The organism is Leuconostoc sp. JNUCC 76 (assembly GCF_053667755.1).
Genome location: NZ_CM132206.1, coordinates 2,089,935 through 2,147,605 on the forward strand (window position 1 = coordinate 2,089,935; position 57,671 = coordinate 2,147,605).

At 34.7% G+C, this 57,671-nt stretch carries 55 protein-coding genes and 2 pseudogenes (1 of these 57 only partly in view); 14 read left to right on the forward strand and 43 right to left on the reverse strand.

Annotation, left to right across the window (positions count from 1 at the left end):
* On the reverse strand, positions 1-227 hold the 5' portion of the coding sequence (locus JNUCC76_RS10535) for a helix-turn-helix transcriptional regulator (RefSeq protein WP_454154670.1). It extends 394 nt beyond the left edge of the window; only the first 227 of its 621 coding nucleotides appear in the window; it begins with the start codon at positions 225-227; its stop codon lies off the left edge, out of view.
* A gap of 189 nt (positions 228-416) precedes the next feature.
* The gene (locus JNUCC76_RS10540) at positions 417-635 is read right to left on the reverse strand and encodes a hypothetical protein (protein WP_454154672.1); all 219 of its coding nucleotides are present in this window, start codon (positions 633-635) and stop codon (positions 417-419) included.
* 125 nt (positions 636-760) lie between these two features.
* Between JNUCC76_RS10540 and JNUCC76_RS10545 the strand changes: the two genes are divergently transcribed.
* Entirely contained in the window at positions 761-1,126 is a 366-nt protein-coding gene (locus tag JNUCC76_RS10545) for a TetR/AcrR family transcriptional regulator (RefSeq protein WP_454154674.1), read from the forward strand.
* A 10-nt stretch (positions 1,127-1,136) separates the two neighbouring features.
* The gene (locus JNUCC76_RS10550; protein WP_454154676.1) at positions 1,137-1,487 is read left to right on the forward strand and encodes a PH domain-containing protein; all 351 of its coding nucleotides are present in this window, start codon (positions 1,137-1,139) and stop codon (positions 1,485-1,487) included.
* Between the two features lie 279 nt (positions 1,488-1,766).
* On the opposite strand, the gene JNUCC76_RS10555 is transcribed toward JNUCC76_RS10550, so the two are convergent.
* On the reverse strand, positions 1,767-2,375 hold the full coding sequence (locus JNUCC76_RS10555) for a helix-turn-helix domain-containing protein (protein WP_454154677.1): 609 nt from the start codon (positions 2,373-2,375) through the stop codon (positions 1,767-1,769).
* Positions 2,376-2,466: 91 nt separating this feature from the next.
* Positions 2,467-2,683: pseudogene (locus tag JNUCC76_RS10560) on the reverse strand (site-specific integrase); the annotation flags it as partial.
* 74 nt (positions 2,684-2,757) lie between these two features.
* On the opposite strand from JNUCC76_RS10560, the gene JNUCC76_RS10565 reads away from it, so the two are divergent.
* Positions 2,758-3,924 (forward strand): SulP family inorganic anion transporter, encoded by a 1,167-nt coding sequence (locus JNUCC76_RS10565; protein WP_454154679.1) that lies wholly within the window; start codon positions 2,758-2,760, stop codon positions 3,922-3,924.
* A 328-nt stretch (positions 3,925-4,252) separates the two neighbouring features.
* Here the strand turns inward: JNUCC76_RS10565 and JNUCC76_RS10570 are convergent, their stop codons facing one another.
* The 15 genes from JNUCC76_RS10570 to ulaG form a co-directional block, all read right to left on the reverse strand.
* Positions 4,253-4,855, reverse strand: a complete 603-nt coding sequence (locus JNUCC76_RS10570; RefSeq protein ID WP_454154681.1) for a helix-turn-helix domain-containing protein — start codon at positions 4,853-4,855, stop codon at positions 4,253-4,255.
* A gap of 209 nt (positions 4,856-5,064) precedes the next feature.
* Positions 5,065-6,363: a pectate lyase family protein gene (locus JNUCC76_RS10575; RefSeq protein WP_454154682.1), complete on the reverse strand. Its 1,299-nt coding sequence runs from the start codon at positions 6,361-6,363 to the stop codon at positions 5,065-5,067.
* A 489-nt stretch (positions 6,364-6,852) separates the two neighbouring features.
* A complete protein-coding gene (locus JNUCC76_RS10580; RefSeq protein ID WP_454154684.1) occupies positions 6,853-7,620 on the reverse strand; it encodes an ABC transporter permease in 768 nt (255 codons plus the stop codon).
* 50 nt (positions 7,621-7,670) lie between these two features.
* On the reverse strand, positions 7,671-7,874 hold the full coding sequence (locus JNUCC76_RS10585) for an ATP-binding cassette domain-containing protein (RefSeq protein ID WP_454154686.1): 204 nt from the start codon (positions 7,872-7,874) through the stop codon (positions 7,671-7,673).
* A 215-nt stretch (positions 7,875-8,089) separates the two neighbouring features.
* Positions 8,090-8,827: an NEAT domain-containing protein gene (locus JNUCC76_RS10590; RefSeq protein ID WP_454154687.1), complete on the reverse strand. Its 738-nt coding sequence runs from the start codon at positions 8,825-8,827 to the stop codon at positions 8,090-8,092.
* Positions 8,827-10,500 (reverse strand): NEAT domain-containing protein, encoded by a 1,674-nt coding sequence (locus JNUCC76_RS10595; RefSeq protein WP_454154688.1) that lies wholly within the window; start codon positions 10,498-10,500, stop codon positions 8,827-8,829. Before JNUCC76_RS10595 ends, JNUCC76_RS10590 begins: the two co-directional genes overlap by 1 nt.
* A gap of 421 nt (positions 10,501-10,921) precedes the next feature.
* Positions 10,922-11,455 carry a helix-turn-helix domain-containing protein gene (locus tag JNUCC76_RS10600; protein WP_454154690.1) on the reverse strand — a complete coding sequence of 178 codons (534 nt, stop codon included), beginning with the start codon at positions 11,453-11,455 and terminating at the stop codon, positions 10,922-10,924.
* Positions 11,456-12,495: 1,040 nt separating this feature from the next.
* Positions 12,496-12,669, reverse strand: coding sequence for a hypothetical protein (locus JNUCC76_RS10605; RefSeq protein WP_454154692.1), 174 nt, complete (start codon positions 12,667-12,669; stop codon positions 12,496-12,498).
* 345 nt (positions 12,670-13,014) lie between these two features.
* Positions 13,015-13,743, reverse strand: coding sequence for an L-ribulose-5-phosphate 4-epimerase (locus JNUCC76_RS10610; protein ID WP_454154694.1), 729 nt, complete (start codon positions 13,741-13,743; stop codon positions 13,015-13,017).
* A gap of 2 nt (positions 13,744-13,745) precedes the next feature.
* Positions 13,746-14,609, reverse strand: a complete 864-nt coding sequence (locus JNUCC76_RS10615; protein WP_454154696.1) for an L-ribulose-5-phosphate 3-epimerase — start codon at positions 14,607-14,609, stop codon at positions 13,746-13,748.
* A 2-nt stretch (positions 14,610-14,611) separates the two neighbouring features.
* A complete protein-coding gene (locus tag JNUCC76_RS10620; RefSeq protein WP_454154698.1) occupies positions 14,612-15,250 on the reverse strand; it encodes a 3-keto-L-gulonate-6-phosphate decarboxylase UlaD in 639 nt (212 codons plus the stop codon).
* Positions 15,251-15,260: 10 nt separating this feature from the next.
* A complete protein-coding gene (locus JNUCC76_RS10625; protein ID WP_454154699.1) occupies positions 15,261-15,566 on the reverse strand; it encodes a PTS sugar transporter subunit IIB in 306 nt (101 codons plus the stop codon).
* A gap of 37 nt (positions 15,567-15,603) precedes the next feature.
* Positions 15,604-17,115: a PTS ascorbate transporter subunit IIC gene (ulaA, locus tag JNUCC76_RS10630; RefSeq protein WP_454154701.1), complete on the reverse strand. Its 1,512-nt coding sequence runs from the start codon at positions 17,113-17,115 to the stop codon at positions 15,604-15,606.
* Positions 17,116-17,128: 13 nt separating this feature from the next.
* Positions 17,129-17,605 (reverse strand): PTS sugar transporter subunit IIA, encoded by a 477-nt coding sequence (locus tag JNUCC76_RS10635; protein ID WP_261650124.1) that lies wholly within the window; start codon positions 17,603-17,605, stop codon positions 17,129-17,131.
* A gap of 12 nt (positions 17,606-17,617) precedes the next feature.
* Positions 17,618-18,691 (reverse strand): L-ascorbate 6-phosphate lactonase, encoded by a 1,074-nt coding sequence (ulaG, locus tag JNUCC76_RS10640; protein ID WP_454154703.1) that lies wholly within the window; start codon positions 18,689-18,691, stop codon positions 17,618-17,620.
* A 220-nt stretch (positions 18,692-18,911) separates the two neighbouring features.
* Here ulaG and JNUCC76_RS10645 point away from each other — a divergent pair, with 220 nt between their 5' ends.
* The 3 genes from JNUCC76_RS10645 (at position 18,912) to JNUCC76_RS10655 (ending at position 22,330) form a co-directional block, all read left to right on the forward strand.
* Positions 18,912-20,423: a BglG family transcription antiterminator gene (locus JNUCC76_RS10645; protein WP_454156571.1), complete on the forward strand. Its 1,512-nt coding sequence runs from the start codon at positions 18,912-18,914 to the stop codon at positions 20,421-20,423.
* On the forward strand, positions 20,413-21,234 hold the full coding sequence (locus JNUCC76_RS10650; protein ID WP_454154705.1) for a Cof-type HAD-IIB family hydrolase: 822 nt from the start codon (positions 20,413-20,415) through the stop codon (positions 21,232-21,234). Before JNUCC76_RS10645 ends, JNUCC76_RS10650 begins: the two co-directional genes overlap by 11 nt.
* 139 nt (positions 21,235-21,373) lie before the next feature.
* Positions 21,374-22,330 (forward strand): DMT family transporter, encoded by a 957-nt coding sequence (locus tag JNUCC76_RS10655; protein WP_454154707.1) that lies wholly within the window; start codon positions 21,374-21,376, stop codon positions 22,328-22,330.
* A gap of 126 nt (positions 22,331-22,456) precedes the next feature.
* Here JNUCC76_RS10655 and JNUCC76_RS10660 read toward each other — a convergent pair whose 3' ends face one another.
* The 7 genes from JNUCC76_RS10660 to JNUCC76_RS10690 all read right to left on the reverse strand — a co-directional run bounded on the left by JNUCC76_RS10660 (position 22,457) and on the right by JNUCC76_RS10690 (position 29,667).
* Complete coding sequence (locus JNUCC76_RS10660; protein WP_454154708.1) at positions 22,457-23,296, reverse strand: CPBP family intramembrane glutamic endopeptidase; 840 nt, start codon at positions 23,294-23,296, stop codon at positions 22,457-22,459.
* On the reverse strand, positions 23,275-24,630 hold the full coding sequence (locus JNUCC76_RS10665; protein ID WP_454154710.1) for a PH domain-containing protein: 1,356 nt from the start codon (positions 24,628-24,630) through the stop codon (positions 23,275-23,277). The genes JNUCC76_RS10660 and JNUCC76_RS10665 overlap by 22 nt, the downstream gene beginning before the upstream one ends.
* Before the next feature lie 88 nt (positions 24,631-24,718).
* Positions 24,719-25,210 carry a PH domain-containing protein gene (locus JNUCC76_RS10670; RefSeq protein WP_454154712.1) on the reverse strand — a complete coding sequence of 164 codons (492 nt, stop codon included), beginning with the start codon at positions 25,208-25,210 and terminating at the stop codon, positions 24,719-24,721.
* A gap of 122 nt (positions 25,211-25,332) precedes the next feature.
* On the reverse strand, positions 25,333-25,854 hold the full coding sequence (locus tag JNUCC76_RS10675) for a helix-turn-helix transcriptional regulator (RefSeq protein ID WP_454154714.1): 522 nt from the start codon (positions 25,852-25,854) through the stop codon (positions 25,333-25,335).
* Between the two features lie 106 nt (positions 25,855-25,960).
* The gene (locus JNUCC76_RS10680; protein ID WP_454154716.1) at positions 25,961-27,493 is read right to left on the reverse strand and encodes a DHA2 family efflux MFS transporter permease subunit; all 1,533 of its coding nucleotides are present in this window, start codon (positions 27,491-27,493) and stop codon (positions 25,961-25,963) included.
* A 250-nt stretch (positions 27,494-27,743) separates the two neighbouring features.
* Positions 27,744-29,096, reverse strand: coding sequence for a Na+/H+ antiporter NhaC family protein (locus JNUCC76_RS10685; protein ID WP_454154718.1), 1,353 nt, complete (start codon positions 29,094-29,096; stop codon positions 27,744-27,746).
* Positions 29,097-29,415: 319 nt separating this feature from the next.
* Positions 29,416-29,667 (reverse strand): hypothetical protein, encoded by a 252-nt coding sequence (locus tag JNUCC76_RS10690; protein ID WP_454154720.1) that lies wholly within the window; start codon positions 29,665-29,667, stop codon positions 29,416-29,418.
* 152 nt (positions 29,668-29,819) lie between these two features.
* Between JNUCC76_RS10690 and JNUCC76_RS10695 the strand changes: the two genes are divergently transcribed.
* The 4 genes from JNUCC76_RS10695 to JNUCC76_RS10710 all read left to right on the forward strand — a co-directional run bounded on the left by JNUCC76_RS10695 (position 29,820) and on the right by JNUCC76_RS10710 (position 32,456).
* Positions 29,820-30,293 (forward strand): recombinase family protein, encoded by a 474-nt coding sequence (locus JNUCC76_RS10695; protein WP_454154722.1) that lies wholly within the window; start codon positions 29,820-29,822, stop codon positions 30,291-30,293.
* A 128-nt stretch (positions 30,294-30,421) separates the two neighbouring features.
* A complete protein-coding gene (gene tmk, locus JNUCC76_RS10700; protein ID WP_454154724.1) occupies positions 30,422-31,024 on the forward strand; it encodes a dTMP kinase in 603 nt (200 codons plus the stop codon).
* Positions 31,014-31,913, forward strand: a complete 900-nt coding sequence (gene pyrF / locus JNUCC76_RS10705) for an orotidine-5'-phosphate decarboxylase (protein ID WP_454154726.1) — start codon at positions 31,014-31,016, stop codon at positions 31,911-31,913. Before tmk ends, pyrF begins: the two co-directional genes overlap by 11 nt.
* Positions 31,914-32,036: 123 nt before the next feature.
* Positions 32,037-32,456, forward strand: a complete 420-nt coding sequence (locus JNUCC76_RS10710; protein ID WP_454154728.1) for a hypothetical protein — start codon at positions 32,037-32,039, stop codon at positions 32,454-32,456.
* Positions 32,457-33,204: 748 nt separating this feature from the next.
* Here JNUCC76_RS10710 and JNUCC76_RS10715 read toward each other — a convergent pair.
* From JNUCC76_RS10715 to JNUCC76_RS10725, 3 genes and pseudogenes are all read right to left on the reverse strand, one after another.
* Positions 33,205-33,603: a hypothetical protein gene (locus JNUCC76_RS10715; RefSeq protein ID WP_454154730.1), complete on the reverse strand. Its 399-nt coding sequence runs from the start codon at positions 33,601-33,603 to the stop codon at positions 33,205-33,207.
* Positions 33,600-33,812 (reverse strand): helix-turn-helix transcriptional regulator, encoded by a 213-nt coding sequence (locus JNUCC76_RS10720; protein ID WP_260344963.1) that lies wholly within the window; start codon positions 33,810-33,812, stop codon positions 33,600-33,602. Before JNUCC76_RS10720 ends, JNUCC76_RS10715 begins: the two co-directional genes overlap by 4 nt.
* Before the next feature lie 176 nt (positions 33,813-33,988).
* Positions 33,989-34,177 (reverse strand): annotated as a pseudogene (locus JNUCC76_RS10725) (hypothetical protein); the annotation flags it as partial.
* Between the two features lie 533 nt (positions 34,178-34,710).
* Between JNUCC76_RS10725 and JNUCC76_RS10730 the strand changes: the two are divergent.
* Entirely contained in the window at positions 34,711-35,361 is a 651-nt protein-coding gene (locus JNUCC76_RS10730) for an Rgg family transcriptional regulator (RefSeq protein ID WP_454156573.1), read from the forward strand.
* A 200-nt stretch (positions 35,362-35,561) separates the two neighbouring features.
* On the opposite strand, the gene JNUCC76_RS10735 is transcribed toward JNUCC76_RS10730, so the two are convergent.
* The 9 genes from JNUCC76_RS10735 to JNUCC76_RS10775 all read right to left on the reverse strand — a co-directional run bounded on the left by JNUCC76_RS10735 (position 35,562) and on the right by JNUCC76_RS10775 (position 49,176).
* Positions 35,562-36,668, reverse strand: coding sequence for an ABC transporter ATP-binding protein (locus tag JNUCC76_RS10735; RefSeq protein WP_454154732.1), 1,107 nt, complete (start codon positions 36,666-36,668; stop codon positions 35,562-35,564).
* Between the two features lie 41 nt (positions 36,669-36,709).
* On the reverse strand, positions 36,710-37,444 hold the full coding sequence (locus JNUCC76_RS10740) for an alpha/beta hydrolase (protein WP_454154734.1): 735 nt from the start codon (positions 37,442-37,444) through the stop codon (positions 36,710-36,712).
* A 25-nt stretch (positions 37,445-37,469) separates the two neighbouring features.
* Positions 37,470-38,447 (reverse strand): LacI family DNA-binding transcriptional regulator, encoded by a 978-nt coding sequence (locus tag JNUCC76_RS10745; protein ID WP_135400205.1) that lies wholly within the window; start codon positions 38,445-38,447, stop codon positions 37,470-37,472.
* 54 nt (positions 38,448-38,501) lie between these two features.
* Positions 38,502-39,332 (reverse strand): carbohydrate ABC transporter permease, encoded by an 831-nt coding sequence (locus JNUCC76_RS10750; protein ID WP_042251988.1) that lies wholly within the window; start codon positions 39,330-39,332, stop codon positions 38,502-38,504.
* Positions 39,333-39,395: 63 nt separating this feature from the next.
* Positions 39,396-40,286, reverse strand: coding sequence for a carbohydrate ABC transporter permease (locus JNUCC76_RS10755; protein ID WP_042251985.1), 891 nt, complete (start codon positions 40,284-40,286; stop codon positions 39,396-39,398).
* 23 nt (positions 40,287-40,309) lie between these two features.
* Positions 40,310-41,566 carry a sugar ABC transporter substrate-binding protein gene (locus JNUCC76_RS10760; RefSeq protein ID WP_454154737.1) on the reverse strand — a complete coding sequence of 419 codons (1,257 nt, stop codon included), beginning with the start codon at positions 41,564-41,566 and terminating at the stop codon, positions 40,310-40,312.
* Positions 41,567-41,649: 83 nt separating this feature from the next.
* Positions 41,650-44,757: a GH36-type glycosyl hydrolase domain-containing protein gene (locus JNUCC76_RS10765; protein WP_454154739.1), complete on the reverse strand. Its 3,108-nt coding sequence runs from the start codon at positions 44,755-44,757 to the stop codon at positions 41,650-41,652.
* A 1-nt stretch (position 44,758) separates the two neighbouring features.
* A complete protein-coding gene (locus JNUCC76_RS10770; protein WP_454154741.1) occupies positions 44,759-46,930 on the reverse strand; it encodes a glycoside hydrolase family 3 N-terminal domain-containing protein in 2,172 nt (723 codons plus the stop codon).
* Between the two features lie 1,013 nt (positions 46,931-47,943).
* The gene (locus JNUCC76_RS10775) at positions 47,944-49,176 is read right to left on the reverse strand and encodes an MDR family MFS transporter (RefSeq protein ID WP_454154743.1); all 1,233 of its coding nucleotides are present in this window, start codon (positions 49,174-49,176) and stop codon (positions 47,944-47,946) included.
* A 415-nt stretch (positions 49,177-49,591) separates the two neighbouring features.
* On the opposite strand from JNUCC76_RS10775, the gene zwf reads away from it, so the two are divergent.
* Positions 49,592-51,052, forward strand: a complete 1,461-nt coding sequence (gene zwf, locus JNUCC76_RS10780; protein ID WP_454154745.1) for a glucose-6-phosphate dehydrogenase — start codon at positions 49,592-49,594, stop codon at positions 51,050-51,052.
* Between the two features lie 46 nt (positions 51,053-51,098).
* Here the strand turns inward: zwf and JNUCC76_RS10785 are convergent, their stop codons facing one another.
* Positions 51,099-51,998, reverse strand: a complete 900-nt coding sequence (locus JNUCC76_RS10785; RefSeq protein WP_454154747.1) for a D-alanyl-D-alanine carboxypeptidase family protein — start codon at positions 51,996-51,998, stop codon at positions 51,099-51,101.
* Between the two features lie 95 nt (positions 51,999-52,093).
* Between JNUCC76_RS10785 and JNUCC76_RS10790 the strand changes: the two genes are divergently transcribed.
* Together JNUCC76_RS10790 and JNUCC76_RS10795 are read left to right on the forward strand one after the other, a co-directional pair.
* Positions 52,094-52,534: a MarR family transcriptional regulator gene (locus tag JNUCC76_RS10790; protein WP_454154749.1), complete on the forward strand. Its 441-nt coding sequence runs from the start codon at positions 52,094-52,096 to the stop codon at positions 52,532-52,534.
* Positions 52,531-53,412: a metal ABC transporter solute-binding protein gene (locus JNUCC76_RS10795; protein WP_272220783.1), complete on the forward strand. Its 882-nt coding sequence runs from the start codon at positions 52,531-52,533 to the stop codon at positions 53,410-53,412. The genes JNUCC76_RS10790 and JNUCC76_RS10795 overlap by 4 nt, the downstream gene beginning before the upstream one ends.
* A gap of 103 nt (positions 53,413-53,515) precedes the next feature.
* On the opposite strand, the gene ubiE is transcribed toward JNUCC76_RS10795, so the two are convergent.
* The 4 genes from ubiE to JNUCC76_RS10815 all read right to left on the reverse strand — a co-directional run bounded on the left by ubiE (position 53,516) and on the right by JNUCC76_RS10815 (position 57,413).
* Positions 53,516-54,226, reverse strand: coding sequence for a bifunctional demethylmenaquinone methyltransferase/2-methoxy-6-polyprenyl-1,4-benzoquinol methylase UbiE (ubiE, locus tag JNUCC76_RS10800; protein ID WP_454154751.1), 711 nt, complete (start codon positions 54,224-54,226; stop codon positions 53,516-53,518).
* A complete protein-coding gene (locus JNUCC76_RS10805; protein ID WP_454154752.1) occupies positions 54,223-55,662 on the reverse strand; it encodes an o-succinylbenzoate--CoA ligase in 1,440 nt (479 codons plus the stop codon). Before JNUCC76_RS10805 ends, ubiE begins: the two co-directional genes overlap by 4 nt.
* 43 nt (positions 55,663-55,705) lie before the next feature.
* Entirely contained in the window at positions 55,706-56,236 is a 531-nt protein-coding gene (locus tag JNUCC76_RS10810) for a GNAT family N-acetyltransferase (RefSeq protein WP_454154754.1), read from the reverse strand.
* A 142-nt stretch (positions 56,237-56,378) separates the two neighbouring features.
* The gene (locus tag JNUCC76_RS10815; RefSeq protein ID WP_454154756.1) at positions 56,379-57,413 is read right to left on the reverse strand and encodes a HoxN/HupN/NixA family nickel/cobalt transporter; all 1,035 of its coding nucleotides are present in this window, start codon (positions 57,411-57,413) and stop codon (positions 56,379-56,381) included.
* Positions 57,414-57,671 lie beyond the last annotated feature (258 nt).

Below are 57,671 nucleotides of genomic sequence, written 5' to 3' on the forward strand. Positions count from 1 at the left end.
CTGTCTTTGATAAGTTTAGCTTCTAACTGATTATTTCCGATAATTAGCTCATCTATTGTTACATCTAATATTTTAGCTATTTTGATAACTAATTCAATATCTGGTAAATTTCTTTCATTTTCCCAATTTGAAATGGTTTTAGGTGAAACATTTAATTTTTTAGCTAGCTGTGTTTGTGACAAATTATGAGACAACCGCAATTGTTTTAGAACACTTGAAAATAACATGACATACCTCTGAACTTATTTTTATTAGTATGAATGAAGTAATGGATGTTGAGCAAGCACTTTAACTAAATTAGTATCTCGTCATTCGAGATATATTGATTTTGATGACTTTACGTAGATTATACAAAAAAGCAAATACCTAATATGATTTACTTGGTATTTGCTTTTTATAATGCTGATTATGATAATCTACCGATTCTTTCCCCATTCACTTTTTGAACCATCATGATAACCAGCAACATAATCTGGATTGTTTTTATTATAAGTTCGAAAAAAATCTTGAACTTTCTTACCTAATCCATAAAAATAACGACGAAGAAAATGTCTTTTTTTATTATCATAGATATAGCTCTCAACAATTGCCTCTTGAAATCCTTTTATATAACTCTTATTTTCTTGTTTATTCATAAAAAATCCCCTCGAGTACACAGTATAAAAGACTAAAACAACAAAAGCAATAAGTTATTTCCCTTTATGGATCATTTATATAATATTTATTTGACTAATTAGTCAAATAAATATATAATTCAGTTATGGGCAGAAAAAAAAGTTTTGACACAGATGATATTCTCTATCAAATCGGACAACTATTTATAGAAAATGGTTACAATGGTACCTCATTAGATGACATTGTGGAACGTACAGGACTTCTTAGAGGTAGCCTGTACGCCACATTTGGAAGTAAGCAAGGTATGTTTATCTCGGCTCTCAAATTAAGCTTAGAAGGAGAAAATAATCAATTGAAATGGGGGCTTCTTATAGTGGCAATGCTAGAGGTAACATCAAGAAATAGTGCAGTATATAATATTGTCCAAACATGGTATGCAGAACATCAAAAAGAACAAATAGCGGAAAAAATAGGCTTAGAATTATTAAAGCACAGCGGATTAATAGATTGAGGTAGCTAAAATGTTAAACAAAGTAACAATAAAAAATCATCAATTACTAGTGGTACCACAAGGAATTAACAAACTAGCTGCATTGAAAAATAAGATTGAAATTCCAATACAAAACGTAGTTGGAGCTTCAATTGATACAGGCATTTTAAATGACAGCAAAGGCCTACGCGCACCAGGAACCTCTCTTCCAGGATATTGGGCTGGTAGTTTTAAAAAAGATGGCGAAGAGAGTTTTTTTAATATTAAGAGAGAAAATAAACCGGTAGTAATTCAGTTAAAAAATGAACAGTATACTCGGTTAATTTTGGGAGTCAATAATCCTGAAGGTGTCGTTGACTTGATCAATAACAACACTATTTAAATACTAAAAATAAAGAACACATACATTCCCGAAGGATATGCATGTGTTCTTTTGAAATTACTGTGTTAGCAATTTTTTAATGATAGACAATATAACAATCACAATCTAGATAATATTGATTTTGTGTTAACCAAATAGTCAGTCTATGGATAACATTCCATCTCCTCTTAGTATGTCTTTCTAGATATTTTATTTTGAATAAAAACTTGAATACTTTTATTCATACAAGAAGGCATAATTCCAAATATTATTAAACCAAAGAGACTTGCCATACCGAAATTAATGCCATCTTTTTTTAATCACAATAAGAATTAAAACAATTAAACCAGCCAGAAATATTGGCCCGCCCACTAGCATACCTTTTAGTGCGGATATAATTAATCCTGACAATATAATAAAAGCTGGTAATACAAGTGCATATTTTAATCCCTTATATCCTGATAGATATTTCTGCCATTCATACGTTAGACCAAGCGAACTTGAAGAATCAAAAGATTTTAATCGATTTAAAGCATAGACCGTAAATAATACTAGAAATAACGTAGGAATAAATAAAATTCCCAGTTTGATAAAGTCTATAATATCACTAATAAGCAACACTATTAATAATAAGTCAGTAAACATCAGCATATTATATACTGGTCTTAAGCTTTTTGTAACCTCTTTTTTTTCCAGATATTCACGCATACCTCTATCCTCCTTAAGAAGCGTATCTAACGAAACGTGATAATAATCACTCAACTTAATCAAATTTATAATATCTGGATAGGAAATTTCATTTTCCCAACCAGATATAGTTTGACGAGTCACGTAGAACCTTTGTGCAACTTGTTCTTGAGTTAATCCTTTCTCCAGACGAGATTTTTTCAAGCGATCCCCAAATTTCATTTTTTTACTTCCTTTCTTGATGTCTGTACTATCCTAAAAAACAGTAAAAACAACAAGCAATTTTCTCTTGCGTAGTTGATATAAAGCTTTTTTATCCAAAATTGATCTGGTCTAGCATCATTTCACGACTCGCTTGATCCAAAACTAAATAAGTTAGAGCCATCGCTTCACTAGAGTGATTTAATAAGTGGATTACTAAGCCAATATTATAGTTTGACGAATAGTATGGGTGCCTAGTTAATCCCTAAGAGATTACTAACCTTATCCGTAATCTTGTAGAATTGTTTCTCGGTAATATGACTTTCTGGGGACTGCTTTCATGGTCAATGCTATAATAAACCACATGGCGTAGTGTCAAATTTTAAAATAAAAGTAGGTTGATATGTATATTAGTTACATTAGGAATAATTATCTAACGAATTTTTCAAAAAATATCTTGGCAGGACTAGTAACGGCTATCGCCCTTTTACCTGAAGTGAGTGGTTTTGCTCTCATTGCAGGTGTTCCACCATTATATGCTATCTTTTCATCTGCCATAACTTTAGTTGTCTTATCAATATTCGGCGGACGACCAGCAATGGTATCTGCCGCAGCTGGATCTATAGCTTTATTATTAACGGATATTATTGCTAAACACGGAATGGAATATATGATTTTAGCAACCTTGTTAGCTGGAATAATACAACTTATTTTTGGATTAATCAATGTTCATAAATTGATTGAATATTTGCCAAAAAGTGTTATGCAAGGATTTGTTAATGCATTAGCTATAATGATTTTAATTGCGCAACTACAACAGATTCCACATCAATCTTTAGCATCTATCATCATGATTGTCATCAGCATTATGAGTATGTATATATTACCCCGCTGGTTTATTAAAATTCCCCCTGCACTTATTATCATGACTATCAGTATTGTTATTGCCATATTATTTAAAGGATTTTTTGAAAACATTGGCACTTTAGCAAATAATTCGACTATAAATCCACATTTGGGACTGCCGGGTATTCCTTTGAACCTTCATACATTATTCATTATATTACCAACCTCTCTAGGTATTGCAGTGGTTGGATTAATTGAATCATTATTGACTATTCCTCTGATTGATGACATGACAAAAACAAATAGTAATAGTAAACAAGAATCCATTGGTCAGGGTATTGGTAATGTGATCACTAGTTTATTAGGTGGGCAAGGTGGTTGTGCAATGATCGGCCAATCAGTCATGAATGTTCAATCAGGAGGACGTACACGTTTATCCACTCTTAGCAGTGGAATCGTCTTATTTGTTTTTGTATTTGCCCTTAAAAATCTCATGTTAGCTATTCCAACTGCCTCTTTAATTGGCATTATGATTACTGTATCAATCGCAACTTTTGATTGGCATAGCATTGCTTTAAATAAAAACATCAAAATAGCAGATTTAACAGTAATGATATTGACTGTTTTAGTTGTTGTAATGACGCATAATTTGGCTATTGGTGTTTTTTCAGGAATTATTTTATCGATTATATATCGATACATCTTTCATATCAAGGTAGCTTAGAATTTTACAGTATTTTCAAAAGAATGAATTATAGGTCAAAAGTAGCCAGTATATCATTAATATGTTCACGAAAAAACAGCTACCAAGTAAAAAATTAGATATCTGCTTTTGCTTTTTATAATAAGGAATATAGGCTACGCATGTTCTTGCAATATGCAATATATTAAAATGACCCATATATCAAAAATTCGGAATAAATTTTGCAACTCATGATTTGACTGAACATATCAACATTTAATTTTATTTCGTCTCATTAAAACAGATAAGTTGTCTGTAAACTCTTGATCAGATTATATTATTAAGTGCGTCCAGATCTTATTGTTAAAAATCATTTTTTGTTACCATCATAATGTATCCAAATTAAAAGAGCAGCAAAAATAAAAGAGCCCCATGGATTTCCTTTATGTAAATATAAGCATAATCCGCCAAATAAAAACATAGCAATAGGAACTATCAGTGTGTATTTGAACCCTTTATCACCTGAAACGTACTTTCCCCATGTATATTTTAATCCTAAAGAACTTGCTGTATCAAATTCAGCAAGATTATCTATCGACATTCCAACAAAAATCAACACAAATAATATTGGTATGTAAAATACACCTAAACGAACTATTTCTAATATATTAGCGATGAATAACATAAACAAAACAAAAAAAGATAAGTTCAATTTCCAATATACCTTTTTCATATTTACTGACACATATTTCTTTTCTAAGTCTTCTCGCATACCTGTATCCTCCTTGAGTAAAACATCCAAAGAAATATGATAGTAATTACTTAGTTTAATTAAGCTAGAAATATCTGGATAAGTTTTTTCGTTTTCCCAACTAGATATCGTTTGCCTAGTGATAAAAAGTTCGTTCGCGACATTTTCTTGAGTTAAATCCATATCTAACCTTGCATTTTTTAAGCGCTCACCAAATTTCATAATGAGTCCTCCTGAGTTTATAAATATAGTTTGAACATAAAATAAAAATAAGACAAGCAATGATTTATTGCTTGTCTTATTTTTCGATCAGATAAAGCATAGTTGGGTTTATTTAGCGTCTATAACAATTTTTAAATGTTAACTTTGCATTCATTGTTAAATAAATGACAGATTAAATCAGATTCACCTAGTCAAATTTTTAAATTTTATTATCTAAGTATTGGACCAGCGTTATCATTGACATCATTTTTAACTGTTGTTGAATCCTGTAATGAAGCTTTGTAGTTCGGAAAAAATGTAATTGGATTCAATTTATTTAGCTTCGATATACCTTCTACTTGTTTTCCGTTTAGTAGATTACCATTGTCAGTAAAATTCTTTCCACCAAATACTTTTGCTATATCATTAATAGAGGCTGTAGGCACATCGAAGGTATTATTTTGAGCGTAAACTCGTGATTGTTTACCAAGGCCAAAAGCGTACATAAATTTGTAAATAGATGAATCAGTGGCAGAATAATAATTATTATAAATATGAACTTTCCCGAAACGAACACGTGGCTGCCGTTGAATAAGATTGTCAAAATGATTGTGATGCATCGTTACTTGTAGTTTACCCAAATCACTGGTTTTAGAGTCACTATTACCTATGTTCATTGATTTATCATGATTTTGTAACTGGTTATAAGATAAAGTCACGTTATTAGCACCATTTACAATATCTACTAATCCATCATGGTGTTGGTACTCACGACCATAATATGAACCATTTTTATTATCAGTTTGGCTACCATCAGAGAATTGATTATGGTCCACCCAGACGTTTGACCCACCAGTAACTGTTAAATTATCGTATTGAGAATTCCAATTACCACTAGTTCCGTCTGTAGGATCCCATTGTGGGAAATAATCATAGGCATTTTCAAAGGTAATGTTTCGTACAATAACATTGCTACCGTTAATAACCATATTCCCACCGGTAATTTTAGCATTATTGGTACCAATTATTGTTGTGTTAGAAGGCACCTTATATTGGATTTGTTTAGCTTGGTTTTTTTGGGCCTTATCACGCGCTATTTCTTGAGTTCCAGTAGGCATTTTTTTACCATACTTAGTCGGATTGTAGGTATTTAAATATGTAGCAAAGTTATAGCCCGTACCATTTGCATAATCTGCAGCAGTTAAAGTTTTCCCGTTACTTCCTATGTTCATATCTATTGTTCCAGAAATATAAATAATTTTAGCTGTTTGATTATTTTGATTTCCTAATGCATTCATTAAATCAGTCCGATTAGATACAGTATAGATATGTGTATTATCTGCTTTTGTTCCGCCACTGGTACCACTAGCAAATCCCTGTGACGAGTTAGCTACTTCACGAGCTGTCTTTTGTAAACTTGGTGAAATAGCTGCTGCATGGATACAACTTGATATATTTATTACAGATACCCCCCAAGCAATAGCCACAATGTATCTAAAATGACTGTGTCCTGAATATTTTAACTTCATAAAATCCCCCTAAGATAATATTTTTGTAACACAAGATAAAATTATACAATTGGTGTTATACAAAGTAAAGTTTTTCACAATGTATAAGCGTAGTTGTATATAAGGAAAAACTAATGAGGAAATCAAATTACTATAGCGTTTATCTGGATAGTTATCAGTTAAATATGTGCGTCAAACCAATCTAGTGCAAAATAAAAAGCGCAAGATACTTATAAGTATCTTGCGCTTTTTATTTTGATGAAGACGACAAACTTATATTTAGGATAATGACTGAATCATTGGATAATATGGTTACTAAAAATCTTGTGAATAACAAATTGACATAAAAGATACTTCTATACTTTATTTTACGGACTAAACAAAATAATCCGTTTTTTAGTATCAGAGCAATTATGTGTATGTGTGAAGTGAAAAAATTTACAGACAAGCCTGTTTAGAGCATTGACAATAACTCAAATTAACTGAACTTTGCATGCTTTAGTCCAAGAGTCAAACACTACGATTTTTAAAAATAAGATAGGCAATGCCGTACATCAAGACAATATATATCAGATAAGCAACAATTAATCCATTTTGTGATATTTGCATGGCTTGTTTCATGAGAGACGGGGGCCATTGCCCTATATTAGTCATACCGAGATAAATATTAAAGGGGTTCCACTTGAAAAAAGCAGCTAAATCAATTATCTTTACCGAAATGGCACCCAAAAGCGGAGTTGCCACAATCATGAGAACGCCCAATCCAATGGCTGCGCCAGAATGTTTAACCAAACTCGTAATCATCAAGACCAATGATGACACAAAAATCATTTGGATGGTGGTATCAATCACAGCAACAATCATGGTTTGCCAACTGTTTCCTGTGTAACCTAAGTTCTTACTGAAGTCATATTTTGGTATAAATAAGACCACTGCCAAGACAGTACCGACAAAGGCTGTTGCAAATAGACCGATGAATACACTTAAATTAAGCAATAACTTGCTGACAAACACACTGCCACGACTAAAACGACGTGACAAAAGTGGTCTAATTGTTCCAAAACTAAATTCTTGTGATATTGACAAGGCAGTAATGATAATGCCAATCAGTTGTACATATAATAAGGCCTGTCCCAAGTTAATAACTGCCGCAGTAGTTCTTTGTGATTTAAAAATGCCAATAATAGTTATTGGAAATATAAAACTCAAGATTAACCAGATGTATAATTTGTTTTGTTTAAAAGCTTTATAATACTCTTGTTTCAGTAATGTTAACACAACTTAATTCCCCTTAACGTCTACTTCCAGTATATCCAACGATGATTTTTCTAGGTTAGCTTGGTTAATGTTTGATGATTACTAAAAGTAATCGGTCGACCATCAAATGAAACCGTACTTGATGAATAACTCATTAAATCGGTAATCGCGCGCATCATTGTTGATGTACCAGCCCCACTAGGGACAATTAAATCAACAATGTGTCCAGATTCAACCTCAAAACTAACTTTGTCTATTGCGAAGTTTTGTTTCATATTTTTTACTTACATGTTTTAATTCTACTAATGTAATGCCATTATTTTCTTCTCTATATTCTTAATCAACTTTTGAGTGAATTAAAATTATTTAGACGTACAAATAATTTACTCCTAAGCAAAGAGGATCGCACAATAAAAAAATATCTTTAAGTAAAGTTTCTTAAGTATGGGAACCACTTTATCGATAGTCGGAATGATAAAAATCATTTACGCTATTTCCGAATGTGTCTCTCTAACATAACGGATATTGCAACACCAAGGGCAATTACTAACAACCATGGCCACAAAACATATTTGTTATTTTTGGTCGTTGAAACTTCTTTTTTATTTTTTTTGCTAACAGACACATGTGGCACGATTTTAACTACTGCCTTTTTTGATGAAGAAGAGGATTGAGACGAAGAGGCCGAAGAACTCGATGATGATTGTACTGACGAACTCGACGAAACTGCGCTAGATGAGCTTGCTGATGAAGATGATGAAGATGATGATTCATTGTTAGCACCAATCTTAGGCAAGCTACTGATATCAAAAACTACACCGTAGCCATAATAATGATTATATCGAATTGACTGAATATTTACCGTCATGTGGCCATCCAAGCGTGAATCCAAACTAGCTGCAGTAAATTGATATTGATAATAGTCTGTATTACCTTGGGTTGTTCGAGAAATCGTCGGTGTTTGACCATTGAAATCCGTCACAGATACAGGAAACAGACCCAAGTCATGGGTCGTTTTAATTGTCATGATAACTACATAATGGTCACCATCGATTGCAACTGTTGCCGGATTTTGAAAATACTGATCAGCCACAGATGTCTCTGCTGATCCATCTTTGACTACCCTGAAAGGGACCGAATAAGTATCTGCTGAAATTGAGTCCCCAACGATACCCAGGCCTAATATCAAACTAAAACAAGTAAGTACAAATAACTTAAATCGTCGCATTAACGCAATACCTTCTTAAACCAAACACTTACAGCCAAAATTCCTGAAGATAACCCTGCCACAAGCAATGCAACTGTACTATTTTCAGTAGCGGTTTTAGGTAGTTTTGTTGTACTTGATAGGCGATCTGTTAAGGGTACATCGTGACCAATGGTTTGCGTTGAAAAACTCTGGGCACTATTACCTGTATTTGAATACGTATTCGAGTTTGATGCATCAGCTTGTAGCAGTATATCAACTGATTGCGTTTCACTAAATGGTACACCACCAATTGTTGTAGAGACACTAATTACTGAATGAAGTGTTTTACCTAAGTCTGATGCAGGCAACACCACGACAAAATTTTGTCCACTCTTAGTTGCAGCAACACCGTCAATGACCCAACTTTTTACCATATCGATTGTTGCCATATCTTTAAATGTCAAAGTGACCGTTGCTTGACCGTTTTTAATCAAGACAGTGGCAATTGGTGATACCATTGATGTCATCATTGAAGGATCTTTGGTACCTGTTTTATAGATTTTGACTGAGTATTGCGAAGTTTTTGTCTGACTAGTATTTGCAGGTGTTGCTGGCTGATCACCAGTGTTTGATGTTTGTGAATCTTGTAGCTTGGATCCTTGTGAACTTGTACCTGTACCTGTACCTGTACCTGTACCTGTACCTGTACCTGTAGTATTATCTTTTTCTTTTAATAACATATCAACCGATTGCGTTTCACTGAAGGGCTGACCTGCAACTGTTGTGGAGATACTAATTACTGAATGGAGCGTTTTACCTAGGTCTGATGCAGGTAATACAACAACAAAGCTTTTTCCACTTTTGGTTGCGGCAATACCATCAATGGTCCAACTTTTAACCATATCAATTGTTGTGGTATCATTAAAACTCAAAGTGACTGTTGCTTTATTATCTTTGGTCACAACAGTAGTAGTTGGTGATACCATTGATGTCATCATTGAAGACTCTGTGGTACCTGCTTTATAGAGATTGACTGAATATTGTGCGGTAGTTCCTTTGTTAGCTTCATCGGCCGCTTTTTTGTCTGCAGCCTCTTGTGTTGCCTTAGCTGCCGCCGCTTCATCGGCTGCTTTTTTGTCTGCAGCCTCTTGCGCTGCCTTAGCTGCCGCCGCTTCATCGGCCGCTTTTTTCGCAGCCTCCTCGGAGGCAACTTCTTCGGGATCACGAGCTACCAAAGTTAAATCACTTAGTTTAAGATCAACAGGTTGTGTCTCAGTGAAGGACATTCCCCCAGGTAACACGGCCTCTATACGTACAGTTGATTGTAAAGTTTTATTCAAATCCGAAACAGGTATTGTGAAACTAAAAGTTTGACCATTTTTTGTCGCTTCAACACCGTCAATTGTCCAAGCTTTTACCATATCGGAATTACTTGATTGTCCGAAAGTCAACGTAACAATAGCTGTTTGGTTTTTAATCGTCACATCTACCTTACTGTTGACCATACGGCCCATTGTAGATGCAGTAGCAGTTCCTGATTTATACAAGGTGGCAGTTGCTGTATAAGTACCGTTTTGGTAACTTGATGTTGCTGTAGTGGCAATGGATGTTGCGCTCGTTGTGTCAGCCGCGTTGGCAACATCACTATTTAATAGGATTGTCCCTGAAATTGCCAAAGTTCCCGCTAGTACTAAAACTTTATTCTTCTCCATAATGTCCTCCGATAAAATATGGTACTTATCATGTGATAAGTATTTTAGTGTATAAAAAAAGGCGCAGTGTTAGCCGCGCAAGTTTTTACTATAATCGCAATTATATTCCAATTTTATATAAATATCAAAGGAAAAATATTCATTAAAAAATTAAAAAAAGTTTTTGTAACATAAAAATCCCCTTAATGTGGTACATATCAAACAATTTGAATGATTTAATGAAGCGGTTATCTATCGGTATTCTATTTCGATTCTTGACTTGATGAATCTAATATTGCCTGAACGATTCAAGTTCAAAATTTACGTCGTTTTTTAGTGCTGGACTGATTAAACTTAACATTCACAACGTTAACTAAAGTAAGCATCGTATCAACAATTTTAGCTCGTTGTAAAATTTTGATTTCCTACCCTTTTTGGCACTTCACAAAGTCACTTTGAAAATTTTTTCACAATACATACCAATTATACTTCCCCAAATCACGCCATTTAGAATAGCTTTACGAAATACTTCTCTAGGCATATTAGCTAGTTCAAAATTTTTTGTTAGTCGGATTAATCTATTACCAAAATAAATAATAATCACACAATTACTTATTATTGCTAAATTTAAAATGATAAGAGCAGGCAAAGACAGGTTACCAAAAATTGGTTGGGTTACTAATATAAATAGACAGGCTAAGTCGGTGATAGTTGCAAAGTTTAGATAAATTTTTGTACTTCTGATATCAGCCTGTTTTTTTATGTTTTCCACGATCTTTGATCCCTTCAATAATAAATTGTCTAAAGATAAATCAAATAATTGAGCTAAAATAATCAAGCTATCTATATCTGGCGTGGTTTTATTATTTTCCCAATTCGAAATTGTTTTTGTAGAAACAAAAATTTTTTCTGCTAGCTGTTCCTGCGTTAATTTATGATCTCTTCGCTTCTTTTTTAGTATGCTACTTATATCCATTTATTTTCTCCTTTATTTTAAGGAACGTATTCATTACTATCTATCCAATATATTCTGTCTATCTAATAAAGTCACTAGAAAATTAATTCATATATTGATGTATCAGTATTTAAATGGTCGATTGTACAATTAAACCGAACGCTTGAATAAAAAAAGCCCACAAGTTAATGCGAGCTCACCAATAAATGGCATTTATTTATCATTTTTTCTGAAATATTTGTCACTAATAAAATTAACTATCGGCGATAAAATTACAAAACCAACCACCATGTAAACAATATCCCAAAACCAAAACGGTGTTCCTAACATATCAGGGAACTTTTTTAAGATATATGACAATATAGATATCACAATAAAATTTTCGAATAAATGATCTTTCAAAATGGTGTACCTCTATTTATTGAGTCATATAAACAGAATCACCTGTTCTATCAATTTTTTAATGTACTGCAACCATTTCCATTTTCATGGATAACGTTTTTATAAGCATGGGTACTATTTAAACATGAATGATAAACGTATGTCAATAGTTTTTGTGAAATTAATTACTTTAAAAATAAAAGCCCCTACTATTGTAGAAGTTTTTATTTGTTAATTATTTAGGTTACACTTTTAATAAAGCTAAATATACGCCAGCATTCGCAATATCATCTAATGTTTTATCCGATGATATTCCCAATATCAAAATTAAAGTTTTTATTGATATCAAAAATTCCTAGTTTAAACTGATTTTTTGTAATAAAATCTAAGTATTTCATAAAGTTATTACTATCCTTAATTACGTAACTATAAAAAATAATATCAGCTGTACTACTTTTATATATTTACAAACATGTTGTTCATATCCATTGCATATGGTCTATAGTCAAAATGTTGCCCTACTAATTTACTATAATCTTTTTCACTTACATTCGTTTTTCCTTTCTGTGGCGTAACTCTAGCTCTCTAGTCCTGTATAAGCCGTTTTAATCCCTACGGATATAAATTGTAGACAGTGTATGGCTATAATTACACAAAAAAACCCACAAGTTAATGTGAGCTTATTTCTTACCTTTTTTATCTAACTTTTTTATAACATAAGAACTAGTAAATCCAATAGAAAAGTATAGAATAGTCCACAGCCATAGTAATTTAGGGTAATCACTATATAATATTCTCAGTGGAATTGTTAAAATAGCAACTGGAATCATTACCTGTAATAAATCTTTTTTCATATATTATATCCTGCTTTATTCACTAATATAAGCGTTTCCATGACGGTAAATTCTTATCCAGCCGTTCCACCTACAACAGCTGTCTCAGTAGTAATCAATCCTACTGTTAATTTTAATGCTTTATTCATATATTTTCTCCCCCATGGATAACGTTTTTATAAGCATGGGTACTATTTAAACATGAATGACAAACGTTTGTCAATATTTTTTAAAAATTAATCATTACTCCTTTGGACGGTAAACTATTTTACGAAACCTAAAATGAACCCGCTAACTTTATGAACATTTAATTTGTTCAAGTTAGCGGGTTCATTTTATTTATTTAGGTAGACCTTGTTTATTATATTAGGCGTGCGTAATGTGATTTCTTGACTGCGCTGATGACTGCCCATAATAAGCATTATCACCGTGCTTTCTGTAGTAATGTTTGTCTAACAAGTATTGTGGAACATGAATTTCTGATCTTGTTGACTGCAGAGCATGGTAACTAATTTCTGCTGATACTTCCAATACTTTAGCATTGTATACAGATTTCTCTGGAGTCGCACCCCATGTAAATGGGCCATGTTGACTGACCAAGGCAGCAGGCGTCGCGTCTGGGTAAAGCCCACGATGCTCAAACTCTGTTACAATGACTTTCCCAGTATTTAGTTCATAGGCCGTTTTAATTTCCTCTTCACTTAGAGCTGGTGCACAAGGAATATCCCCATAAAATGTATCGGCGTGCGTTGTACTGACAGCTGGTATATCCATTTTTGCAGCAGCAAACGAAACGCCCCAAGGCGAATGCGTATGCGTGATACCACCTATATTTAAAAAATGCTGATAGAGATAAGCGTGTGTAGGTGTGTCACTAGATGGATTGAGATCCCCTTCTACAACTTTCCCGTCCAAATTAACCACAACCATATCGGAAGGTTCTAATTGGTCATACTCAATGCCAGAGGGCTTTATTACAAATAGCCCTTTTTCACGATCAATGCCTGAAACATTTCCCCATGTAAATGTTACTAATCCTAATTTAGGCAACGCCATATTAGCCTTATAAACTTCATTTTTTAGCTTTTCTAACATAATTACACCTCGATTGAAATTCCAGATTTGATTAGTAAATCAACTATAAAATCATGAGCATTCTCAATTTTATTAATACAATCGCTCTCTTTTTCGGACCACATTTCAATTGTAAATGTACCCTGGTAGTCTAGGCGTCTTAATGTCTTAAATAATCCTAAGAATCCAACATTTCCCGTTCCAAAGGGTACATTTTTAAATTTTCCAGGTGTATTTGGCGTAACCGACAGCGTATCCTTGACATGTATGGCAATGATACTGTCTAATCCTTCTGTCAAATCCTCTCCTGGATTATTTTCAGGCCAAGCTGAAATATTGCCTAAATCTGGATATGCCTGAAGCCAAGGTGAAACAACGGATTTCTTGATCTTCTTCACCTTAGCAATCGAATTAATAAAAGTGTCATCCATTGTCTCAATGGAAATCATAACCTGGTTCTCAGCTGCAAAATCAACTACCCGTTGCAAGTTTTCAATGAAATTTTCACGTGTTAACATTGTCTTAAAACCATAATACTCATCATATCCAGCAATCTGTATGTTCCTAATTCCTAAGTCTTTAGCCAAGATAATTGCTTTCTTACACATGTTATACGCTTGAGCATATATTTTTGGATTCTCAGATCCAAGAGGATATTTTCTAAGCGCAGACAGCATCATTGTATCAACTGGTATGCCCGTTTCATAGATATCTCGGACTAACTGAAACCGTTGTTCTTTATTCCAATCTAAGCGTTCAATACGTTCATCTGTCTCATCAATTGATATTTCTACAAAAGAAAACCCATGTTTTTTTGCTAAATAAAGTTTGTCTCGCCAAGACATCTGAAATGGTAATGACTTCTCGTTAATTCCAAGTTTTGCCATCGTTACGCCCAATACTTTTTAATCTCATTTTGAAAATCTTGGGCTGTCTTAGCAGGATCCTTTTGTCCAGTAATTGCACGTCCAGCAATAAATGTGTATACGGGAACGCCTTTGAATAACTTAATCGTATCAATATTTAATCCACCCGTAACAGATACCTTGAATCCCATATCTATGAAACGTTTTACAATATCTAAATCTTTTTTACCCCAAACCTCTCCTGCTAATAATGCATCTCGACTTTGGTGATAAATGACTTGTTCAATGCCAATTTTTTGCCATTCTTTAGCCCGTTCCCAATTCCATGCTGAATAGAGCTCAACTTGAATGCCGTCCAACACAGATTTAGCTGATTTCATTGTCGCAATTGTCGCTGAGTCAATAACTGTCATCAAATCTGCGCCCGCATCTTTAGAATTTTGCGCTACAGTAGATCCTGCATCCGCACATTTAGTATCGGAAGCAATGATTTTATCTGGAAACATTTCTCGTAAAACCTGGATAGCTTGTTGACCAGCTTGTAACTCTAAAATTGTACCAACTTCGACAATATCAACAATTGGGCCTGCTAAATGAGCAATTCTGGCCGCGTCTGCCAACGTATTTTGATCCAAAGCAATTTGTAAATTAGGTTTCGTCATTTTTATATCCTCATTTCTTATATTTTTCTTCAAAGTCTGTTTCATCAATGATTCGTTGGGTAATTTCTTTGTCGCTCATAACGTTTTTCACACCAACAACTGTGACGCCTTTTTTAGCAGCATCTTCAAACATATTTACAAAATTCAATGGTGTGAAAACAGCGTCATACTGAGTTGCTGTCGATTTTCCTTCAGCAAGACTTGTATGGTTTATTTTACTGATTGGGATACCCAATTTTTTCATTGACTTTTCAACACTCTTCATCATCATTAGGCTAGTGCCTGAACCATTGGCACAAGATACTAAAATATTCATAATAACTTCTCCTTTTCTTTTGCAATTTGAATATTGTTTATTCAATTCCCTTATTTTCTTTATACGCATCGTAGTCCTCAACCATTAAGAAATAGTTTTTTGGATCTTTACGATATTCTAATTGCGGAATCACGAGCAAAATTACTGCCACAATCACCACACCGAAATATCCCAAGTATTTCAAGATAACTGTGAATCCTGGCCAAATCGTATCCCAATCAAACATTCCTAAATATCCTCCAAATTTCGACATGCCTATCCATGTTGATATGAGCGCTGCACCAACAACTTGAATAATACCTGAGAAAAATGGCAATATCATAGCTGCTTTTGCACCAGCGCGATTGTTGGCAATAACGCCGAACACAGCGTTGTCGAAGAACAGTGGGATAAATCCAGCGATAATAATTGTCGGTGAATGGAAGATCATCAACGCACCAATAGCTAAGAATTGACCCAATGCACCAAACATAAAACCGATTGTTACTGCGTTTTGTTCCCCAAAAGCAAATGTTGCTGCCACATCAATTCCAGGTACAGAATTTGGCAAGATTGTATCGCTGATTCCTGTAAAACTTTCAGTTAATTCGCCAACGAAGGTGCGAACCCCTAATTGTAAAATTGCCAGATTGACAGCAAATCCTAATGATGTAGTCATGATGTAGAAGAAAAAACTAGTTCCTTTGGCTAACCCAGAAGTCCCGTTACTAGTAATAAACAATTGATGAAAATAGTTTTCTCCTAGCACAACCATGATGATTCCAAAGAACACAAACATCAAGATAGCCGTTGCTACCATGTTTTCATTGAATATTCTCAAAAATCCAGGGAGCGTTATATCTTCTAAACGTTTTGCTGATTTATTTTTTCTTTTATCCGAAGATTTTTTCATTTTGTCGGAAATCCACGCAACCAAAGCAATTCCAAACATTTGCTGATGCGCAACGGCAAATCCACCACCATCTGTAAGTTGTTGTGTTGCTTTGATAGTCATATTCGATCCAACTGCCCAATATAAACCGAGTAACACACCCATCACCAGCAATACTTCAATTCGCCCTAAGCTAGGAATAGCAAAGAGTAGAATCCAAAATGCTGTCGCAGCTTGTTGCACTTGAACATTTCCTGTTGTAAATACTGCACGTAACTTCGTATACTTTGAAAAACGAACCAATAAAATATTGAAAACAAATGCAATTAACAACAGAATCATTACGTCACCAAACGAACGGCCAAACGTTTTCTCTAATCCGTCCGTAACAGCATTTTGACCAAAATACGGATCAATTACTGTCGCTGTAAGATGGAAACGATCTTTCAAACCTGTTAAAATCGGACGAAAACTAGTCACTAATCCGTTTGATCCCACTATCAAAATCATATAACCAATCGTAGCTTTTAAAAATCCAGCCAGACTTTCATACCAAGGTTTCTTTTCTAACATGTAACCAATTAACACTATGAATCCAATCATATATGCTGGCTGAGTCAAGATATTATCGGCAAAGAATTCCCAAATTTTTAATATTCCTGCTAGTACGCTGTCCATTTCCTTCTCCTTATTATTCTGCAGGGATACTTTCAAAATGATTCATGACTTGATTAAAATCATCTAGTGTTTCGATATTAGATAACGCCTCAATCATGCCATCGGTCATTAATAAAGCCATCAAATTTTGAATGTTTTCCAAATGTTGTTCTTCGTTTTTAGCAGCCAGTGTGAAAAATAGTTTCCCTTGTTTTTCTGGATTTCCTTCTTCAAAAGACACCATCTCACTGAATTTAGCAAAACCAATACCTGTACCTAAAACGCCGGGTCCAGTAGCCAATGCATGTGGCATCACAACTCCTGGAACTATTACAATATACGCACCATTGACCTCGACGTTTTTGATGATTTCATTTATATAAGCGTCAGTGATAATTTCTTTTTCCTTTAAATTTTCACTGGCAATACGTAGTGCTTCACGCCAATCTTGCGGTGTCTCATCATAAATACGTACCAAATCATTATCGTAAAAATATTTAAGCATCGTCATTTTATTACTCCTTTAGAGAAATGATGGGAATGGCACATCATTGTCCGTTGAAAAGACATCCGAAAATCCTCGATCATAATGATATTGAATTTCATCCTTATCTTGTGGGAATGTATAACTCCCGCCAACCTTCCATACAAATGGATGAAACTGATAATTAAGCGTGTCTTTCTTCATTTGCCAAAGTTTTACAATTTCTTGTGGATCAGCATCAAAGTTAGACCAAATATCATAGTGAACTGGAATAACCACCTTTGCCTTTAAATCTTCTGCTGAACGAAGTACATCAATTGATGTAACCTTATCAGTAATGCCTCTTGGATTTTCTCCATAATTAATAATTTCAACATCAATATCATTTTCATTACCATGCTTAGCAAACATATTAGACATATGGGAATCAGCCGCATGATACAAATTACCACCAGATGTTTTAAGTAAGTAGTTCACTGCAATTTCGTCCATATCCTGTGGTAAGGCACCTTTAATTTTCACATCTGGTTCTACCGTTAATAAAGCTGTGCGATCGAAGGCTTCTAAAGCTTTAATCGTTACTGATTTTACCGTGACCTCATCCCCTGGATGAACTACAACAGTACGATCAGTTGGCACTCCCCAACTTTCCCAGATATCAACGACTGCTTGAGGACCAATAAACTTTGTTTCGGGGCCACTATTTTGTAGCACAGCAGCAGCTGTATTAATATCTAAGTGATCAGAGTGGATGTGTGTTACTAGAAGTGCATCTACGTTCTTTATGGCATATGGGTCAATAACAAATGGTTGCAAACGTAGATTAGGTTGCATTTTTTGAACACCGCTCATTCGCATCATCTGGTGCCCTTTTTTCATTAAACCGGACCCATGCGATTGTTTTCCAGTACCGTTCCACAAATCTATTAAGATGTTGGTATCTTCGTGCGTTTTAAGCCAAACACCATTATTAGCCAGCCACCACATTCGGAAATTATTTTCTGGCACTTGTGATGCTTCAATTTCTTCGTTTAACCAAGTTCCCCACTCTGGAAATGTATTCTCAATCCAGTTTTCACGTGTTGCTTCTTGAACATTCTTTGCTTTCACCATAGTATTTAAACCCTTTCTATAAATAACTAAACTTTAAATGTATGCGCTTACATTATTTACTACAACTCTATTATTAAACATGATAAAATAAAAAAACAGTCCCATTCCGCCACAAAAAGAGCGCTCTAATGAGACTGTTTACCTTCTCTTTCACATTGTAAAATAAACAGAAACTATGGATGAAATTATTTGTTCACGTATAAAAGAGGAACGACTAAAAATGCAAGTGTCGAACATGAATTATGCAAAATTTATTAATTATATAGCCACACAAGAACTATTACCAAATGTACAAACAATGGCAAATCGTTTGAACTTGTCTAGCCGTAAAATTTATTATCTACTTCAGGCAGCGAATTCCGATTTGCGTTCATCAAATCAACCTTTTCTTGTTCCAAGCACAAAAATTTCAGATTCTCAAATTTCTGTATTAAAAAATAAACTATCACACGCACCATCCGATCAATACCTTACTTCGTATGAACGGCAGCAGATCATGGACATTTGTATTGCCCTTCCCTTAAAAAAATGGACTTTATCTGCATTTCAATCTTTATTTGAGGTATCCAGAAATACCGTATTACGCGATATCGCAGATTTAAAAAAGAGAAAAAAATTTCGACCTGAATTTTCTAAGAAAAATGGTTTTGAGTTTAAGGAACCACGCTATGATTTATTAGTCCACGCATACAATAGTCTAATGCTACTGCAAAGTCACAGAAACCCGCTTAACTACTTTATTCACTCATTAGAAGGAGAGCCCTCTCACTCCAAATTTTTACTAGTCAGTGAAAAATTGAAAAATATGTACAAAGATTCTTTGGAGAAAAGTATCTCTATTTCTAATGCATTAACACTCACTATTTTTTCTGTTGTTTCTTCAATGTACAGTAGCCATCATCCTATTACTGAAGAAATGCTATTCAATGATTCTGATATTACATCATTTACGAAACGACGAGAACATAATATCATCCAAGATTATGCTCTTGTAGCAGAAACTAATTTTTCCATTCACATTCCCGCTTCTGTGAAACTATTTTTAACACTACAACTTCTTAGTGTTACCAAAGAGCAAGATGATCACTTTAGCTCACACTCGTTTCAGGATCTCCTGATTCTAAGTGAGCACATTGTTGATGCTTTTATGACTATTTCTCACATCACCAGTAAAAATACTGAAAGAAAAATACTGATCCGAGAAATACAGACTCAACTCAAACCGTTTTGGTATGCTGTTCGTTATCAAAATATTACTGTCTACGAATATTTATATCACGAACCACTTTTTGAAAAGTATGTTGTAGAATCCCTAAATCAATTAACTGATAGCGCTTTATATAACCATTTATTTCCTTATGGTTTGCTTCCAGATCAAATCAGTGTTCTAGCCATGATATTCTACAATTTCAGCCTATCTCAGCAAAAAGAGACCAAACTGAACATATTAATGGTTACATCCCTGCCAATATACAGCCAGAACTTATTTAAAACTGTCATTGAAAAAAACAGCACTGTCCCATGCGCACTGACTATTCATGCGCTAAATAGTTTTGATAATTCATCAAACAATGTCAATCAATTTGATTTAATTATTACTGAATCTACCGAAATCAGTACTAAACAACCAACATTTCTAATCGACAGTGAATTGAAAGAAAGCGAGTTCAATCGTCTTAAGACTGTTATATCGCAAATCAATCCTATGGAGAAAATCACAAATGACAAATAAAATAAAAATGATTGCCCTAGACATGGATAATACACTGCTTCGGCCAAATAAAACCTTATCCGAAAGGAATACAAAAGTTCTACAAAGTCTACACACTATGGGAAAAAGTATAGTACTGACCACTGGTCGTCCATTCCCCAACGTACAGCCTTTTCTTTCACAACTACAGTTAAATCAAATTAATGATTACGCTATTCTATTTAACGGAGCAATTATCAAAAACATATATACAAATCAAAATTTGATCAATCATGTTTTTACTCTTTCAGACGTTGATGAGGTGTTTAACTTAATACATAATATTCGTTTGCCAATTGACCTTGTTACGCAAGACATCGTATATTCTATTAAAGATTTTGGAAAATCTGGATATGTTGAATTAGTAGGGAAACTGATGACTTATTCAGAAAAACTTTTATCTGAATTAACTCCAGATTTGATGTTTAATAAATTTGTCGTCTGCGCTACGGATGCAGAGTTAAATTATTTAGAAAACGTTCTCCAACACACACCCATACTAACTAAAAATATAAATTTTGTCAGATCAAGAAGAAATTTATTAGAGTTTGTTCCAAATAAGGTTAATAAGGGCGCTGCATTATCAAAACTACTCAAACAGTTATCATTGACTCCAGATAATTTAATGGCTTTTGGTGATGAAGCGAATGATTATTCTATGTTGAGCTTAGCCAGAGTTTCAGTAGCTATGGATAATGCCATCCCATCTATTAAAAAAATATCAACAAACATTACTAAGAGCAATGCCAAAGACGGCGTGGCTGAATTTTTGGAAAGTTATTTTTCATTGTAGTAGTTATGAAATAAATCAATTTTCTCTCTCAATCGAAATTCTTGACAAAACCATACTATTTTCCTAGGATAATATCTATGTTGACTAAATCATATGTATCTTATGATTCAGATATTTCTCAGAAAGTGGTGAAACTGTCATGCCTTTATTTATTCTTGGATTAGTCATTGGTTTTGGCTTACCTATACAAACTGCAGTTAATTCCAAACTCCGAAACGTGCTTGGCTCTGCATTTAATTCTTCGTTAGTCTCATTTGGTGTTGGAACACTTTTTCTAATAGCTGTAACGCTAATAACTACTCATTCTCTTACTATTAATGGTTCATTTTTTTCCACTGAACCTTGGTGGATTTGGATTGGTGGTGTACTCGGTGTAGTCTATCTAACCGGAAACATCATATTGTTTCCAAAATTAGGTAGTGTCCAAACTGTCATCATGCCAATTCTTGGTCAAATTGTCATGAGTATGCTCATTGATAATTTTGGGTGGTTTTACTCTAAACAACATGATTTTACTTGGTTTAGAGGAGTAGGCGCCCTACTAGTTTTAGCCGGTGTTTTTCTTTCTGTGTCACTAACACCACTAATGTTAAAACAAAAAAATAGGCCAAAAGAAATAACTTCACAAAATAACGAGTCAAACAAGACACGTTTACCTTGGCAATGTTTGGGATTTATAACTGGCATGATTAGTGCTCTCCAAACAGCTATTAATGGTCATTTAGGTAAAGTAATTAACTCTTCACTCAAAGCAGCTCTGATTTCATTCCTCGTTGGATTCGTAACACTGCTTATTATTGTCTTAATAAATTACTATACTCATAAAACAAAATCAACTATCCAACTTTCACAACAACCCTGGTGGATTTGGATTGGCGGTATCATTGGGTCTCTATTTGTCTTAGGAAATGTTTATCTGGTGCCATTACTGGGTACTGGATTGGTAGTCGTCATTGTCTTAGTTGGCCAAATTGCTGGTAGTCTGTTCGTAGACCAATTTGGGTGGTTTGGAGCTAAGAAAAATCCTATTTCAGTCATTCAACTTCTGGGTTTATTTTTTATGATTGGTGGCGTTATTTTAATTAAATTCTTTTAAAAAGGAAATACAATTATTCATCGACTTAAAATAAAAAATATAAAAAACGTAAAACACCTATAAGTGTTTTACGTTTTTTATTAATGTTGCCACAAGCACCGTAAAAATCTGTTATTAAATGAACCATCAAGGTTCTAAAATTAAAATGTTATCTTTGCTCACAGAGTTATCTAGTGACTTAATGACTGCAATACTAATCAAGGCTATCGGTAAATAAACTATAATTATATTGAACCATATGTCTGGGGTACTCGTTTGATAGATATCCACTTGAAGATCAAACAAAACGTGTAGGCCTGCACCTACATAAATACTATTAGTAACAATTCTAATTAAGGCGAAGAATAGCCCGATACAAGTCGCATAAAACACCTGTTGATATACTGCTTTGGCTGGATCAACAGATAGATTCACCAAATGAATAAAACCAAATATCATACTTGTAGCTACAGATACAATTGTTAAATTATTCTTGGTCCATTTAAATTTCTTTAGGATTCTTTGAAAGAGGTTAAATAAATAACCTCGCACAAAATACTCTTCAAAAAAACCAGCCCCAAAAGCTATAGCTGTACAAGTTATGATTATTTTTAGCGAACTATGCGAAAGAGAAATAATACTACTAATATTACCATTTTGCACATATAAGAAAATAAAATATGCAAAGGTAACTAGTACAGAAAATTTTTGAAAAGATGATAATGATAAATACCCTTCAAAGATTTTTCCATTATGCGGGATTGTGTTGACAAGTCTTACCATTAAATATATGAAAAGAACCATTAAAAGTGACAAGATCAACAGCCACTTTAAGGACGTCTCATCCGGAGAAATAGGAATAAACATTTCCCCAACTAACAATACTATTAGTATAGATATTCCTCTTCTGGAAGATTTCTTCCTATTTTTTAAAAACATATGTCCCCCTATTATTTTTATGTTTTTCAAAGTCCCATATTCAGCCACTGTTTAAAATAACTAACCGTACTTTGTGGTACATATCGCAAGTGAATAATATGATGCCCATTACCATCCCTTACAATGACATCAAGATGTAGTGCTTTTTTTCTAAAAAGCGTTATGAACCCTCTTTCTCGCACGCCCTGAATCTTATCACGACGAATATAATAACGTTCCTTACTAAAGCCACTGCTCCGCTGTATATACACTAATTCTTGATTAAACCCAAGTTTTTGATCGATAATTGTCAGTATATTCTTTAGAATTAGTATGGCTATTATTACTATGAGGATGAAAAAGAATAACAACATGTATGATTTTTGTAGCATGCTTGGAAAATAAAACATGACAACAAAAATTGCCAAAGTCATTATGAAAATGTTACGCAAAACACTGAAACGAACTTGATACCAAGCTGCTTTATCAATATTGCACACTTGCCAATGATCTACATCAAAATCAATAGACGTTAAAACCTTTTTTAAAGTGGTCATGATTTTATCAGTTGACGCCACAGGAATCAGAACCGTTTGGGCATCTTTTTCATCATGACTCGCCGAAAGCAATACATTAACACTCACTAAACTTACCAAACGTCTTAACATTGTTTGACGAAGTTGTATCGTTTGTATTCTATTAAGTTTTAGTTGCATCGTTTTATGCGCTAAAAACCCACGTGAGATATCTAAATGATTGTTCTGATGTTCAACTTTAAAATTAAAATATCGATTAAATATTCTGAAAAAACCGATAAATATACCAACAATCACGGTTAAAACCAAAAGAATACAAAATCCTGTCACAGATTGGTGATTAAAGAAAGCTTCAAAAATCGATTTTACATTCTTTGGTAACACCTCATCAATTTGAGACCAAATCGTGAATAATACGAGAACGCCACCTAACCCACCTACAGATGTCAACGCATAGACGATCAATTCCTTAGTGGTCACCTGATATTGAATTTTCGTTGTTTCAACTGTATCAGATTCTTTCTTAATACTATTTTGAGCAACCCGACGTTTTTGTTCAATGAGATTAGCCTGTTTTATAGTTAATGCATCAAAAATTACATCTGGTTTTCCCTGGCCTGACGTATCAATTTGCATGCGCACAACATGAAAAGGCTGATAGTAAAAAGGTATCGTACGAGTTATTGTTTGAATTCGTTCAAATGGAATATGCAACTGATTTTTATTGATAATACCTTTTTTTACAGTTAATTCGTGTTCATCAAACTCAAAAATAAAGAAAAACCATTGCACCCAAGCGATTAGCAACAAAAGTAATAATGTAATGATCACAATGATAGGAAAATATGTGAATCGGCTCTCATTCATATTGAATAGCCCAAAAAGAATCGGCCATATAATCAACTTTATATTAGTTAACAAATTTATAAAAACAGCAAATAGACTTTGGTGTTGTTTAATCATCAAAAGCTACCTCACGTGCATGTAAAGCAGCTATCACCAATTGACCTCGCATGTTTTTTGCGGTTAACTCCTCAATTTCTCTAATCTTAAAACCATGTGCAGCAGTTTTGATTGACAAGTCCATTAATTTGAACTGACGTAAAATAGGGCCTTGTGTTGTATCAACATTTTGAATACGATTTAGGGGAATTGTTTCTACTTTTCTAAATACAAAGCCTCGATAAATATAAACCGCATGGTCATCTATGTAGTAACGTCTAAAATGATAAAAATAATTAATCAATGCCATATGAATAAGCGGTATCAACATAACTATTAACATGAAAACTATAGCAATATTTGTATAAATATCCCTTTTCGATGGTAAAAAAAAGATATAAACAGTGGCTAGTCCTATAAATATAAACAAAAACCAAATGACATCATGGATTAGCCAAACTAATTTGGCTGTTTTGGGTAGTTGCACGGCATCTTCTGGTATCATATTCTTCTCTCGATCACTCTAAAATTATAATATTTAGTTTATCAAAGCAATTTACCGAATGCAAAAAAGCGATATAAATAGCTGATTGATCTTAAAGATTAAAGTATAATTAACAAACTTAACTATTCATATTTATGCAGGAATTCTTTTAAAAGTTGAAGTGTTGAAGTGTAATATGTCACACCATAATCAAACGCCACTTTTTGCACATCCGTCATACCATTACCTTGCCACTCATCAAGTTGAAAATTCAAATCATTGAGTTGCAACTGTTTACGGTTTATTTCTTCTGTTAAAAATTCTTTTACTTTTTCAGGTTCCAAATGATTGCTAAAATATAAACGCATTAAAAAATCAGATTTTAATACTTCAGGAGAAGTTGGTTTGAGGAGTTCTTCTGAAAAATCTTTTGTTCCTTTTGGCGTTATAGAATATACATTTTTATTTGGTTTATCAGTTTGTGTTATTTGCTCTTTAGCAACCAATCCATCTTTTTCTAATTTCTTTAGTGTTGGATAAATCATACCAAATGTGCCATCAAAGAAATGATTGATTCGTGTTTGTATCACTTCGTTGATTTCATATCCCGTACGTGGTCCGTCTTGCAAAATACCTAGGACAATTTCTTTCCCTTTCATGGTCATAGCTTTTTCCTCCGAGTAGTTGCTCTTTATTATTATACACATTTGTTACACTACTAAGGAATTTTGCATTTTTAAAACATGTCGTTGCTCCTGCACTACTAAATATTCATTTTTTACTTTTCAAAAACAATCCAATAATAGCCGATAATAATAGAAACGGTAACGATGCCAAATAGAGATTTTCAAAGGACTTTCTCAGCTCTATACTAGTATTATTTTCTATGTTTTGTATACTATGTTTCAAAGTAATTGGCACATCATTGATATTAGCTTTAACAAATTTTGTTGTATTCATGTTTGTATTAATTCTATTGATTACATTTTCTTGCTCTTTATCAGGCAAGTGTAGTTTCACAATTTGATTATCTGCATAAGTTTTCGACACTGTTTTTGCTACTGACAAATTACTATACAGGCCCGTTACAAATATTGCTACTGCAAGCATTGATCCTACTTGTCTCAGGACACCTGTCACACTTTGCGAGGTAGCAAGAAGTTTTCCTTCTAAACTTCCAGCAGCTATTATTAGAATTGGTCCTGTAATAATACCATATCCCATACCGATGGCAAATCCTGCCAAAATTGTTTGCATCTGACTCATTAAAGCACCAAATGCGAACCACATATAGCCACTAGCCATGACAATAAAACCAATCAAAAGTAACCATTTAGCATTAACACGCGCTTGTACAAATCCTGATATGGGTGAAAAAATAAAAATTGCTAGGGAAATTGGTGAAATCAGAAGCGATGAATGCAGTGAATCAAATCCCGCAATGTTGGTAAAGTAACTAGGTAAAATCACTGTTATTGCTACTAGGAAAAGATTACTGAAAATAATAACTCCGGTGGATACTGAAAAGTTATGATCGAAAAATAATTGTAACGGTACCATTGGGTTTTTACTACGATGCTCAGTCCATACAAATAATGAAAAACTAACAGTACTAATTAGAAAACATAAAACAGTAGCAAAAGATGTCCATGTCCAAACCCTACCCTGCATCATTCCTAATGATAATGTCGCCAGAGTAACCATGATTAATATTGCACCCCAAATATCCATGGATTGTTTATGTTGCACTTCGTTACGCATATTTAAATTAGTTATACCGATTAAAATCATAATAATCGTAAGTGGCACATTGATCCAAAAAATCCATCGCCAGCCCATAAACTGCGTAACTATACCACCAATGGTTGGTCCCAAAGCTGCTGCCAGTCCTTGCGTAATACCCAATATGGCAATCATTCCAGTCCGTTTTTCAACGTTGACTAGCCCAATACCCAAAGTCATGGATAGTGGAAATACAATCGAGGCTCCTACGCTTTGAATGGCACGACCAACTAACAACATACTTAGTTCTGAAGAAAGAGCCGATAGTGTTGAACCAACACCGAACAGGAAAACACCAATTAAAAAAAACTTGTGAATGCCCAACATCTCAGCAATTCTTGTTAAGGGTATTGTGAGTGATGCAAATAAAATTAAATACACATTTAATGCCCACGACAACGAATCTAATCCAACATCTAGATGTTCACCAATATTGGGTAAACTCACGTTCAAAATAGTCGTGTCCAGCATACAAATAAATATTCCAAGTATGAACAGTATCGTTAAAATCGTTCTTCGCATCAGATAACCTCTTATCATTTTTATATTAACAATGTTAATATATACTTCGTTAATATAAATGTCAATAAATTATTGATTAATAATGTCTTGTTGCGTGATACTTTTCTTGTTTTTAGGGACAAAACCTGCTAGTGTAACACAATGGTAACAACAATATCAGCAATCGTCTGGTTCATCGTTCTCTTTACGATTAGTCTTTATAAAATCAAAAAATAACACTAAAAAAGGAAGACATATCTTCCTTTTTTGATTACTTCAGTTGTTTTAAACCTATGCCAGTTAGTGCAGAAGCAATTGACATCACAGGTGACAACAGTGCAAACAGTGTGAATGGTGCAAAAGCTAATACCGATACACCTAGCGTCTGTGCTGCAAAAGCACCAGCAACACCCCATGGTACTAAATAATTTGTTACTGTCCCACTATCTTCAATTGTTCTTCCCAACGCCAGACCAGATAAGTTCACACGTGTAAAGCTGTCTTTAAATAACTGCCCAGGTAAAATGGTTGCTAGATATTGTTCCCCAACCAAAAAGTTGGCGCCAATACCTGTTAATAACGTTGCTAAAACTACTGATCCTTGGGATTGCAAATGTCCTACAACGGGTGCCATTACAGCTTTCAATATACCCAGACCATCTAATAGACCACCAAGCGCTAAGGCTAACATAATCATCATTACGGTATCCATCATTGAAGACATCCCGCCACGATTCAGTAAAAGAACTAAGGTGGGATTGTTACTTGTCGTCTTGAAACCATGAACTAATAGGTCAGAAAAATCAGATACACTATGTTGCGCTAAAAAATCCGCACTAGAAACCAAAATGTTAATCATTAAGGCCGCAATAGCTGGGATTTTAAACCAAGCGGTGACTACCAGCACAGAAAGTGGCACAATAGCCCACCACGTTGGTTGCAATAATGGTAATAATGAAGCAATTTTTTGTGTTGTTCCCGCACTCGAATGATGGCCGAAACCAAGCATAATTGTCACAAGAAAAGTTACCCCGAAAGCAGGTAATGTTGTCCACATTAAATTTTTGATATGCGCAAATAAATCTGTCTCTGAAATGGCACTTGCTAGATTAGTTGAATCAGACAATGGAGAACTTTTATCCCCAAAAATAGCGCCAGAAAGAATAGTTCCAGCAACCAACGCTGGATTTAAGCCCATTAACGTTCCAACACCCATTAACGCCACACCCACAGTTGATAACGTTGTAAACGCGCTCCCAATTAACGTTCCTACTATGGCGGAAGTTAACAAAGCAGTTGGTAAAAAGAACTGGGGATTTAGCATTTTAAATCCAACCCAAACCATCGTAGGGATTACACCGGTAGCAAGCCAAAGTGCTATCAGGGCGCCTATCAGTAAAAATAAAAACAACGGTGCTATACCCGAAGTGATTCCCTTAATCAAGGCTGCTTGACTTTCTTGCCAACTCACACCTCGTAACCGAGCGACTAGGACAATCATACTAATCACTAGCAAAATCGGCACAATCGGCGATAGTCCAAAGCCAATAACAGCAGTAGCTAAAATAATAATTACAGCGATCAACAATGTCGTCGATAGCTTGGTAGTTAGTTTGTTTTCCATGTTTATCTCCCGCGAATAAGAACTATATTTCTGCAATAAAAAACGTCCCTGCTGTTATAAAACAGAAGGGACGAATCGACATTTACAGAAATCCGTGGTACCACCCAGCTTACGCGTCAAAAACGCATCACTTTAGCATTTGATAATGTGGTGCTGCCACATTGATTATTGATAGCTGTATTTCAGATAACGACACCTGCACAGTTTTCACCAACCACTGCTTCTCTTCACACCGAATGCCAATCTTACTAGTTATTTATGCTATTCACAAGAGCTTTATTCTACTATACAAGTACAATATCTGTCAAATTAAACATGCTTACTTATTAATTAATTCAAGACCATATTCTGCTAACAATGTTTTGTCAGAGGCACTATTTAATGAGATTCCTTTCGCTCTAAAGGAATCTAACAAAGTTGTTGTAATTTTTTTACTGTCTAATAAATCTTCGTGTTTTGTGTTGGTAAACTTGTAAAGGGCATCAGTATCAACTATTCTGAAGACATGCTCTTTGCTTTCATAAATCACCGTTATATATTGTTGTAACCATTCACTTTTATTCTTAATCATAATTGAAACCCACCTTTCTTAACCACATTGTACACCTAGCAAAGAAACTTTATCTAGATAAAGACATGTGTTGGCTCGAATGAGGTATTAATCAAAGTATTCTTCACATTCAGCCAAGTCAAAATAATTCAATGCCAAATAGATAGTTAAAAATGACAGTTTATGGTTACGCACGAGTCTCAACAGCGGGACAATCGTTAAATAAACAAAAAGATACTTTGATTGTCACAAAATTAGACCGTTTTGCCCGTAACACGCGAGAAGCACTAAATTTAATTGACTCCCTATTAAAAGAAAAAATCGTTATCAAAGTTTTAAACTTAGGAACGATTGATAACATCCCTATGGGTCGTATGATTGTTAGAACCTTATTGTCGGTTGCGGAGATGGAACGTGACATGATTATTGAACGTACACAAGCAGGAAAAACATTTGCTAAGCAACACAATCCTAATTATAAGGAAGGCAGACCCAAAAGAAAAAAAGACAGCCGAAATACAGCTATCTTCGAATATTCTAACACCCACACTGTAAAAGAAACCGCTGAGGCTTTCAACATCTCACTGCGAACCATGCAATACATAAAAAAATGTTTGTTTAATAATGTTTTTGTCAACCTTAATTGATCTAAAAAAGCTTTGAGCAAGCATATTAAGTATGCTACAATTATTTTTAATTTCATGCTATTTTTATTAACCAAAGAATCAGAACATCTAAGTTCACAAAACATCCATATTAACGGAGGACTCACGTTATGAAGCATTTACTAATTGCCTTTTGCGGTTTAGATGGTTCGGGTAAGACCACCCAATTACATTTGTTAAAACACTGGATGTTATCTAACCAACAAGCGGTATTAACAACACGTCAACCCAGTGACGACTATAGAAATAACGATCGCGTACGAAACTACTTGGATAACGGTGTAGTCTCAAACATGAAGGCTATAGCACTACTAGCTGCCGCTGATCGTCAAAATCACATTTCTGAAATTATTCTACCAGGTTTAGAAAAAAGTCATGTTTTAACAGATCGCTATTTATACAGTAGTTTTGCATTTTTTAAAGCACGTGGCTTAAATATCGATTTCTTACGATCGATTAACCCAGATATACCAGAACCAGACTTGACTGTATTTTTGGATTTAGACCCTAAAGTAACGTTAGAACGAGTTAGTAATCGAGATGGATCATTAAAATTTGAAGAGCGCAATTCAAAAATATTTGAAGATGTTCGAAAAACGTTTCTGAAGGTTCTTCCAAAAAACTCATTGATTTTAGACGCACAATTATCAGAAAACGATATCCATAAAGTTATTACAAATAAAATAAAGGAATTACTAAACAATGACTTATAATTTTTCACAGTTGTATGAACAATTATCCATTGAAAAAAAATCAAAGGTTTCAGTGGGGCTAGATCCTAATTTAGAACGAATACCTAAGTTTATTTCAGAAAAATCAAAAATTGCTCTACCATCTGATATAGTTTTAAACTTTAATAAATTTATTATTGATTTAGTTGCAGACTTTGTTCCTGTCGTTAAACCACAACTTGCATATTATGAAAAATTAGGATGGCGTGGCTATCAATCATACGAGAAAACAGTTGAGTATGCTAAGAGCAAAGGTTTATTGGTTATTGCTGATGCTAAACGAGGTGATATTGATTCTACAGCTACAGCATATGCTGAAGCATTTTTAAGTGATCGATATGGAGGTGTATCAGCAGTAACTGTAAATCCTTATCTAGGAAAAGATTCAGTTATTCCTTTCTTTGAACAAAGTCGTCAAACTGGAAAAGGCATATTTCTTCTAGTAAAAACAAGTAACCCCGGATCAGAAGATATCCAAGACATTGTTAGTTTGCGTGGATCCCGAGTTCGTGATGCAGTTCGTGATTGGATAGTTGAGGAAACCGAAGACTCAAACGAACAATATTCAAATATTGGCGCTGTTGTGGGTGCTACTCATCCAGAAGAAATGTCACAATTACGAATGTCTTTGAAAAAATCATTATTCTTAGTTCCAGGGATTGGCGCTCAAGGCGGCGATATTAAAGAAATTTATCGTGTGTTTGATAAAAGTGGTCATGGTGCTGTGATTAACTCATCTCGTAGTATTTTATATCCCGAATCTGTCACGATTGATTCAACTAAAGAGGAATATGCTGAAGCAGTTATTTATGAAACTGTCAAATTAAATAATCAAATAAATGAAATATTGATTAATAATGGACAATATTAAATATACCGAAACTTTTTTGATTTCTATAAACTTCTAACGATTGGTCCTTATTGAGAACCTAAAAGAGAACCAGTCAAGGAACTATTTAAATAAAGAAGATCAGGAAACAATTATTCACTCTTTTTGTCTATTGTAGCTTTAAATGATGAATCACTCTATAATCTTGAAAATATTATTCAAGAATCTGGATTAGAAGCTAAACAAGTTAAAGGAACATTCGCATCTGTACCATCAATATTAAATCATATAATGGAAATCATTGATGGACGTATAAATAAAAATTTAAAAAATAACTTTGATAATAATCCATTTATTACCATCGCTGATGATATTTTGCCTATAATCTATGAAAATATCCATATTATAAAGGTTCTATACTCATCTGACTTTACAAATGGTCCTTGGATGCGATTTTTAAAATCAGAGTACACTACGTGGCTAACACCGCTATTTGATGACTACACTCCCAATAATCATCATATTAATCGTGCCTTTGCAATCGATATTACTGTTAAGATGACCCTCTCTATTGTATCAGCTTAGGCTACACAGCCTATTCTTATTCATCCAGATCATTTTCGTGATATATTCATACAAATAACAGATACTTCTCTTAAAGACTTTTTAGAGTTATAATTACTAATTAAAATTTATGATTGTTGAACAGTAAGCGTGTGCAACAATTAATTGTAAGTCATTAAATGTAAACAGTACATTATTGGATTAAAAGGAACACAAAAAAGCATTATTTTGAACATATAGCTTTCTATAATGACCATAAATATCATATATTGCTTGTTTAACTCTATCAATAACACTATTGTCTAGAAAATGACCAAATAAAAAAGCATAAACTGTATTATACTTTGTGCCATATAATTCATCTGGTAGAACACCAAGATAATGATATAACAATTATATTTTAAATAAATCATTTCTTTTTATTAGATTTATTTAAAATTTATAAACTGATTTTAATCGATTGTAAATAGAATACCGGTAAAACTTAATAATTGCTTCTTTTTTAAATTGACCCCTTATTAGTAACTTTAAGGGTTGACGAATTTAATAAGTGATTATACATTAGTCAATATGCAATCGGCTACAAAAACACAAAAGGATACGAATCCCCTTTTCAAACGCCACGTCGCGCACCAGCAGAGCTGTTTCATGATAAAAAATGTTCAAATAATCCGTAAACGTTTTTTAAATCCCGATACATTTTTTTATCATAATTACTAAGTTATCCAAAAAATAATAGCTAAAATAAAAAAGTGATTAATGAAATAATCTAATACCTAAAACGATTGTTGTATAACATTATACCCGTAGTAACCAAAGCAACAGCCAGACCACAAAGCAAATCAATTATTACTTTATCAGGCATTATTAAAATAAAAATTAAACTCACCAACAACAATTCAATTAAAAAGTATAATATAAAACGTTGAGTAGTTATCTTGGGCTTATCCTGTACAACGGCAGTCACATTCTGTGCCAGTATGACCAATGAAATAACTCCAATCATAATTGCAATCCACAATGGATTACGAACGCTCAATGCTGTATCAGGATTTTTAAATAACTCGTAACCTAAAATAACAATAATAAACATATTTTCAATTAAGAAAACAGCTTTAAAATTTTTTAAATATTGTACCTTAAATCTTTCATCATAGACTTTTTTCATTTTATAAAATCCTCTTTCTTGACAAAAAAAATTTCGTCCAACGTCTTATTCAATCGATAACAAATTCTTAAGCATAACCCAATTGTTGGATTGTAATCGCCCTTTTCAATTAAGCTCATCGTTTGTCTAGTGACACCAACCGAATCGGATAATTCTATTTGCGATATTCCCAATTCAATTCTATACTTTTTAACTTTATTCAGAAGCATATACTTTCCCCTGCCTACTTAAATAGTAATATATAAATTACATAAGTAAATTATATATTACATTCAACAGAAGTCAAGTATTTTTAAAAATAACATTTGATAAAAATACTTCGATAAAATTAATATGTTTTACTTACAGATAAATAACTAGTTACATTTTTAACTCAACACACTTAATATTTTGTATCGTATTGTTTTAGTGTTGCTAATTCTACTAAATGCCCGAAACCGTACGTTATAAATGTCTCATTGGGTAAAACAGGGTCACTAACTGCATAGTAACCCTGTTTTTTTGTGCTATTTTTAAATGCTTCAATATATGATCTAGCTTGACCAGATTTTTCTGCTAAAATAACTGTCGTCATGTGTGTTCACACTTTCTTTCAATCTATGTTTCAACTTCATGTCCATTGAATACTACATATTCTTTAAAAACGTTATAAGGGTTAAGATACATTTTTACTAATAACTAGTTTAGAAGCACCTCACATTGGTAAGATAGGAACAAATGTCGTCAAAACCATTAACAATAGTGTGTTTTGTACAGGCTTTAATTGATTACCAATAATACTACAAATCAATAAAACTACTGTTAGTCATGAAAATGCAACCTCACATAAACTTTGCATTCGCTTTAAAATATAAATTTTATGATTTAACTCTTTTTTAAAGAGTCTACTCTTTTTACTAACAGATTTTGGGTTTTGGGGGCTAATATAAAATGCCATTAATTTATAAAACGAAAACATTGAACCACCTATGATTACTGAATAAGAAATAGTAGAGTATAGAATTACGTCATCGGGGTTAAATGCAAAGGGTGTTGGTAAAAATGTAAACATTGGTTCCCATAATTGAATTGTTATAAATACTATTAACATGGTTGGAAAATAAAATAGTGCAAATATCCCACTTAAACTCCACATTGTTTCATCTTGTTCTCTCAAAAAAGGTTTTGTCCCAAACAGTCTTCTCAATCGATGGTTTCCAATTAAAAATGATGCTAGCTACGTTAAACGCAGATAACATCACAAAAAAAGAAATATTGATCCTCGAAGAATATTTTAAAAATATCAGTAATTGGACATTTTTTGAATTATATCTTTTTGGACATGCTATGCCCTTCCTTGACGAAAAATTTATGTTTCATTTATTCCAAGAATTGCATCAAAAAGGTATCCTATACGATGATTTTAGATACGATAGTTTTTCAATGTTATTTTATATTTACAACAATATTATTTTGTTTATGCTGGAACATGATCATCTTGATACTGCTGATTTACTCATTCAAAGACTGACCTATTATTTTAATCAACAGGAAAAGGATTATTATCATCGAGCTCGCCTTTTTAATTTACAAGGATTAGCATTATACTTGCAAGGTAAAACCGAAATTGGATTAAACTTGATTAAACGATCAAACTTAATTTCATGTCTCTCAGAACATAGTTCGACATTTATAAATAACGAGAAAAATTACTTATCAAAATATTTGACAGCTAATGAATTAAAAAATGTGTTTGATTTCTCTAAAATAAAATTATAGTATGAAATGACGAACTAATCAGTATCCCCTCTCTACCAAATATTTATTGCTTTGACTATCCCACAATAAATACATGCTAACAGATAATAAAAACTACCTAATTTTTAGGTAGTTTTCTTATTAAATTAATTTTCCACTTAACTTATACAGAATATTTTTACTCATAAGTTTGTCTCGCCATCGGAGATTCATATCTATTGTTAATATATTGTAAATTCCGTTTCTGGATCAAAAAAATGTCCTTTATTCAAGTCAAAACCGACAGTTAGTTCAGCTCCAGGTTTAATATGGTCCCGTGAACTAACTTTGGCAATAAATTCCTGATCACCTACTTTACAATATAGTTGTGATTCAGCTCCTAACAACTCAGAAACATTCACCGTAGTGTTGATGGTTGCATTCGGGAAAACTTCCATAAATGTATTTTCTGTGTGAATATCTTCTGGTCTAATCCCTAATTTCAAATTTTTTCCTGCATACCCTTTAGAATGCAGTATTTTTAAGCAACCTTCTGGAACCTCTAGTGAAAAATCGTTTTTTCTATCAACAATGCGATTATTTTGTAGTGTTACATCAAAAAAATTCATTGCTGGGGATCCAATAAAGCTACCCACAAACAGATTTGCTGGATTATCATATACTTCTTGTGGCGTACCAACTTGCTGGATTTTACCATCCTTCATAATGACAATCCTATCTGCCATTGTCATTGCTTCTGTTTGGTCGTGAGTCACATAAATAGTTGTTGTCTGCAAACGACGATGTAACTTTGCAATTTCAGCACGCATTGACACACGTAATTTTGCATCCAAATTAGATAATGGCTCGTCCATCAAAAATATGGGGGCGTCACGAACAATTGCTCGACCTAACGCAACTCGTTGCCTTTGTCCACCTGACAAAGCAGCCGGCTTCCTATCTAAATATTCTTCCAATCCAATAACACGTGCGGCATTGTGCACACGTTCGTCAATGTCATCCTTGGAATACTTACGTAATTTCAATCCAAATGACATGTTATCGTACACGCTCATGTGAGGGTAGAGCGCATAGTTTTGGAAAACCATCGCAATATCACGATTCTTTGGTAGTTCATCATTGACAACCTTACCATCAATTAATAAATCGCCCTCTGTTATGTCTTCTAAACCAGCAATCATCCTGATGGTAGTGGATTTACCACAACCAGACGGTCCAACAAACACAACAAATTCTTTGTCTTTAATATCCAACGAAAAATCGGTTACAGAATAATCGTCAGCATTGTCGTACTTTTTATAAATATGTTCAAGATTTAATTCTACCATTAGCTGCTCCTATATAATTTTAACTAAACTACATATCATTACTACTTGTCATCAATTATGTTCAGTACCTGTTTAATAGCTTTATCCCATACCGACCACTCGTGACCACCAGGAACTTCCACAAACTGGTGTTTTAATCCTCTTTTTCTAATCTGTTGGTCAAGAATTACGTTCATGTCGTAGAAAGGATCACTTCGGCCACAAAGTTGCCAAATCTCCGGATCTATATTATCCTGCTTTTCCACCAAGTAAGAAATATCATTAATTGATCCTTGAACTTGTTCAGGTTCGCCAAATAAACTTCGATACCATTCATCACGCTCTGAATTATTTCGCCAATTTGTTAGAATATCCGGCATTGCCGACATAACAAAAATTTGTTTAAACTTTTTTGGATTTGTTAGTCCTACTTTTAACGCGCCGAACCCTCCCATAGATATCCCGGCTATAAAAATTTGTTCCTCGTTATTTGGTATATTGAACCATTCCTGACATCGTTGTAAAATTTCCTGACTAACATATTCAAAGTATTTAGGTCCCCCTACGCTGGTAGTATAGTAACTACGATCAACTCTCGGCATGATAATGGTTGTATTTGACTCGCTAGCGTAAGAGACAATCCTAGTTTGCTCTAGCCACGCATTCTCATCATCACCTAATCCATGTAAAAGTAATAAAACTTGCCCATCTTTATCAAAGTGTTCAGGTAATATCACGTTAACTCTAGTCTTCATTTCTAATTTTTCAGAATAAAACTCAATATGACTTACTGCCATCGAACCAATTCCTCCATCACAACACTTAGTCGTTATTTTCAAATTTTTCAAGTGATGCACGATGCTGAATATGCGTTAATATTTTTTTATGATCAAATTGATTACGATCATCAATCATTTCTAATAGTGTTTCGGCAGCTACACTACCCCAATGATGCTTTGAATAATCAATGGTTGTTAATCCTGGCGTAATATACTGGCCAATAATATCATTGTCAAAGCCAATAACTTGTATGTCATGGCCAATTTTTTCAGTTGGCAATTCCTCAATTAATCCAACTGCCATTTCATCATTTAAAGCGAATATGCCTATCTTTTCGTACTTCATATCGGCAATTTCTTTCGCTACATGATGACCACCTGCAATTGTAAAATCACTATGAATGACTTTAACCGGCTTATCACTACTCTCATCAATTGCTTTCAGTGCTGCAGCCAGTCTCTCGTTAGAATCATGTGAGTTTTCAGGACCTGTTATGATAACAAAAACATCGACATCTGTTTCATTTAATGCTTGGATAGCTTGCTTAGAACCACTTTCATTGTCTAATAGGACCTGTGTAATATTATCACCGGACAACTTTCGATCCATGACCACAATCGGCTTTCCTGACAAGGCATACTTTTTAATCATGTCATCTGGAAAATCAGAGTCTAATACAATGGCTCCATCAACTAGACCTTGCGAAATAAAATCACGTGTTTTACTTCCACCGGTTGCCACAATAACCTCGTAATTGTTTTTTGATAATACTTTATTAACGCCATCAATCATATGACTATAAAAGTAGCCACCAAAATCATGCAAATACAACCCAATGATATAGTTTTTTTGTTTTTTTAACATTCTACCTGCTAAGTTTGGTGAATAGTTATATTCTTCAGCAATTTTCAAAATTCGAGAACGTGTCTTTTCAGTTACCTTTTTACTTCCATTGAGCGCATAAGAAACCGTTGAAATAGAAACACCTGCTTTTTCTGCAATCTCTTGAATACCTGCCATAATAGTCCCCTTACTTAGCTTTCTATAATAAATACCGTTTAGATTTATTTTACATTATTTGTCTCCCTGAATATTGAATCCTTGCAAAATATATTTTTGGAATATCACAAAGATAATAATGATTGGAATGACCATAAATGAAGACCCTGCCATTTGAATACCATAATCCGTCGTATGTTGTCCCTGTAGTAATTGTAATCCAACAGATAGTGTATAATACTTTTCATCATTGGCTAATATCAAGGGCCATAAAAATGCATTCCAACCACCAATAAACGTCAGTATCCCTTGTACTGCTAGAACTGGCTTTGAGATTGGGAGAATAATGTGCCAGAACATATACCACTCGCTTGCGCCATCTAAACGTGCTGCTTCCAAAATTGAGTCAGATATATTAGATATAAATTGTCTGAATAAGAAGATACTGAAGGCGCCAACCAACCCGGGCAAGATAATACCTGTTAACGTATTTGTTAAATGCATCTGGTTAAGAATTAAATAAACAGGGATCATGGTTACTTGACCAGGAATCATCATAGTTGCTAGCACCATAATAAACAGGACACCACGACCTTTAAATTTAAATTTTGCAAACCCATATCCTGCCATAGCATTGAATAACATACCAACGAATGAGAAGAAGGTTATTATTAATGTATTTCTAAGATACAATGTAAAACCGCTATGAAATAAATTACGATAATTTTCCAATGTCCATTGCTTAGGAAAAAAACTTCGGGTATTTTGGACAATTTCAGCATTTGTTTTAAAAGACGACAAGAACATCCATAAAAACGGCAATATCATTATAAATCCAAACACAGCCAAGATAACACTTACAATAAAACGTGAATTTTGCTGTGATTTAAGTAAACTATTACTCATTGTATTTCCTTTCTCTTAAATCTTTAATCAATTATTCTCCTATAAATAAAATAGTTTCTTACTCTAACCATTTTGCTGTTTATTTTGGAGTTTAAACTGAATTAGAGTTGCCAATATAATTGCCGCAAACATCACAAATGATGCACTAGCTGCATACCCAAAGTTACTCTGCTGAAAACCATTTTGGTAAACGAATAATGCAACCGAATTTGTACTACCCAATGGTCCACCCTTTGTCATAACAAATGGCTCATCGAAGAATTGGAACCAACCAATTAAAGTTGTGACTGACACAAAGAAAATTGAAAACTTTAATGATGGAATTGTAATATGAATTGTTTGTTGCCACCAACTCGCTCCATCCAGTTCTGCAGCCTCATAAAAGTCTTTTGGAATACCTTGCAATGCAGCCAAGAAAATCAACATATTTAAACCAATAGCTTTCCAGACGGCCAAAATAATCAGAGCAATCTTAGCCACATTCTGATCTGTTAGCCAGCCTACCGAGCCCAATCCTATTTGATTCAAGATATTATTAATCAATCCCGTGCTTGGGTTATACATAAACGTCCAAACAACTGCAACAGCAACTGTATTAGTTATTGATGGCGTATAGAAAACCAGTCGCATTAATTTGAAAAACCTATTCTGACCAAAATTGATCATAATGGCTATTGCTAGGGACAACGCGATAACAGCTGGTACGCCAATCACGACATAAAATAATGTATTACCGACAGCCTGCAAAAACAAACTATCATGAAATAAATTAATAAAGTTACTCAGACCAATGAACTTAACCGCTCCCCAATTACCTAACCCGGTAATATCTAAATTTGTAAAGCTAATTACCAATGAAATAATAATTGGAATGATAGAAAACAGGATTAAAAGTAATAGAGCCGGAAAAATAAATGTGTAAGGCATTAATTTTTTCATCAAATTATTTTTCATGAAATCTCCTTTTTATTGAAAGCTTATTTACTTGTGTCCAAGCTCTTATTTGTTTGATCATTGAACGTATTCATTGTCTTTTGTGGATCAGCATTTTCTACTGAAATCTTTTCCCAAGCCTTAACATAGTTCTGACCAATCTGATCCCACTGCTTAATTAGTGGCATAGGTTGAGATGAATTCAATTGCTTTCTAATAACTTGCACTTTAGTATTTTGCAAAGACTTATCATTCCAAGCATCTGTTCGTGCTGGTAATGAATTGCTGTTTTTATAATACTTAATTTGGTTCTCACGTTTAGACAAGAATTTCATCAGTTTTATGGCTTCTGTTTTGTGTGATGTATATTTGAATACTGCCAAATCACCACCACCAGTATTTGACATATTGTTATATTTACCTGCTGGTAATTGAGCAACACCCCACTGGCTATCCTTCAATCCTGAATCCTGCTCAATGCTTTTAACCATCCATGGACCTGATACAAACATCGGTAATAATCCTTTGTTACCAAATGATTCGCCAATTGATAACTTCAAGTCCTCTTTTGGTGAAACACCGTTTTTAACAAATTTTTGTAGGTAACTCATCGTTTCAACCATTGCTTTTTGGTTAAATTCTGTTTTACCATTTTTGTTCAACAATGTGGCGCCGTTTTGCCTAGCCATCATAAATCCAAAAGTTGGTTCAGACTGATCAATACTAAATCCGTATGTATCTTTACCACTTCGCTGTGATAACTTATTGGCGGCATCATATAATTCATCCCAGTTTTTTGGTGGCTCGTTGTACCCAACCTTTTGCAGTAGATCCTTACGATAATATAGAACGCGGGTTTCGGTGTACCATGGCACACCATAGTATTTACCATTAACCTTTGTTGTCTCTACATTTCCTTTAAAGAATTTATTTGATTGTAAATTTTTGTCTTTTTTGATGACATCAGAAATATCCATTAACGAGTTTGAGCTGACAAAGTTAGGAACTGAAGTTGTACCCATAACCATTAGATCTGGTCCTGACTTTGAAGCAGCTGCAGTCAAGAGTTTGTCATTATATTGTGACCAAGGTACACTTTGAATTTTAACTTTGATGCCAGTCTGCTTAGTGAAATCCTTGATAATGGGCTTAATATCGGTGTCTCCATCGCCCCCATACCAGAACGAAACTGTTTTTGAAGAAGAACCGCTATCATTATTTGCTGCCTGATTTAATGCAACAAAACCGCCACCAGCAACGGCTACAATTGCTACACCTATTGCAACTTTTTTAATGTTCATTTTATTATCTCCCATTCATTCTTTGAAAACGGTTAACTCAGTTTGACATTTTTGTAAGCGCTTTCAGTTATAAGTAAAATTTTTTAGTCCATTGTGATATAAACATCACTGTCGAAAGGCAGTGTGTTATTTTTTCCCGACTCTCTAAGTGTCATAATACTCTGAAGAAGTGCACCGATAAATATGCCTGGGCCACTACTATATAGACGCCAACCTCCTTTCACATTAACTGATTGCTTTGCTAATTGATCATACTGTTCTTGTGCTTCATAGCGTGTATCAAAGTCTGCATCTGAACTTGAAAAGTACACATTAGCTTGTCGAATGTCTGCGTTGGGGACACGGTCCGTCAAGTTAATCGGATTGACCAAATCTAGCAACCGCCAAGCTTCATTTTTATCACCATTCGCTGCAATAGCTTCAGCATAACGAATATGAGCATGAACATACAAAAGTCCAATTTCTCTACCAAAATTAGCCGATTGCTCCGCACGCTTGAAGATTTTGCTCACACCCCCATGATATTGAGCAGGTCGATCCATTAATCGAACACCATCTGCATACAATAAATTTTCTTTAATAATCTGTAAGGCGTTTCGGACCTCAGGCCCAGTCAATACTTGACTTAGAACACCTTGAGACAGTGGCAGCAACCGATAGTTGATGCCAGTTTTCTGATCACCCGGATAAATAATTGGTTGTACTTCATGATTGCTGTTCATTTTAATAAAACCTGGTAGCGTATCCGCTTGCATAAAGTACTTTTTAAAATCTTCATACATACGATCAGCTAACGCAGCACATCGTTCTTGTAATTCACTTCCTTTCTCTAACACATGCGCCATTTTTCGGAATACTTCAATCGTCAATTCCTCTGTCCACGTACTAGCCATTTCTTGTTTTTGTGAGGCATCCGCAGGTTGTAACGTGTCATCCCAATCACCATCACCATACGCTGAAACAGCAGTATCATATAAAAAGTTATTCTCAATATAATTAATTTGTTTAACTAAATGATCTATAAGTTTTTCATCTTTATTCGTCATATTCTTGGTTTCGTGAGACATATATGGCAATATTTCTTGCAAAATAGTCACATCATTTGTTACTGCTAAGTAATCAGCAACCACTTTCATAGGCCAAATGATAACGTCACCATGAGACTCATCAGCATAAATACCACTATATTGATCGAACATGAACCATTGTGGCCAATTACCATTTTCAACGAACTGATGTGAATAAACATTCGTTATGATTTTGCGAACTTCGTCATAATGCTCCGTAGCAAGGAAGAGCTCCGTAGGCCCCTGACTCACGTCTCTTGTCCCCCATGCAGCACCGCTAGACTGCTCTAATCCATGAGGAGACATCAAGTGTACCAGTGCATCGTGCGCAAACCACGGTAAAATCAAATTTGTTCGTTCTACTAAATCTTTTTTCCCCGAATTATTAGTTGCTAAGTGAAAACTCTTTAATAGATCATTTATATTCTTTGCATGTGCTTGACGCGTCTCATCTTGGTCCTCTAACCTCAAATTGTCGCTAAATATCCCAGTCTGTACTGTAAAATTGGTTACATCATGATATTTGGCAATTACTTGGTTTGTAGGAAATTCTAAGTCTTGATTGAACACCATTTTTTCATCACTTAAGTCTATTTGTCCCCCATCATAGTTTGAAAAATCAGATTTGTAGCCCAGATCTGGCATCTTTTCAGCCATTAGTTGCTGAGGATCTGGTGATATTTTCACCGTATCATTATCAAAAGCATATTGGTACTCAGCACCAAGGGTTTGACTATTAATTTGTGTAGCTACTAAAATATCATATTGTTTATGTTTCAACGACTCGAATCGTAATGACAATTGGTGGTTTGAACTATTGGCATCATCACTTATTTTAATAACATCGTCATTAATTTTATAATACCAATCGGCTCCATTATAGTGCATCACGAATAGTGAGGGCATACCTAAAATCTGATATTCGCCATTAATATAAATAAAAATTCGTGTCCCACCAACTTTAAATATGTTAAACGCATCACGCGTGTCAGTGGACAAAATATTGAGATCTGAATTTGCGTATACATTATGCGATTCAAAAATTCCTGTGATATATTGTGTCGAGGCAAGTACTGCCTCACCTGGTTTTCTGCTCAGAGAACTTAATACAATATTTCCTGACAACCTATCTTGTATTTTTTCCTTTTCTGGTAAAACGATATGCGATCCATCTGAGTTAAAGAAAGATAGAATCTGTTTTTCTTTTCTTTCAACTTGTAATTTTTTTGGGAAAAACTGATCTAACTCTTCCTCAGTTAATTTATCTCCAGCTAATACTTGAGTCATGGGTAAAATTGTGGTTACTGGTTCTAGTTTTTTCGATTCACCCAACACAACAGCGGTAGCATAACGTTTGTGCAACTCATTCAAATCAATTAGCAAATGATCGTTGCCAGCTGATTGGTTTTCTGCAAAACTAGCATAGAAAACAAATTTTACATTATCTTGATTTAAATTAATTTCGTGTGTGCGCAACGCTGTGTAAGCGCTTTCATTTTGTTGATTATAATTATCTAGATTGCTTTGCTGGAATGCTTTAGGAATGCTACTTTGTTTGTACTCTGTACCAAAAAATTGATATGCATCTGTTGAATAACTACTCAATTTTTCAAAACTGCCTTCTTGCAAATAAGGATACTGACTAGATTGGCTTTGATTTTGTCGTGATGCAATAGTTATAGTATCATTCTCAGTAACAACTAAATGATCAATATACTGACTGGCGTATGCCTCATTGGTTTTTACAAATTTTTCTCCACCTAAGCCAAGATCTTGCGTATAGGTCACGTCAACCGTCTTTGTTTTTCCTGTTTCTAAATCAACAGTCCAAAACCATGTATCGTCATGAATTAACAAATTAAGCTGGTAAATGATTTCTTCAAATTCACCTGTCCATGTTACTGAGTTTGTTGAATAAGTTACTTCACTATTGCTTAGTGGTCCTGTTAGAGGGTGTATATTATAGTGATTGAACTTCTTTACTCGTAAAAAAATATTCGCAAAACTGCCATCCAAATTATTCCCCTCAATTTGATTAACCATCACATTTCCGGAGATAATTTTACTTATTGCACCATTGTCCAATAAATTAACTGTAGTGCTTCCATCTTTAATTACCGGCATATCATTTCTCCTCTAAATATTTAATTTGGATATCGTCATGACTCAATTCTGATGAATTTAGACCGACCATTACGTCGTAATATCCCTCATCAACATAAGATCTCAAATCGGAATGAACACTAACTAAGTTATTCACCGGTAGACTAATTATTGCCTCTTTTTTGCTATTAGCTGGCAGGTATATCTTTTTAAACCATTTCAATTCTTTCAATGGTCGTACTGTCTCCCCTACAATCTGATGTGTATAGCACTGTAACACAGTTGAACCAGAACGATCAGACGTATTTGCCAATTGCACCACTAGTTCAATCGTTCCAGACGAAGAAATCACATGGTTGGTTACCGCAGTGTGAACAATATCTATATTGGCATACCCTAAACCAAATCCGAAGGGATAAAGTGGTTCGTTAGGACTATCAATATATTTAGATATATATTTTGCTTCACCATTATCCATACCTACCTCTACCGGTCGACCAGTATTGTAGGCATTGTAGTATATAGGTATCTGACCTGCATTTTCTGGAAAAGTCATCGGTAATCGACCAGTGGGTTCAGTGGCACCAACCAAAATACTAGAAAGCGCTTCTGCTCCCATAGTACCAGGAAAAAAGCTGATTAATACAGCATCTGATAGCTCATCCACTGTTGTCAAAACTAACGGTCGACCAGTTACAACAATCGTCACAATTGGTTTACCAAGTGCCTGCAGCGCTCGTAGATAAGCTATTTGTCCATCTGGTAAGGTCGGATTGGTCATACTAGTGGCTTCACCACTTTCAGAACTTTGCAACCCCAAAGCGACTACTATCACATCAACATCATTCACCTGATCTACAATGTTATTCCAATCCTGTGGCACATCTTGATGATAGGTAATACCCTCTGAAAAATGAACTGTATCTACTTTCTGCTTTAGCTGCGTGAACAAGCTATCCGTATCATCGATATCACCCTTCCAAGACCAACTACCAAGTAAATCACCAGTATTCGCTGTTGGTCCTGTTAAAAAGACGCGTTGATGGGGTGACAGTGGTAGAGTTCCGTTATTGTTTTTAACCAAAACTATTGACTCTTCAGCAACTTGTAATGCTTGTTGCTTATTTTTTTGCGCCACAGTCCCGTCATTTTCTTTTTGCTGACTAATCCCTACATAGGGATTTTCAAACAATCCCAACTCTTCTTTTAATTCTAAAATACGAATTGCTGATTCATCGATCAACTTTAATACTTTGTCCGGTATTCCATCAATATTGTCTAACAGCTTGGCATATGCAAAAGCCATCATATCAATATCAACACCAGCATCTAATGCCATTTCAGCAGCATTATTTAGATCTTCAGCAGTACCATGATGAATAAGTTCCTCGATGGCATTCCAATCACTAATGAGAACCCCATCAAAAGTTAATTCATCTCGTAAAATATCTTTCATTAAGTATTTATTACCAGTAGCGGGTATACCAAACAAGGTATTAAACGATGTCATAACTAATTTTGCCTGCGCATCAATAGCCGCCTTGTATGAAGATAAATATTGGTCACGAAAACGCCACTCTGAAATATCAACTGTATTATATTCCCTCCCGGCTTCCGGCGCACCATAAGCTGCAAAATGCTTAACAGTCGCAGCTACATGATTTTCATCGATTGGTAATTTACCTTGAAACCCTTTAACAGAGGCTGCTGCCATTACCGAATTCAAATAAGGATCTTCACCGGTTGATTCCATTACCCGTCCCCAGCGAGGATCACGCACCAAATCCGTCATGGGGGCAAAAGTTACTCGCACACCACCGGCTGCTGACTCTGAAGCTGCAACCTCAGAAGAAATAGTCATCATATCTGGATTAAAAGTTGACGCTAATCCTAACGGGATTGGAAATATTGTTTTATAGCCATGCACAACATCGGCCATAAACAGCAAAGGAATCTTTAAGCGATTATGTTCTAAATACTCTTTTTGAATATTTTCTACGTCACTAGCACCAGAAATTCCTAATACAGAACCAACCGTATAACGAACATTATCTTTTAGTCTATTTTCTTGGCTAAGTGGGCCAGTAATTTTACTATCACCATTTCGAAAAAAATCACCTGTAACTTGAATTAATTGACCAATTTTTTCCTCAATAGTCATTTGTGAAAACAAATTTTCTACAATTCTGTTCATTTACCTCTCCTAAAAAAATTATTATCGAAACGTTTCACCACAATAATAACCTAAACGAATTAAAAAAACAACTAAATTGGTACATATCAAAATATTTAATTTATTGGAACATAAAAAAGGCTTAACAATGTTACATATCACGCATCGTTAAACCTTTTTATAAGGTGTTCATCCAGAGTATCACTTCAAATATTAAAACCTATAGACTACACCAATTTAATAGCAATATATGTTATCAGAACCTAAAAAAGTTACTAAACTAACAGTAATAAACATAATACTTATGATGTCTTACCCCAATTACGTTCCACAACACAAAAACAGCCTGCCCTCAGGTGACAAACATAAGACCCATACATCTTATGCGTCACCATCAACCCTAATTACCAGCCACATGTACGTTTTCACACGTCCATCACTTTCCAACTAGAGTACTGAGCAAGCTGCCCTGGATTGAAGAAAATCCACCTAAGCTATCATTCGTATAGCTTACACAACTTGAATTGTTTTAGGACTCTCTCCTAATCTATACATTAATTATAACATGGCTTTCTCACAATTGCAAGCGCTTACAATAAAAATATTTGTTTGTTCTTTATAATTAAAGATAGCAATTACTCCTGTTCTAATGGGGTCTGTGGGTCTAGAATATGCAACAAAAATAGATTGGTAAGCTAATGTTATAGACATCCATGTACCCAGAAATCCTAGCGATTGGGATGCACCAAACCGTCTAAAAATCTACCAATGGGACTTGATCCTAAACATAATGCTTGGTTTTCAACTAACGGATTTACATGAATATGAATTCCAAAGGGGTGATTTATCAGTGGCAGTTGGGAGTATAGATTATTTACCGCAATTCGCAAATATTGATTTACAGGATTTAGTTCAAAATCACCTCGACAGTATTAAATTTCTGACACCCACTTTACAACAGTTTCTGAATATTTACCCCAAAATTTCCTTTCTTAAGAAGCATCTTTCACTGAAAAAGGAGAATAACAAATAGTTTATTTGTTATTCTCCACTGTTATTTTAGTTCGTTTCGCCATTGTGATTGCTAACAAAGCTGTGATAATTAACATGATTATAAATACTGACAAAAATAGCATTTTCATCCAACCGCGATCCATCATCATACCCGAATAAATTGGACCAATGACTCGACCAGAGCTAATCATCATTGAAACGAAACCTTGTGCCTGTCCAGCTACTTCTTTGGGTGTAATTTGCGCAACCCATGCTGGAACTTGCGGACTTTGTAACATTTCTCCAATCGTTAGCAATTCAAACACTAGCACAATTTGCCAAAACTCTTTTACAAATATCAAAAAGAAAAAACTAGAAGCAAAAATAATACTACCTAAAATAACTGAGACTTGATATGGTCGCCGATTTGCCCAATTAGAAACAAACTTCTGAAGCAAAATAATAGTTACGCCGTTAATCATCCATAAGTCTGCATAATTACGCGTTGGCATACCTAAACTTTTCATGTGCGGTGCCATCACGGTTTCCCACAGCATGTAGGATAAATACGTAATGAACAACAACGCCCCAATGGCGACTAAAACTGGTGTCAAGCGAAAACGTTGATTTGGTGCACCGACACTGCTCACTTTTTCTGTTTCTTTAGGCGTCGTAACGCCCGTTGCGTCAGTATTTGTGCGAACTACTGGAACATTAAATTTGGTTGCAATAATTAACATTAATGTAAAATACAACGCTGCCGAAATCATCATCAACAGGTTAAAACCGTAATCAAATAAATATCCTACTGCTAATGTCCCCAAAACCACACCAATATTCAACACAATGTACATATTATTGAATACGATGCGCGTTTTTTCACCAGGAATTGTTGTGGCAAAAGAGTTAACTAACGTTTGTTCCGCGCCCATACCAAAATTAGCTAGCCAAATAAAAAAGGCAAATACGGGCCATCCGTTCCAAATAATCAGACTGGAAACAGCAATTAAGATGATAAAACTCGTAATTACCATCGCTTCATATGGCCGCCAATTATCAAATAGTTTGCCACCAACAAATGAGCCAACCATACTAATAAGTGATCCCACCATCAAAACTAGTCCCGCCATCGTAAAACTTTGGTGCAAGACACCAGTCATATAAAGTGTCGTGACTGGCCAAATCATCGAATTTCCAGTGTTGGATAATAAAGTACCAAAAAGTAGCCACTTTTCATCAAGTGGCCGCGGTTTATCAGTTAAGTCAATTTGCATAAATCCTCCGAATAATAGAATAATTGTAACACGAAACCTATTCATATAACGGGAAATTAAGTGCTTAATTTATGATCATTTGCGCATATCCCGTTTGTTTTTAATTAATCGAAGGATAACATATATAGTACCCATTAAAATCAGGCCCTCGAACGCTACACCAATACCTAAAGTGAAAGTTAGAATTAAAAATAAAATAATAATCAAGTAAAACATTTAGTACCATCCCTTTGTAAAATTATATTGTGAATATATAGTTTATTTAACCTAATCAAACCATATTTTTAGTATAAACTAGTCATTTAATCGATTTTTGCCTTGTTCAACGCATAATATGTTTGTGAATCACGTACTTTTCAAACGCTTTTTGCGTTATAATAAGAAGTGAATTCAATTATATTATAAGGGGAACATCATGGTTTCAGAAATCAAAACGTTGGTAACTTTCTTTGGCGGAACTGGTGATTTAGCAAAGCGTAAGCTTTACCCATCAGTTTTCAACCTCTACAAAAAAGGATACTTACAAGAACACTTTGCCATTGTTGGAACAGCCCGTCAACAATTAACTGATGACGAGTTTAAGCAATTGGTTCGTGAATCAATTAAAGACTTCACTGAAGATCAAGCACAGGCTGAAGCGTTCATTGAGCATTTTTCTTACCGCGCACACGATGTTACAGATGCAGCATCTTACGGTATTTTGAAGACAGCCATTGAAGAAGCAGCAACTAAGTTTGACATTGACGGCAACCGCATCTTCTATATGTCTGTTGCACCTCGTTTCTTCGGCACAATTGCCAAGTACTTAAAGTCAGAAGGTTTGTTAGCTGAAACTGGTTATAACCGTTTGATGATTGAAAAACCATTTGGAACATCATACGCCACTGCTGAAGAATTACAAAGTGATTTGGAAAACGCATTTGATGATGATCAATTATTCCGTATTGACCATTATCTTGGAAAAGAAATGGTTCAAAACATCGCTGCATTGCGTTTTGGGAACCCAATCTTTGATGCCGCTTGGAACAAAGACTACATCAAAAACGTTCAAGTGACATTATCAGAAGTCTTGGGTGTTGAAGAGCGTGCCGGTTACTACGATACTACTGGCGCCCTCTTGGATATGATCCAAAACCACACAATGCAAATTGTTGGTTGGTTAGCTATGGAAAAGCCAGAGTCATTTAATGATAAGGATATCCGTGCCGCTAAGAACGCAGCTTTCAATGCATTGAAGATTTACAACGAAGAAGAAGTAAACAAATACTTCGTTCGTGCACAATATGGTGCTGGTGATACAGCTGATTACAAGCCATATTTGGAAGAAGCAGACGTCCCTGCCGATTCAAAGAACAACACATTTATTGCTGGTGAATTGCAATTCGATTTGCCACGTTGGGAAGGTGTTCCTTTCTATGTTCGTTCAGGTAAGCGTTTGGCTGCCAAGCAAACACGAGTTGATATTGTATTTAAGGCTGGCACATTCAACTTTGGTTCAGAACAAGAAGCACAAGAATCTGTTCTTTCAATTATCATTGATCCAAAGGGCGCTATTGAATTGAAGCTTAATGCTAAGTCAGTTGAAGATGCCTTCAACACACGTACTATCAATTTGGACTGGGCAGTATCTGAGGAAGATAAGAAGAACACACCAGAACCATACGAACGTATGATTCACGATACAATGAATGGTGACGGATCAAACTTTGCTGATTGGAACGGTGTATCAATTGCTTGGAAGTTTGTTGACGCAATTACTGCCGTTTATGATGCTGATAAGGCACCATTGGAAACATATAAGTCAGGTTCAATGGGTCCTGAAGCATCAGATAAGCTATTAGCTGAAAATGATGATGCTTGGGTTTTCAAAGGATAAACACATATAAAAAGACCATCAAACAACTCCTTGTTTGACGGTCTTTTTATATTGTCTGATTTAAGATGCGTTTGGTCTCACGGAAAACGGCTGACAAATTCGTGTATTGATCAGCATGCAACACAACTGTTATATAATGTTTTCCTTTATACGTAAACAATCCCACATAAGAAACGCCTGATTTAATAGAGACACCAAGTTTAGCACCGATGACCGTATATTTCGTATTTTTAAAATAATTTTTCATCAAAACATAATTACTATCTTGTGTAACGCCATCAAATTGATTTTGTGATTGATGAACAATTCTTTTTAATCGTGGTGTTTTTTCTAAAATATTATCGGTCATAACCGCGACATCAAAAGCAGACATCTTATTTTCTGCATTATCAGGTGCCTTAACACCATCATCCATTGCTTCATCATTACGGATTCCCGCTGCATTATACCATTGTGCTGATGTAAGTCCCCAAGATTTACTAGTCTTAGTCATTAATTTAACAAAATTTGTTTGTGAACCACTAACCTGATCACCTAAGGCAATAGCCGCGTCATTAGCAGATAACTGTAGCGCAGCACGCAATAATTCATCTGCTGAATAGGCTTGATTACTATCCAAATCCACACTTGCCAGATTAGATTCTTCTCCGATTTTCATCGTGTTTAACGACGGCTGCACTTGCGTGTCTAAAGGTAACTTTTTGAGTACCAAATAGCTCGTCATTAATTTACTAATTGACGCAATCGCTAAAGGTTGATGAGCGTTTTTTTCGGACAAAATTTTATCTGTATCCGCATTCATCACAACCGCTGCTTTCGCCGTAGTTGTGATTTTTTTAATTGATTTCTTTTTTTCACTTGCTTGGATTTGTTGTTGAGCATTCACAGGAAACACTATACTCAATGTCACAATACAAATTGCTGCCAGTAGTCCGCTTTTCTTCATGACTATAATTGTACTCAAAAATAACCTGTTGACAATAGCTTCGCTTACATTATATAATTAACTGGTTAATTAACCAGTGAACTAAAGAGGTGTTTATGGAGAAAACAGATAAGATTATTCAAGCGCTTAATTCTTTTGTTCAAGAATACGCTAGTAATTCTGAACTCGTAACGGCAACTGCCGGACAAAAAATCAATTCGACACAAGCCCACTTACTGATGTTGCTTAAAATTCTGCAATCGCAGACCAACACAGAATTAGCTGCTGCAATGAATCTATCAAAGCCTGCTATCACCAAAGCTATTAAAAACCTGATGCGCTATCATTATGTCACAGCAGTGGTAGATGATTCTGATAAACGGAGCACACACTATTTACTGACTGAAGACGGCGAAAAATTGGCACAACTCCACGAGCAGGCACACACCACCATGCACGATAATATTCATACCATTATGGCTGATTTCACACAGGAACAACAACAAACAATCACTCAGTTTTTAACAAAACTCAATAACATAGGAAATAATTCATGAAAAAAATAATTATAGCACTCTCTGCCATTGTCATCATTGTCATTGGTGTTGCCTTATTCAAAGGCAATTCCTCGTCGTCATCTAATCAAAAAATAACAATTGTTGCTTCAACAGACTTCTACGCCGAAATTGCCAAAACAGTAGTTGGCGAGCATGGCACAGCTACTGCTATTATCAAAGACGCGAATGTTTCTCCTGAAGATTACGAACCAACAACAACTGTTGCCAAAAAAGTTAGTACTGCTGATATCGCTCTTGCTAACGGTTTAGGATATGATGCATGGCTAAATAAGCTTGCCAAAACTTCTAAAAATACAAAACTTATTCGTGTCGGCGAAGATGTTTTAAATAAAAAAGCGGGCGTCAACCCGCACTTGTGGAATGATCCTGAAACAATGAGTAAAACAGCAAATTATCTAGCAACTGAGCTTGGTAAAAAAGACCCTAAAAATCGCGATTATTACAAAAAGAACGCCAAAAAGTACATCGCTAGCCTGAAACCTGTGAATGATTTAATCACAAAAATATCCAAAAAGGCTGATGGCCAAACCGTTGCCCAAACTGAACCTGTTTTTGAATATATGCTAGATACCTTAGGATACAAAATAATGGATACAGATTTCTCTGAAGCAATTGAGGAGGGTAATGATCCTTCACCCGCAACATTGGCTGCACTTAAATCAGCAATTACAAACCATAAAATTGCTTTCTTTGTTAATAATACTCAGACATCAAGTTCAACTGTCTCTAACTTAATTGATTTAGCAAAGAAAAATGACGTCCCCGTTGTTAATGTAACTGAAACCATTCCAAACGGTGAAAATTATGTTAGTTGGAAGCTAAAAGAACTGAAAGAAATCGAAAAAGTTACGCAATAAAAAACCTCTCTAAAAAATTAAAAAGATCAGCTATCCAAATCATAAAGATAGCTGATCTTTTTTAGCATTAATTACCTACTAATGAAATGCTTTATATCTAACCCTACTTTGTTGCATAATGTGCCGCCGCTGCACCCAAATTAAAACGAGAAATTCTAACTTTTTTGAAGCCTGACTTTAGCAACAATCGCCCAAGCGTCATATAGTCCATAAAATGTTCTGTTGTTTCATCAAGATATTTGTATTCCTGATACTTTCCTTTAGCAAAAACACGCCCAAATAATGGCATGACATGACCGAAATATAGCTGCCAAAATGGTTTAACCAGGGGACTATCCGGTTGCGATGTTTCTAAAATAACAAGCTGTCCACCTGGCTTTAAAATACGATACATTTCTTTGATTCCTTGTTTTGGATCAGGTAAATTACGTAGTCCGAAACCAATAGTCACAATATCAAAACTGTTATCTGGTAAGTCTAAATCCATCACATCCCCTTGCTCAAGTGTGATTTTTTCCGAATAGTCACTTACATCAACCTTTGTTTGCCCAACCGCAAGCATTGACTCACTGAAGTCTAAGCCAATGATCTCGGAATTAGAGTCACTATTTTCTGCCAAGGCAATTGCCCAATCAGCAGTTCCCGTCGCCAAATCAATTATTTGTGCTTTTTCTGGAAATATCATCTTATCCATAACCTTCTGACGCCACTTTTTGTGCGATCCCAGGCTGATAATGTTATTCATTTTGTCATATTCTGGTGCAATAGTATTAAACAGGGATTTTACATCTGTATTTTTTGGAGATAGTGTCATTTTAGTTCCTTTAATCTTTCAAGTTCGGATAAGAAAGGTTTCCGTTGTGTTTTGCCACTAGCTGTTACATGCCAGTAATCGGCAAGGTAAAAGTGTTTTGGTACTTTATAATGCGCAATACGCTTTTTCCCAAATTGAATTAAGTCTTCAAGTTGAAAGTTATCTCCTTGAACAATAGCTATTGGAACAGAACCCCACTGTTTATCTGGAACACCAACAACGACAACTTTACTTATGCCTGGATAATCTGCATATATACCTTCAACTTCATTTGGGAAAATATTTTCACCGCCTGAATTAATCATATCCCCTTCACGACCTTGAACAAATACGAACCCGTCAGAATCTACATAACCATAATCTTCTGTATTAAACCAACCATCTATCATTTGTTCTTCCAGTTTATCAGGTTGATTTAAATAACCAGTTGTTAAAGTTGGTGATTGAATCCAAATATTCCCTTGGTGTTGAGGTTTTCCTGTATGGTCAGCAATTTTTAAGCGAACTGGGAATAGCGGTTTACCTACAGAACCTATTTTTTGCTGAGCATACTCGGCATCCAACGCCACTACTTGTGAGGCTGTTTCAGTCATTCCATATGACTGTATTACTGGAATATGATGAGCTTGGGCCTGATGAAGTGTCACAGAATCTGTTGGTCCACCACCCAGAAGCATAGCTCGAAACTGCTTATTATAATTTACATCCTTAGGCAAATCAGATAACAACTGCCTTAACATTACCGGTACTACTGAGATAGTAGTAATATTCTGATGCACCAATAATTCGTTAATTTGATGAGCATCAAAGTTACGTTGTAACACTACACACATGCCATAAATTAATCCACGCATAATAATTGAAAAACCACTAATATGAAAAATAGGTACAACAGCAAGCCAACTATCATCAGCTCGTAATTCCAGATTCAATGCACTACCCATTGCCGAGTAAAAATGGTTTTGATACGTTTGCATAACCCCTTTGGGTTGACCTGTTGTTCCAGAAGTATACATAATACTCGTCACAAAAGTATCATCAAAAGTCGTAACTGGATTTACTTTTTTTCGCGTTGACAGTTCGCTAAGTTTTAACTGCTTGTCCACTTTTAAAATATTCGTGTAACTATCATCAGTTAAAATAGTATTCACATTAGCATCTGATAGCTGAAAATTAATTTCATTAACAGACAATCGCCAGTTAATAAAAACAATTGTTTTACCAAGTTGTTGCAATGCCATGATGGCTAAATAACCGGTCAGCGTATTATGCGTAATTAACGCTACCCGAGCATTATTTTCTGTAACCGTAGCGACTTTTTCAGCCATATCCTGTGCTTGCTCTGCTACTTCTTTAAAAGTCAGTTGTTTATCTTGATACTGTACGGCGATCCGGTTCGGCGTAAGCCGTGCACGTTTTGTAAGCCAGTTTTCCATTTTTATATCATACCGTAGAATTTTTGTGAAAACAAAAATATTATCACTTAATCAATTTTTCTACTTCTGCCTCAACTTCCAAAGTAGAAATAGCCTGAATATATTCAACATCTGAAATAAGTTCTGTTGAACGCAATAAATGAAAAGTGCCACCCATATTTTTTGTTAAAAAGCCAGAATCAGTAACACCATTACGTTGATAAAACTCATATCTTTTGACACGTTGTAATTCATTGTCAGCATGTTGTCCTATAATTTCTGATTCTAACACGATACCATCAGGGTACTTTTCTGTTAGTGCTGTGATAGTCCTACTACCAATCCCTTTGCCACGTATATTAGCATCAACAGCAAAATAGAGTACAAATACTTTCTGATCTGATATTTCAACCAATAATAAAATACCTACAGGTTGATCATCATCCACAATCGTTGCCATTCGAACTGCTTCTTGTTCATTTGTAACGTGTTGTAATTGTGAAAATGGTAAACGTTCATACTCTGGAAATGCACTGAGATAGACATCATACCAGTATTGTTCATCTTTTTTTGTTACGTTGACAATTTTTATCATGAATATTTCTCCATATTTAAGTAGCAATTCCTCTCATTTTATCACAAAGTGTTAGAAAATATACGAATTGTGCTATTCATGAAACTTGAATAACAAATAAAAATACCTCATTGGCTATGTCAATGAGATATCAAATAAATTTTTAAATTACTTGCTCTTTATCTTTCTCTGCTAAATGAAATACATGCCAAATTGTAATCGCAATAATCCAAGCGACAACAAATAAACCAACTAAGATGATTCCCATTTGATTAAAATCTAACGCAGTGGCCCATTTTGTTAAACCGTTATTCCAGCCAAACATTGCAGCAAATGACTGAATAAAATCAACAAAACCAATGAATCCAGCTGCTAATATAGAAATTCCGGTAATCGTCAAATTATAGTAGACTTTTCGATATGGTGAAGAAAAGACCCAATGGTAGGTTGTACTCATAAAAAATCCATCAATTGTATCCATCAGGCACATCCCCGCAGTAAACAACAAAGGAAAGGCTAACGTTGCATACCATGGAATACCTTCATTGGCAGCGGTAGCAGACGTTGCTAAAACTGCAATTTGTGTCGCCGTATCAAAACCTAATCCAAACAAAAAACCAACTATAGCAACTTGCCAATTATGCTTAATCATACCCAATAATTTCAAAAACAAGCGATATATTTTTGATGAATTAACTTGTTCGCCGATTTTAGATTCATCATTACCATAATTCCGCATTGATATGAACTTTACCCAAATATCACGCAAAATAAAACTGTTTACAATAGCTAACATCATTAACATAGTAGCTGCAATCAAAGTTCCTAGGGCACCACCAATTTGCTCAAAAATTGGCATAGAATGCTTTGCCCATTCCACAAATAAAACAGTGGTCAAGGCCATTAACACAACAACCATTGAGTGACCAAATGAAAAACTGAATCCTACACCGCGTGTATTTTTGCCATCGTTTAACATTTTGCGTGTCATATTATCAATTGCAGCAATGTGGTCTACATCGAATGCATGTCTTAGTCCCATCGTAAATGATAAATAAGCCATAGCTATCATTTCAGGATATTGCGAAGCACTTGTCATTAATAATACGATTCCTGAAACTAAAAAAAGAATAATTATTGCGCCATAGCGCATTGCATCCGACTGTATTGTTGCCTGTTTTTGTGTACGTAACATCATAATTTTCTCTCCTTATACTGTAAAAGTAAGATTATCATAGAGCATATTCTTAGGTAAATATAGCAAACACGTAATGTCCTTAATGAACCAAACATGTCCTTTCAAAAATATGCACTACAATTACTCATCCTATTTGTTATTTTGAGCTTTAAAGACACAAAAATACCCCAACTAATTAATAGTTGGGGTATTTTTAAATTAGTTATCCCAACTGTCCACTAAACTATAACGGCTTAGTAGACAGTCACTCAAAGAACC

What these genes read in the sequence shown, in the direction of transcription:
- JNUCC76_RS10540 (WP_454154672.1), bottom strand. Translation starts at nt 635, where the DNA reads ATGAATAAACAAGAAAATAAGAGTTATATAAAAGGATTTCAAGAGGCA.
- JNUCC76_RS10545 (WP_454154674.1), top strand. Translation starts at nt 761, where the DNA reads ATGGGCAGAAAAAAAAGTTTTGACACAGATGATATTCTCTATCAAATC.
- JNUCC76_RS10550 (WP_454154676.1), top strand. Translation starts at nt 1,137, where the DNA reads ATGTTAAACAAAGTAACAATAAAAAATCATCAATTACTAGTGGTACCA.
- JNUCC76_RS10555 (WP_454154677.1), bottom strand. Translation starts at nt 2,375, where the DNA reads ATGAAATTTGGGGATCGCTTGAAAAAATCTCGTCTGGAGAAAGGATTA.
- JNUCC76_RS10565 (WP_454154679.1), top strand. Translation starts at nt 2,758, where the DNA reads ATGTATATTAGTTACATTAGGAATAATTATCTAACGAATTTTTCAAAA.
- JNUCC76_RS10570 (WP_454154681.1), bottom strand. Translation starts at nt 4,855, where the DNA reads ATGAAATTTGGTGAGCGCTTAAAAAATGCAAGGTTAGATATGGATTTA.
- JNUCC76_RS10575 (WP_454154682.1), bottom strand. Translation starts at nt 6,363, where the DNA reads ATGAAGTTAAAATATTCAGGACACAGTCATTTTAGATACATTGTGGCT.
- JNUCC76_RS10585 (WP_454154686.1), bottom strand. Translation starts at nt 7,874, where the DNA reads ATGAAACAAAACTTCGCAATAGACAAAGTTAGTTTTGAGGTTGAATCT.
- JNUCC76_RS10590 (WP_454154687.1), bottom strand. Translation starts at nt 8,827, where the DNA reads ATGCGACGATTTAAGTTATTTGTACTTACTTGTTTTAGTTTGATATTA.
- JNUCC76_RS10595 (WP_454154688.1), bottom strand. Translation starts at nt 10,500, where the DNA reads ATGGAGAAGAATAAAGTTTTAGTACTAGCGGGAACTTTGGCAATTTCA.
- JNUCC76_RS10600 (WP_454154690.1), bottom strand. Translation starts at nt 11,455, where the DNA reads ATGGATATAAGTAGCATACTAAAAAAGAAGCGAAGAGATCATAAATTA.
- JNUCC76_RS10605 (WP_454154692.1), bottom strand. Translation starts at nt 12,669, where the DNA reads ATGAAAAAAGATTTATTACAGGTAATGATTCCAGTTGCTATTTTAACA.
- JNUCC76_RS10610 (WP_454154694.1), bottom strand. Translation starts at nt 13,743, where the DNA reads ATGTTAGAAAAGCTAAAAAATGAAGTTTATAAGGCTAATATGGCGTTG.
- JNUCC76_RS10615 (WP_454154696.1), bottom strand. Translation starts at nt 14,609, where the DNA reads ATGGCAAAACTTGGAATTAACGAGAAGTCATTACCATTTCAGATGTCT.
- JNUCC76_RS10620 (WP_454154698.1), bottom strand. Translation starts at nt 15,250, where the DNA reads ATGACGAAACCTAATTTACAAATTGCTTTGGATCAAAATACGTTGGCA.
- JNUCC76_RS10625 (WP_454154699.1), bottom strand. Translation starts at nt 15,566, where the DNA reads ATGAATATTTTAGTATCTTGTGCCAATGGTTCAGGCACTAGCCTAATG.
- ulaA (WP_454154701.1), bottom strand. Translation starts at nt 17,115, where the DNA reads ATGGACAGCGTACTAGCAGGAATATTAAAAATTTGGGAATTCTTTGCC.
- JNUCC76_RS10635 (WP_261650124.1), bottom strand. Translation starts at nt 17,605, where the DNA reads ATGACGATGCTTAAATATTTTTACGATAATGATTTGGTACGTATTTAT.
- ulaG (WP_454154703.1), bottom strand. Translation starts at nt 18,691, where the DNA reads ATGGTGAAAGCAAAGAATGTTCAAGAAGCAACACGTGAAAACTGGATT.
- JNUCC76_RS10645 (WP_454156571.1), top strand. Translation starts at nt 18,912, where the DNA reads ATGCAAGTGTCGAACATGAATTATGCAAAATTTATTAATTATATAGCC.
- JNUCC76_RS10650 (WP_454154705.1), top strand. Translation starts at nt 20,413, where the DNA reads ATGACAAATAAAATAAAAATGATTGCCCTAGACATGGATAATACACTG.
- JNUCC76_RS10655 (WP_454154707.1), top strand. Translation starts at nt 21,374, where the DNA reads ATGCCTTTATTTATTCTTGGATTAGTCATTGGTTTTGGCTTACCTATA.
- JNUCC76_RS10665 (WP_454154710.1), bottom strand. Translation starts at nt 24,630, where the DNA reads ATGAATGAGAGCCGATTCACATATTTTCCTATCATTGTGATCATTACA.
- JNUCC76_RS10670 (WP_454154712.1), bottom strand. Translation starts at nt 25,210, where the DNA reads ATGATACCAGAAGATGCCGTGCAACTACCCAAAACAGCCAAATTAGTT.
- JNUCC76_RS10675 (WP_454154714.1), bottom strand. Translation starts at nt 25,854, where the DNA reads ATGACCATGAAAGGGAAAGAAATTGTCCTAGGTATTTTGCAAGACGGA.
- JNUCC76_RS10680 (WP_454154716.1), bottom strand. Translation starts at nt 27,493, where the DNA reads ATGCGAAGAACGATTTTAACGATACTGTTCATACTTGGAATATTTATT.
- JNUCC76_RS10685 (WP_454154718.1), bottom strand. Translation starts at nt 29,096, where the DNA reads ATGGAAAACAAACTAACTACCAAGCTATCGACGACATTGTTGATCGCT.
- JNUCC76_RS10690 (WP_454154720.1), bottom strand. Translation starts at nt 29,667, where the DNA reads ATGATTAAGAATAAAAGTGAATGGTTACAACAATATATAACGGTGATT.
- JNUCC76_RS10695 (WP_454154722.1), top strand. Translation starts at nt 29,820, where the DNA reads ATGACAGTTTATGGTTACGCACGAGTCTCAACAGCGGGACAATCGTTA.
- tmk (WP_454154724.1), top strand. Translation starts at nt 30,422, where the DNA reads ATGAAGCATTTACTAATTGCCTTTTGCGGTTTAGATGGTTCGGGTAAG.
- pyrF (WP_454154726.1), top strand. Translation starts at nt 31,014, where the DNA reads ATGACTTATAATTTTTCACAGTTGTATGAACAATTATCCATTGAAAAA.
- JNUCC76_RS10715 (WP_454154730.1), bottom strand. Translation starts at nt 33,603, where the DNA reads ATGAAAAAAGTCTATGATGAAAGATTTAAGGTACAATATTTAAAAAAT.
- JNUCC76_RS10720 (WP_260344963.1), bottom strand. Translation starts at nt 33,812, where the DNA reads ATGCTTCTGAATAAAGTTAAAAAGTATAGAATTGAATTGGGAATATCG.
- JNUCC76_RS10735 (WP_454154732.1), bottom strand. Translation starts at nt 36,668, where the DNA reads ATGGTAGAATTAAATCTTGAACATATTTATAAAAAGTACGACAATGCT.
- JNUCC76_RS10740 (WP_454154734.1), bottom strand. Translation starts at nt 37,444, where the DNA reads ATGGCAGTAAGTCATATTGAGTTTTATTCTGAAAAATTAGAAATGAAG.
- JNUCC76_RS10745 (WP_135400205.1), bottom strand. Translation starts at nt 38,447, where the DNA reads ATGGCAGGTATTCAAGAGATTGCAGAAAAAGCAGGTGTTTCTATTTCA.
- JNUCC76_RS10750 (WP_042251988.1), bottom strand. Translation starts at nt 39,332, where the DNA reads ATGAGTAATAGTTTACTTAAATCACAGCAAAATTCACGTTTTATTGTA.
- JNUCC76_RS10755 (WP_042251985.1), bottom strand. Translation starts at nt 40,286, where the DNA reads ATGAAAAATAATTTGATGAAAAAATTAATGCCTTACACATTTATTTTT.
- JNUCC76_RS10760 (WP_454154737.1), bottom strand. Translation starts at nt 41,566, where the DNA reads ATGAACATTAAAAAAGTTGCAATAGGTGTAGCAATTGTAGCCGTTGCT.
- JNUCC76_RS10765 (WP_454154739.1), bottom strand. Translation starts at nt 44,757, where the DNA reads ATGCCGGTAATTAAAGATGGAAGCACTACAGTTAATTTATTGGACAAT.
- JNUCC76_RS10770 (WP_454154741.1), bottom strand. Translation starts at nt 46,930, where the DNA reads ATGAACAGAATTGTAGAAAATTTGTTTTCACAAATGACTATTGAGGAA.
- JNUCC76_RS10775 (WP_454154743.1), bottom strand. Translation starts at nt 49,176, where the DNA reads ATGCAAATTGACTTAACTGATAAACCGCGGCCACTTGATGAAAAGTGG.
- zwf (WP_454154745.1), top strand. Translation starts at nt 49,592, where the DNA reads ATGGTTTCAGAAATCAAAACGTTGGTAACTTTCTTTGGCGGAACTGGT.
- JNUCC76_RS10785 (WP_454154747.1), bottom strand. Translation starts at nt 51,998, where the DNA reads ATGAAGAAAAGCGGACTACTGGCAGCAATTTGTATTGTGACATTGAGT.
- JNUCC76_RS10790 (WP_454154749.1), top strand. Translation starts at nt 52,094, where the DNA reads ATGGAGAAAACAGATAAGATTATTCAAGCGCTTAATTCTTTTGTTCAA.
- JNUCC76_RS10795 (WP_272220783.1), top strand. Translation starts at nt 52,531, where the DNA reads ATGAAAAAAATAATTATAGCACTCTCTGCCATTGTCATCATTGTCATT.
- ubiE (WP_454154751.1), bottom strand. Translation starts at nt 54,226, where the DNA reads ATGACACTATCTCCAAAAAATACAGATGTAAAATCCCTGTTTAATACT.
- JNUCC76_RS10805 (WP_454154752.1), bottom strand. Translation starts at nt 55,662, where the DNA reads ATGGAAAACTGGCTTACAAAACGTGCACGGCTTACGCCGAACCGGATC.
- JNUCC76_RS10810 (WP_454154754.1), bottom strand. Translation starts at nt 56,236, where the DNA reads ATGATAAAAATTGTCAACGTAACAAAAAAAGATGAACAATACTGGTAT.
- JNUCC76_RS10815 (WP_454154756.1), bottom strand. Translation starts at nt 57,413, where the DNA reads ATGATGTTACGTACACAAAAACAGGCAACAATACAGTCGGATGCAATG.